This is a genomic window from Paenibacillus sp. EB106-04-04-XG159, from assembly GCF_058791835.1.
Map to the genome: position 1 here is coordinate 57,672 of NZ_JBYTDY010000013.1, position 57,671 is coordinate 115,342.

General features: G+C 47.4%; 58 protein-coding genes (2 of these 58 cut by a window edge). All 58 read left to right on the top strand.

Translation table 11 applies throughout. The annotated features are described in order from the left end of the window. Window positions 1–431, top strand: partial view of a flagellar hook-length control protein FliK gene (locus AC3WTP_RS16400; protein ID WP_492395712.1) — the 3' portion only. The gene continues 1,018 nt to the left of window position 1, outside the view; only the last 431 of its 1,449 coding nucleotides appear in the window; its start codon lies beyond the left edge, outside the window; its stop codon occupies window positions 429–431. A 35-nt stretch (window positions 432–466) separates the two neighbouring features. After that, window positions 467–997 carry a flagellar hook capping FlgD N-terminal domain-containing protein gene (locus AC3WTP_RS16405; RefSeq protein WP_492395713.1) on the top strand — a complete coding sequence of 177 codons (531 nt, stop codon included), beginning with the start codon at window positions 467–469 and terminating at the stop codon, window positions 995–997. Beyond that, a complete protein-coding gene (locus AC3WTP_RS16410) occupies window positions 994–1,401 on the top strand; it encodes a TIGR02530 family flagellar biosynthesis protein (protein ID WP_492395714.1) in 408 nt (135 codons plus the stop codon). The genes AC3WTP_RS16405 and AC3WTP_RS16410 overlap by 4 nt, the downstream gene beginning before the upstream one ends. 90 nt (window positions 1,402–1,491) lie before the next feature. After that, the gene (flgG, locus tag AC3WTP_RS16415) at window positions 1,492–2,310 is read left to right on the top strand and encodes a flagellar basal body rod protein FlgG (RefSeq protein WP_492395715.1); all 819 of its coding nucleotides are present in this window, start codon (window positions 1,492–1,494) and stop codon (window positions 2,308–2,310) included. 85 nt (window positions 2,311–2,395) lie between these two features. Next, window positions 2,396–2,620 carry a flagellar FlbD family protein gene (locus AC3WTP_RS16420; RefSeq protein ID WP_492395716.1) on the top strand — a complete coding sequence of 75 codons (225 nt, stop codon included), beginning with the start codon at window positions 2,396–2,398 and terminating at the stop codon, window positions 2,618–2,620. After that, the gene (locus tag AC3WTP_RS16425) at window positions 2,617–3,078 is read left to right on the top strand and encodes a flagellar basal body-associated FliL family protein (protein WP_492395717.1); all 462 of its coding nucleotides are present in this window, start codon (window positions 2,617–2,619) and stop codon (window positions 3,076–3,078) included. The genes AC3WTP_RS16420 and AC3WTP_RS16425 overlap by 4 nt, the downstream gene beginning before the upstream one ends. A gap of 55 nt (window positions 3,079–3,133) precedes the next feature. Then, window positions 3,134–4,132 (top strand): flagellar motor switch protein FliM, encoded by a 999-nt coding sequence (gene fliM, locus AC3WTP_RS16430; protein WP_492395718.1) that lies wholly within the window; start codon window positions 3,134–3,136, stop codon window positions 4,130–4,132. Then, the gene (gene fliY / locus AC3WTP_RS16435; protein WP_492395719.1) at window positions 4,122–5,408 is read left to right on the top strand and encodes a flagellar motor switch phosphatase FliY; all 1,287 of its coding nucleotides are present in this window, start codon (window positions 4,122–4,124) and stop codon (window positions 5,406–5,408) included. The genes fliM and fliY overlap by 11 nt, the downstream gene beginning before the upstream one ends. Window positions 5,409–5,432: 24 nt before the next feature. Then, window positions 5,433–5,795: a response regulator gene (locus AC3WTP_RS16440; RefSeq protein ID WP_492395720.1), complete on the top strand. Its 363-nt coding sequence runs from the start codon at window positions 5,433–5,435 to the stop codon at window positions 5,793–5,795. A gap of 3 nt (window positions 5,796–5,798) precedes the next feature. Further along, a complete protein-coding gene (locus tag AC3WTP_RS16445; protein ID WP_492395721.1) occupies window positions 5,799–6,347 on the top strand; it encodes a FliO/MopB family protein in 549 nt (182 codons plus the stop codon). 44 nt (window positions 6,348–6,391) lie between these two features. Then, complete coding sequence (gene fliP / locus AC3WTP_RS16450; protein WP_492395786.1) at window positions 6,392–7,111, top strand: flagellar type III secretion system pore protein FliP; 720 nt, start codon at window positions 6,392–6,394, stop codon at window positions 7,109–7,111. A gap of 11 nt (window positions 7,112–7,122) precedes the next feature. Continuing rightward, entirely contained in the window at window positions 7,123–7,392 is a 270-nt protein-coding gene (gene fliQ / locus AC3WTP_RS16455) for a flagellar biosynthesis protein FliQ (RefSeq protein WP_492395722.1), read from the top strand. 11 nt (window positions 7,393–7,403) lie between these two features. Then, a complete protein-coding gene (gene fliR / locus AC3WTP_RS16460; protein WP_492395723.1) occupies window positions 7,404–8,186 on the top strand; it encodes a flagellar biosynthetic protein FliR in 783 nt (260 codons plus the stop codon). A 13-nt stretch (window positions 8,187–8,199) separates the two neighbouring features. Next, a complete protein-coding gene (flhB, locus tag AC3WTP_RS16465; RefSeq protein ID WP_492395724.1) occupies window positions 8,200–9,297 on the top strand; it encodes a flagellar biosynthesis protein FlhB in 1,098 nt (365 codons plus the stop codon). Between the two features lie 26 nt (window positions 9,298–9,323). Then, entirely contained in the window at window positions 9,324–11,357 is a 2,034-nt protein-coding gene (gene flhA, locus AC3WTP_RS16470) for a flagellar biosynthesis protein FlhA (protein ID WP_492395725.1), read from the top strand. Next, window positions 11,354–12,706, top strand: coding sequence for a flagellar biosynthesis GTPase FlhF (gene flhF, locus AC3WTP_RS16475; protein ID WP_492395726.1), 1,353 nt, complete (start codon window positions 11,354–11,356; stop codon window positions 12,704–12,706). The genes flhA and flhF overlap by 4 nt, the downstream gene beginning before the upstream one ends. Continuing rightward, on the top strand, window positions 12,703–13,611 hold the full coding sequence (locus AC3WTP_RS16480; protein ID WP_492395727.1) for a MinD/ParA family protein: 909 nt from the start codon (window positions 12,703–12,705) through the stop codon (window positions 13,609–13,611). Before flhF ends, AC3WTP_RS16480 begins: the two co-directional genes overlap by 4 nt. Window positions 13,612–13,713: 102 nt before the next feature. After that, on the top strand, window positions 13,714–15,078 hold the full coding sequence (locus tag AC3WTP_RS16485) for a protein-glutamate methylesterase/protein-glutamine glutaminase (RefSeq protein WP_492395728.1): 1,365 nt from the start codon (window positions 13,714–13,716) through the stop codon (window positions 15,076–15,078). Between the two features lie 39 nt (window positions 15,079–15,117). Beyond that, the gene (locus tag AC3WTP_RS16490; RefSeq protein ID WP_492395729.1) at window positions 15,118–17,208 is read left to right on the top strand and encodes a chemotaxis protein CheW; all 2,091 of its coding nucleotides are present in this window, start codon (window positions 15,118–15,120) and stop codon (window positions 17,206–17,208) included. Between the two features lie 26 nt (window positions 17,209–17,234). Next, window positions 17,235–17,696, top strand: a complete 462-nt coding sequence (locus AC3WTP_RS16495) for a chemotaxis protein CheW (protein ID WP_492395730.1) — start codon at window positions 17,235–17,237, stop codon at window positions 17,694–17,696. Between the two features lie 2 nt (window positions 17,697–17,698). Then, window positions 17,699–18,319, top strand: coding sequence for a chemotaxis protein CheC (locus AC3WTP_RS16500; protein ID WP_492395787.1), 621 nt, complete (start codon window positions 17,699–17,701; stop codon window positions 18,317–18,319). After that, complete coding sequence (locus tag AC3WTP_RS16505) at window positions 18,316–18,810, top strand: chemotaxis protein CheD (protein WP_492395731.1); 495 nt, start codon at window positions 18,316–18,318, stop codon at window positions 18,808–18,810. The genes AC3WTP_RS16500 and AC3WTP_RS16505 overlap by 4 nt, the downstream gene beginning before the upstream one ends. Beyond that, window positions 18,810–19,253, top strand: coding sequence for a hypothetical protein (locus AC3WTP_RS16510; RefSeq protein WP_492395732.1), 444 nt, complete (start codon window positions 18,810–18,812; stop codon window positions 19,251–19,253). The genes AC3WTP_RS16505 and AC3WTP_RS16510 overlap by 1 nt, the downstream gene beginning before the upstream one ends. A gap of 15 nt (window positions 19,254–19,268) precedes the next feature. Further along, a complete protein-coding gene (locus tag AC3WTP_RS16515) occupies window positions 19,269–20,054 on the top strand; it encodes a FliA/WhiG family RNA polymerase sigma factor (protein ID WP_492395733.1) in 786 nt (261 codons plus the stop codon). 46 nt (window positions 20,055–20,100) lie between these two features. Next, the gene (locus tag AC3WTP_RS16520; protein ID WP_492395734.1) at window positions 20,101–21,504 is read left to right on the top strand and encodes a flagellar assembly protein A; all 1,404 of its coding nucleotides are present in this window, start codon (window positions 20,101–20,103) and stop codon (window positions 21,502–21,504) included. A gap of 42 nt (window positions 21,505–21,546) precedes the next feature. After that, complete coding sequence (locus AC3WTP_RS16525; RefSeq protein ID WP_492395735.1) at window positions 21,547–21,879, top strand: hypothetical protein; 333 nt, start codon at window positions 21,547–21,549, stop codon at window positions 21,877–21,879. 73 nt (window positions 21,880–21,952) lie between these two features. Next, window positions 21,953–22,519, top strand: coding sequence for a hypothetical protein (locus tag AC3WTP_RS16530; protein WP_492395736.1), 567 nt, complete (start codon window positions 21,953–21,955; stop codon window positions 22,517–22,519). Continuing rightward, entirely contained in the window at window positions 22,512–23,201 is a 690-nt protein-coding gene (locus AC3WTP_RS16535) for a hypothetical protein (protein ID WP_492395737.1), read from the top strand. The genes AC3WTP_RS16530 and AC3WTP_RS16535 overlap by 8 nt, the downstream gene beginning before the upstream one ends. A 174-nt stretch (window positions 23,202–23,375) precedes the next feature. Next, window positions 23,376–24,074: a 30S ribosomal protein S2 gene (rpsB, locus tag AC3WTP_RS16540; protein WP_492395738.1), complete on the top strand. Its 699-nt coding sequence runs from the start codon at window positions 23,376–23,378 to the stop codon at window positions 24,072–24,074. 130 nt (window positions 24,075–24,204) lie between these two features. Then, window positions 24,205–24,855: a translation elongation factor Ts gene (gene tsf / locus AC3WTP_RS16545; protein ID WP_492395739.1), complete on the top strand. Its 651-nt coding sequence runs from the start codon at window positions 24,205–24,207 to the stop codon at window positions 24,853–24,855. Between the two features lie 124 nt (window positions 24,856–24,979). Beyond that, a complete protein-coding gene (gene pyrH, locus AC3WTP_RS16550) occupies window positions 24,980–25,708 on the top strand; it encodes a UMP kinase (protein ID WP_458568223.1) in 729 nt (242 codons plus the stop codon). Beyond that, on the top strand, window positions 25,708–26,262 hold the full coding sequence (gene frr, locus AC3WTP_RS16555; RefSeq protein WP_492395740.1) for a ribosome recycling factor: 555 nt from the start codon (window positions 25,708–25,710) through the stop codon (window positions 26,260–26,262). Before pyrH ends, frr begins: the two co-directional genes overlap by 1 nt. A gap of 131 nt (window positions 26,263–26,393) precedes the next feature. Next, the gene (uppS, locus tag AC3WTP_RS16560) at window positions 26,394–27,164 is read left to right on the top strand and encodes an undecaprenyl pyrophosphate synthase (protein WP_492395741.1); all 771 of its coding nucleotides are present in this window, start codon (window positions 26,394–26,396) and stop codon (window positions 27,162–27,164) included. An 18-nt stretch (window positions 27,165–27,182) separates the two neighbouring features. After that, the gene (locus AC3WTP_RS16565; RefSeq protein ID WP_492395742.1) at window positions 27,183–27,980 is read left to right on the top strand and encodes a phosphatidate cytidylyltransferase; all 798 of its coding nucleotides are present in this window, start codon (window positions 27,183–27,185) and stop codon (window positions 27,978–27,980) included. A gap of 30 nt (window positions 27,981–28,010) precedes the next feature. Beyond that, window positions 28,011–29,156 (top strand): 1-deoxy-D-xylulose-5-phosphate reductoisomerase, encoded by a 1,146-nt coding sequence (locus tag AC3WTP_RS16570; protein WP_492395743.1) that lies wholly within the window; start codon window positions 28,011–28,013, stop codon window positions 29,154–29,156. A gap of 116 nt (window positions 29,157–29,272) precedes the next feature. Beyond that, a complete protein-coding gene (gene rseP, locus AC3WTP_RS16575) occupies window positions 29,273–30,547 on the top strand; it encodes an RIP metalloprotease RseP (protein ID WP_492395744.1) in 1,275 nt (424 codons plus the stop codon). 68 nt (window positions 30,548–30,615) lie between these two features. Continuing rightward, window positions 30,616–32,064: a proline--tRNA ligase gene (gene proS / locus AC3WTP_RS16580; RefSeq protein ID WP_458568217.1), complete on the top strand. Its 1,449-nt coding sequence runs from the start codon at window positions 30,616–30,618 to the stop codon at window positions 32,062–32,064. A 178-nt stretch (window positions 32,065–32,242) separates the two neighbouring features. Further along, window positions 32,243–36,556, top strand: a complete 4,314-nt coding sequence (locus AC3WTP_RS16585) for a PolC-type DNA polymerase III (RefSeq protein ID WP_492395745.1) — start codon at window positions 32,243–32,245, stop codon at window positions 36,554–36,556. 245 nt (window positions 36,557–36,801) lie between these two features. Then, the gene (rimP, locus tag AC3WTP_RS16590) at window positions 36,802–37,263 is read left to right on the top strand and encodes a ribosome maturation factor RimP (protein WP_492395746.1); all 462 of its coding nucleotides are present in this window, start codon (window positions 36,802–36,804) and stop codon (window positions 37,261–37,263) included. Window positions 37,264–37,334: 71 nt separating this feature from the next. Beyond that, window positions 37,335–38,426, top strand: coding sequence for a transcription termination factor NusA (gene nusA, locus AC3WTP_RS16595; RefSeq protein ID WP_492395747.1), 1,092 nt, complete (start codon window positions 37,335–37,337; stop codon window positions 38,424–38,426). Window positions 38,427–38,504: 78 nt separating this feature from the next. After that, the gene (gene rnpM, locus AC3WTP_RS16600) at window positions 38,505–38,816 is read left to right on the top strand and encodes an RNase P modulator RnpM (RefSeq protein ID WP_492395748.1); all 312 of its coding nucleotides are present in this window, start codon (window positions 38,505–38,507) and stop codon (window positions 38,814–38,816) included. Next, window positions 38,803–39,150 (top strand): L7Ae/L30e/S12e/Gadd45 family ribosomal protein, encoded by a 348-nt coding sequence (locus tag AC3WTP_RS16605; RefSeq protein WP_458568212.1) that lies wholly within the window; start codon window positions 38,803–38,805, stop codon window positions 39,148–39,150. Before rnpM ends, AC3WTP_RS16605 begins: the two co-directional genes overlap by 14 nt. After that, window positions 39,125–42,007 carry a translation initiation factor IF-2 gene (infB, locus tag AC3WTP_RS16610; RefSeq protein WP_492395749.1) on the top strand — a complete coding sequence of 961 codons (2,883 nt, stop codon included), beginning with the start codon at window positions 39,125–39,127 and terminating at the stop codon, window positions 42,005–42,007. The genes AC3WTP_RS16605 and infB overlap by 26 nt, the downstream gene beginning before the upstream one ends. A gap of 29 nt (window positions 42,008–42,036) precedes the next feature. Next, window positions 42,037–42,399: a 30S ribosome-binding factor RbfA gene (gene rbfA / locus AC3WTP_RS16615; protein ID WP_492395750.1), complete on the top strand. Its 363-nt coding sequence runs from the start codon at window positions 42,037–42,039 to the stop codon at window positions 42,397–42,399. Beyond that, window positions 42,389–43,447, top strand: coding sequence for a DHH family phosphoesterase (locus AC3WTP_RS16620; RefSeq protein WP_492395751.1), 1,059 nt, complete (start codon window positions 42,389–42,391; stop codon window positions 43,445–43,447). The genes rbfA and AC3WTP_RS16620 overlap by 11 nt, the downstream gene beginning before the upstream one ends. Then, a complete protein-coding gene (gene truB, locus AC3WTP_RS16625; RefSeq protein WP_492395752.1) occupies window positions 43,444–44,358 on the top strand; it encodes a tRNA pseudouridine(55) synthase TruB in 915 nt (304 codons plus the stop codon). The genes AC3WTP_RS16620 and truB overlap by 4 nt, the downstream gene beginning before the upstream one ends. A gap of 125 nt (window positions 44,359–44,483) precedes the next feature. Then, the gene (locus AC3WTP_RS16630; RefSeq protein WP_492395753.1) at window positions 44,484–45,416 is read left to right on the top strand and encodes a bifunctional riboflavin kinase/FAD synthetase; all 933 of its coding nucleotides are present in this window, start codon (window positions 44,484–44,486) and stop codon (window positions 45,414–45,416) included. Between the two features lie 151 nt (window positions 45,417–45,567). Next, window positions 45,568–45,837 (top strand): 30S ribosomal protein S15, encoded by a 270-nt coding sequence (rpsO, locus tag AC3WTP_RS16635; RefSeq protein WP_458568206.1) that lies wholly within the window; start codon window positions 45,568–45,570, stop codon window positions 45,835–45,837. 221 nt (window positions 45,838–46,058) lie between these two features. Beyond that, complete coding sequence (gene pnp, locus AC3WTP_RS16640; RefSeq protein ID WP_492395754.1) at window positions 46,059–48,290, top strand: polyribonucleotide nucleotidyltransferase; 2,232 nt, start codon at window positions 46,059–46,061, stop codon at window positions 48,288–48,290. Between the two features lie 309 nt (window positions 48,291–48,599). Then, a complete protein-coding gene (locus tag AC3WTP_RS16645) occupies window positions 48,600–49,592 on the top strand; it encodes a polysaccharide deacetylase family protein (RefSeq protein ID WP_492395755.1) in 993 nt (330 codons plus the stop codon). Window positions 49,593–49,648: 56 nt separating this feature from the next. Next, window positions 49,649–50,908 (top strand): M16 family metallopeptidase, encoded by a 1,260-nt coding sequence (locus AC3WTP_RS16650; protein WP_492395756.1) that lies wholly within the window; start codon window positions 49,649–49,651, stop codon window positions 50,906–50,908. Then, a complete protein-coding gene (dut, locus tag AC3WTP_RS16655) occupies window positions 50,892–51,347 on the top strand; it encodes a dUTP diphosphatase (protein WP_492395757.1) in 456 nt (151 codons plus the stop codon). Before AC3WTP_RS16650 ends, dut begins: the two co-directional genes overlap by 17 nt. Window positions 51,348–51,515: 168 nt before the next feature. Beyond that, window positions 51,516–52,421: a dipicolinate synthase subunit DpsA gene (gene dpsA / locus AC3WTP_RS16660; protein ID WP_492395758.1), complete on the top strand. Its 906-nt coding sequence runs from the start codon at window positions 51,516–51,518 to the stop codon at window positions 52,419–52,421. Next, on the top strand, window positions 52,411–53,007 hold the full coding sequence (locus tag AC3WTP_RS16665) for a dipicolinate synthase subunit B (RefSeq protein WP_492395759.1): 597 nt from the start codon (window positions 52,411–52,413) through the stop codon (window positions 53,005–53,007). Before dpsA ends, AC3WTP_RS16665 begins: the two co-directional genes overlap by 11 nt. A gap of 75 nt (window positions 53,008–53,082) precedes the next feature. Further along, window positions 53,083–54,126: an aspartate-semialdehyde dehydrogenase gene (locus tag AC3WTP_RS16670; protein WP_492395760.1), complete on the top strand. Its 1,044-nt coding sequence runs from the start codon at window positions 53,083–53,085 to the stop codon at window positions 54,124–54,126. A gap of 156 nt (window positions 54,127–54,282) precedes the next feature. Then, complete coding sequence (gene dapG, locus AC3WTP_RS16675) at window positions 54,283–55,500, top strand: aspartate kinase (protein WP_492395761.1); 1,218 nt, start codon at window positions 54,283–54,285, stop codon at window positions 55,498–55,500. Between the two features lie 71 nt (window positions 55,501–55,571). Next, complete coding sequence (dapA, locus tag AC3WTP_RS16680) at window positions 55,572–56,462, top strand: 4-hydroxy-tetrahydrodipicolinate synthase (RefSeq protein ID WP_492395762.1); 891 nt, start codon at window positions 55,572–55,574, stop codon at window positions 56,460–56,462. A 236-nt stretch (window positions 56,463–56,698) separates the two neighbouring features. Beyond that, on the top strand, window positions 56,699–57,671 hold the 5' portion of the coding sequence (locus AC3WTP_RS16685; protein WP_492395788.1) for a ribonuclease J. Its footprint extends 704 nt past the window's final position; 973 of the gene's 1,677 nt are visible here — the first part of the coding sequence; it begins with the start codon at window positions 56,699–56,701; its stop codon lies beyond the right edge, outside the window.

Here is a 57,671-nt window from a genome sequence, read left to right on the forward strand (position 1 = left end):
AGCTGTTCGTTACGACGCGAAACGGCGTTTCGGAAGCGAAGATAACGCTGTATCCAGAGAATCTGGGTCAAGTCGATGTTCGCATAACGATGCAAAATGGTCAGCTGGTTGCCCAATTTGTCACAGAGCGTGCGGCAGCTAAGGAGCTGCTGGACCAACAGATGTTTATGCTCCGCGGCGCTTTGCAATCGCAAGGCATTCAGGTGGATAAGCTGGAAGTTACGCAGCATAGCACAGTATCGAATGCATCTAGTCTCAGCTCCTCCATGTTCCAGGGGGACCAGCAGTCTAATGGCAGCCGTGGGCAACACTCGGCACAGCGCAATGGACAGGAAGCTGAAGCAAGAGGAGAAATAGAAACGCTTGACGATGTTCAAGATGAACTGTTGAGAAAGCAATTGATAGGTTCATCGTTCCAAGCGAGTGTATAGAGTGCAGACTGCGCTGATGAAGGAGGTGTCAATAGATGAGCGCGAATGTAGGAATTACGAACGATTTAGTATGGCCGAACTACAGTAAAGAGAACTTGGATCGTGTTAAGCCGACTGGCGCAGAGAAAACGATGGGCAAGGATGCATTTCTAAAGATCCTGATTACCCAGCTTTCGAACCAGGATCCGATGTCGCCGATGGAGGATAAGGATTTTATCGCACAGATGGCACAGTTCACATCATTGGAACAGTTGATGGGCATATCTGAACAGTTAAATGTGATGCAGCAGTCCATCGGCATGTCCTCTACGATGATTGGCAAGGAAATTACTTGGATGCAGATGGATGAACCTACTGGCGAAGGCGATACCGGTAATGTTGGTCTGTTGTATGGGACTGTTGAATCCATCATCATGCGTGCAGGAGTACCGTATGCCAAAGTTGGAGATTACGAGATTGATATGAAGGACATCACTGAAATACGCGAGCCAGGCACTTCGAATGAGTCAGGCGACGGAAACGGTGAGGACGGTAATTCCTCTGAACAAGAGGGTGAGATCTCATGACACCGAACTTCAACATAAGAGGAATTGGTCCGACCGCACCTATACAGCCGTCTGGCAGAACACACGGTGCTGAAGCGGCAAATCGCTCTAATGCGGGTCATCAAGCTTCATTTAAGCGGATGTTCGAACAGGAGCTGAAGCGTTCAGAAGACCTTCAATTCAGTCATCACGCTACGCAGAGAATGATGGAACGCGGGATGAACATGACGCCGGAGCTGATGAGCAAGATGAATGATGCCATTAATCAGGCGGCATCGAAGGGCTCTAAACAATCGCTGCTGCTCGTCCAAGACGCTGCTTACATCGTAAACGTACCATCGCGCACGGTCATCACCGCGCTGGATGATCCATTCAAGCAAGGACATGTATTTACTGCGATTGACAGTGCGATATGCATTGAGTAAAGAATAGGCTGGACCTTAATGGAGGCCTGGGCCCGTGGAACGATTGAAGCGGGCACATCGTTCTAAGCAGATTAAGGGAGGAAATTAATAATGATCCGATCCATGTATTCAGGCGTTTCCGGCATGAGAGGGTTTCAAACGAAGCTGGACGTCATCGGCAACAACATTGCCAATGTGAACACTACGGGCTTTAAAGGCGGCCGCGTTATGTTCAAGGATATTATGAGCCAAACAATGTCAGGCGTTACGGCTCCTAACGGAGACGAGCGCGGCGGCGTTAACGCTCAACAGGTTGGCTTAGGCGTACAGATCGGCGCTATCGATACGGTACATACCGGCGGCAGTGCGCAGACAACGAATCGTCCTCTTGACCTGCGTATAGATGGGGATGGATTCTTCGCTGTTAAGCTGTCTCCTGATCAAGAAGTTCCATTCTTGACGCGTGCGGGTGATTTCCACCTGGATGCGAATCGCAATCTTGTCACTTCTGACGGGCTGTTTGTATCTAGTGTTGACGGTGATGCGATCGTACTTGATGAAGCTGTAACATCATTTACGATAGCGCAAAATGGTGAGATTATCGGTAAGATGGATGACGGCACTTCTGAAATTGTTGGACAATTGGGAGTTGTTAAAGTAGTCAATCCAGAAGGTCTTGAGAAGCTTGGCGGCAACCTGTATCGCGTGACTCCGAACGCTAATCTTGATGGTGAGATCGAGATCGTAGCTCCAGGAGATGCTGAAGCAGGTACTGGCGCGATTATTTCAGGTCAATTGGAAATGTCCAACGTGGATCTGACATCCGAATTCACAGAGATGATCGTGGCTCAGCGCGGCTTCCAAGCGAATTCACGCATCATCACCACTTCCGATGAAGTGCTGCAAGAAGTAGTTAATTTGAAACGATAGAATGATAACGGGGTAGCTTAGCATTGGTACTTAGGCGCTCCACATGGAGCGTCTAGGCGCTAATGGCATGAGAAGGAGTGGAACCATGATTCAAGTGACAAGGTTAAACGGCTCACAGGTATGGGTAAATGCACTGTTAATTGAAGCTGTTGAGGAAACACCTGATACATACATCACCTTGTTTAATGGAAAAAAGATCATCGTCTTAGAGAAGGCTCCTGAAGTTATTCGCCTCATTACAGATTACATAAGCACAGTTGGCGCCGTATCTGGAACCGTCAAGCTGCAATCAACGGAGGGACAACCATGAAACGAATATTGCCATGGATGATAACGATGTTGTTGGCCATTACACTAATTACGCTTGTATTCATAATGGTCATGAATTCCCAGAACAACTCGCACAATAATCAAAATGCCAGCGGCGAAGTCCATATGAAACGTCTGACGGCGGATGATATATTGGAAGTTACATCTGTCATGACTGACATTAAGACGAATCTGGCAGCGAAAGATTACATCGTGCAGATCGGATTCTCGTTCCAAATGGACAGCCCAAAAACCTTGGAAGAGTTCGAAAAGATCAAAGACATCAAGATCAAGCCGGTAATTCTGAAAACTCTAGCTGATATGACGCCAGAAGAACTGGAAGGAACGAAGGGTAAGGATCAATTGTCTGCTAAGCTGATGGATCAGATTAATAAGATCTTGCCTCAAGGTAAAGTGATTCAGATTGAAGTGATAGAATTCATGATGGTTCGAGCTTAAGTAAGAAACAGATACATGACGCAAAACAGCTGATTCCTGTGAGGGGGTGAAACGATTGGTTGACGTTTTGTCGCAGAACGAGATCGATGCTTTACTAGCAGCGCTGTCTTCTGGTGAAATGGATGCGGAGGAGCTTAAAAAGGAAGATACCCAGCGTAAAATTCGTTCATACGATTTCAAGCGGGCCGTTCGTTTTTCAAAAGACCACATACGTACGTTGACACGCATCCATGAAAATTTTGCGAGATATTTAACTACTTATTTCTCTGCGCAATTGCGCACATTTGTGCAAATTAACGTCGTACAAGTCGAACAGTTACCCTATGATGAGTTTATTCGCTCTATTCCGAAGATGACGATTCTGAATATTTTTGAAGCAGAGCCTCTCAAGGGAAGAATGGTTCTTGAAGTGAATCCGAATGTCGCATTGGCGATGCTGGATCGATTATTAGGTGGAACTGGCGTTGCTCCGTCCAAGATACAAGGCTTGACGGAGATTGAAACGACAGTGATGGAACGTATATTCAGTCGTGCGTTTGACAGCTTGCAAGAAGCGTGGAAAGCGGTATTGGACATTCGTCCAAGGCTTGAAAGCTTTGAGACCAATCCTCAATTTATGCAGATCGTATCTCCGAATGAAACGATTGCATTGATCTCTTTAAGCACGAAGATTGGCGATACAACGGGGATGATTAATCTATGTATTCCACATGTTGTTGTGGAACCGATTATGTCGAAGCTGTCAGCGCATCACTGGTTTGTATCGGAAAAAAGAACAAGTGCGCCGGTTGAAGTCGAGAAGCTCCGCCAACGTGTTGAGCGAGCAGTTCTGCCAATCGTGGCTGAGCTTGGAGAATCACAAATCACCATTCAAGAGCTTATGCAGCTTACAATCGGTGATGTAGTACCGTTAAATAAGAAAGTGGATGATGGATTAACGGTAAGAGTCGGTGAACGTGTTAAATATATCGGAGTACCAGGCAATGTGAAGGATAGGTTAGCAGTACAAATTGAGCAAGTGCTTCAGGAGGGTGTGGAAGAGGATGACGAGTAAGGAATATTTGTCTCAAGAAGAGATCGATGCATTGCTTAGAAAGTCTGGAGAAGATCACGAGGAACCGAAGGCAGCTTCAGCTCCGATATCTGTGGAGCAGTATCTTTCACCGCTAGAGATCGATGCGCTTGGAGAGATCGGGAACATTACGTTCGGAAGCGCGGCAACTGCGCTTTCTACGCTGCTCGGTCGCAAGGTCGACATCACGACGCCAGTCATCAAAGTGTTGGATAAGAACAATCTGGAGAAGGAATTTCCTCATCCTCATGTAGCAGTTCATGTTCATTATGTGGACGGGTTTGAAGGTGTCAACTCCTTGGTCATCAAGACATCTGACGCATTTATAATTGCTGATCTGATGCTGGGCGGAGACGGTACGAATACTGCCGGTGAGCTGAATGAGATACATATAAGCGCTGTCCAGGAAGCGATGAACCAGATGATGGGTTCTTCCGCAACCTCGATGTCTACCATTTTCAATCAGATGGTGAATATTTCTCCTCCTGGAATCGGCATTCTGAATGCTGAGAAGGGTGAGGGCAGTGAGATGCTGCCGAACGAAGATGTTCTTATTAAGATATCTTTTAGACTGACGATTGCTAATCTCATAGACTCAACCATCATGCAGCTGTTAACTATTCCGTTCGCGAAGGATATGGTTCAACGACTAATGGGTGAGACGATGTCGCAAGCGAATGAAGCGGCGCCAACGCTAGAAGCAGCTGCTCCTGTTGAAGCTCCAGCAAGTGCGACTGGGGCAATGTCGAACACGCAGCCGGCCGCAGCGCCTCAGTATACAGGTGATCATATTGGAGGTGGAAATCCAATGGCTCAGCAAACGTATCCAAATGCTCCACAACAAGCGAATATGTATCCACCTATGAACAATCAACAAGGACAGATGTATGATTATCATGAGGCAGCAACGTCTCCTATTCCTGCACCGACGAGACAAGTGAATGTTCAGCCCGTTCAATTCGCTAACTTGCATGCAAATTCTTCATCGCAAATAGATGACACAAATATAAATTTATTGTTGGACATCCCGCTAAGAGTCACAGTAGAATTAGGAAGGACTCATAAGCAAATCAAGGACATCTTGGAATTATCTCAAGGTTCTATCATTGAGCTTGACAAGCTGGCAGGGGAACCAGTGGACATTCTAGTCAATAACAAGCTGATCGCTAAAGGGGAAGTTGTTGTAATTGACGAAAACTTTGGTGTGCGAGTTACAGACATCATGAATCAATGGGAACGCATGCAAAAACTACAATAATTGAGTTGGGGAGGATACTCAGCAATGGCAAATCGAATTTTGATCGTAGACGACGCAGCATTTATGCGTATGATGATACGGGACATTTTATCGAAAAATGGTTTCGAAGTCGTAGGTGAAGCAGCGGATGGTGCTCAAGCGATCGAAAAATATAAAGAAACCAAACCGGACTTGATTACGATGGATATTACGATGCCGGAAATGGACGGCATCACGGCTCTTAAAGAAATTCGCAAGATAGATCCTAGCGCTAAGGTAATTATGTGCTCCGCGATGGGTCAGCAAGCCATGGTTATTGATGCTATTCAAGCAGGGGCGAAAGACTTTATCGTGAAACCGTTCCAAGCAGATCGGGTTATTGAAGCGATCAAGAAAACGCTAGGATAAACCATGGACTCAGATGTGCCAACAATCCAACCTTCCGGTGTTGGAGATTACATAGGAAGCTTGTTTTCCGTCCTGCTGTCTCTTGCTCTAATTGTAATTCTAATTGTATTGTTCATTAAATTGCTCAGCCGCAAGAACAGGCTTTGGCAGATGAACCAAAGCATACGGATGTTAGGCGGAACTGGTATAGGACAGAACAAGTCATTGCAAGTGGTGGAGGTTGGCGGTACTGTATACGTGCTCGGCGTCGGTGAAGATATCACATTAGTGGATAAAGTCAGCGACCCCGAGCAAGTTGCTCTGCTACTGCTTTCATTTGAGCAGGCAGATCGACAAGCATCCGCGGCATCTATGCCAGCATCCTTAACCAAGTGGCTTCGACGGTCATACAAAAAAGGCCATGACCCTGTTCATTCTGATGATTATCAACAGAATAACGAGATGGAACAAGTATCGTTTCATGAGATGTTTCATTCGAAGCTGGAACAGATGCCGGATCGGCAAGCTCGAGTGGAGCGTTTACTAGACGAAGATATCAAAAAAGATCGGTAGATGGATTCATGAATAAGAAATGGTTTGTTGCGCTGGCAGCTGTAATGCTGATCTCTTGCTTTGCGGCTAATTGGGCGGAAGCATCACCAGTTATCCCCGACATTAATGTTCAGATCGGCGGAGGTGAAGAACAGTCAGGTATGACGACGTTGTCGATCATCTTGATCATTACGATATTAAGTTTAGCTCCCGCTATCTTAATTCTGATGACTTCGTTTACCCGGATTGTGATTGTGCTCGGTTTCGTGCGTACATCGCTCGGAACACAGCAGATGCCGCCTAATCAAATGCTAATTGGCTTGGCTCTCTTTATGACTTTGTTTGTGATGTCCCCAACGTTAGGAGAAATGAATCAGGTCGCTTTACAACCGTATATGAAAGGTGAACTGAATCAGACTCAGGCGCTCGAGAAGGCTGCCGTACCGATGAAGGAATTCATGTTCTCCCATACTCGAGAGAAGGATCTCTTGCTGTTCATGGATTATACACAGACGGAGAAGCCGAAAACTGTTGAGGATATTCCGTTGACTGTACTTGTTCCGTCTTTTGCGATCAGCGAGCTTAAAACAGCGTTCCAGATGGGCTTTATGATATTTATCCCATTCCTAGTCATAGATATGGTAGTCGCGAGTACCTTGATGTCGATGGGTATGATGATGCTCCCGCCTGTCATGATATCGCTGCCCTTTAAGATCCTGCTGTTCATACTCGTTGACGGCTGGCATCTAGTTGTGAAGTCGCTGCTCATGAGCTTTAACGTATAGGAGATGAAACGATGAGCACAGAATTTATTATCGGACTAGCTGGGCAAGCCGTGTTCACCGTCCTTAAGGTTAGCGCGCCTATGCTTATAATCGCGCTGGTAGTCGGACTAATCATCAGTATTTTTCAGGCGACAACTCAGATTCAAGAGCAAACGTTAGCATTCGTGCCTAAGATTATTGCAGTATTTTTGATCATTCTCATATGTGGCCCTTGGATGCTGACGATTATGGTTGACTTTACCTCTAATATCTTGAGCAATCTGAATCAATATATCGGTTAGGCTGTGGAACCATGGAAATTGTCACTCAGGCGTTCCCTGTTTTTTTGCTTATTTTGTGTCGAATAACCGCATTTCTTGTAGCAGCTCCTGTCTTTTCTTCCCGAGGCGTGCCGAATATGTTTAAGATAGGCTTAGCGTTTTTTATGAGTGTTATAGCCTATCTATTGTTCGGATTCGGTAAGACAGTGCCGTTTGACGGCATGTATGTGCTGTTCATTATTCGAGAAGTACTGATCGGATTGTTGATCGGGTTTCTGGCTCAGCTATTTTTCAACATCGTACACATTGCAGGATCATTCATCGATATGCAGATCGGATTCGGGATCGCAAACGTTATTGATCCATTGACAGGAATGTCAGCTCCTGTCATCGGTAACTTCAAGTACATATTTGTCATTCTGCTATTTCTCGGTATGAATGGCCACCATTACTTTATCGACGGGATGATGAGAAGTTTTGAGTGGATGCCGATTGACCAGAACAATTTCTTTCAGCGGATACAAGATGGAACAGTGCAGGAAGTATTGCTGACATCATTTGTTCAAGCGTTCACAATTGCATTTCAAATTGCTGCGCCATTAGCTGTCGCCCTGTTCCTAACCGACGTTGCCTTAGGTTTTCTAGCGCGTACAGCCCCGCAATTTAACGTCTTTGTCATCGGGATACCATTTAAATTGATAATCGGTTTAGCCGTGCTGCTCTTGCTCGTACCTGGATTTATATACGTGTTCCAGCAAGTGTTTGAGACGATGTTTAGAGCAATAGATCATCTATTGCGGGTCATGCCGGGATAGGGGGCAATTCACCATGAAGATGACACGGTATCGTTTAAAGCTAGATTTGCAAATGTTCTCGCAAGAGAAGACAGAGAAGGCTACACCGAAGAGACGACAGGAATCTCGTGAAAAAGGACAAGTAGCGAAGAGTATGGAGCTCTCGGGCGCGGCCATATTGCTGCTGACGTTTTGTTCGATGCTGTTCCTCGGGGGCTTTTTTAAAGAGCGTCTGATCAATATGTTTAGCGATCCGTTGGAGAATCAACTGCTGACCGAACTATCAATTGAGAATGTTGTTGCCTACTTCGGAGAAATGCTTATTCAATTTCTAATCCTAATGTCTCCAATATTCATCGTAGCCTTTGTAATTGCGCTTCTGGTGAATTATTTGCAAGTGGGGTTTTTATTTACAACCGAACCGTTGATGATGAAGTTTGAGAAGATCGACCCCATTAAAGGCTTTAAGAACATGTTCTCTTTAAAATCTCTTGTTCAGATGCTTAAGTCCATTCTCAAGCTTGTTATCATCGGTGTTATAGCTTATCTCTCCCTGTGGGGAGAAAGAGATAATATTCTTCAATTGAGTCATATGCCTTTGCAAGACATATTATCGTATACTGCAAATCTTACGGTAATGCTAGGCATTAAGATTGGCGCTGCGTTATGTGTATTAGCCATATTTGATTTTATGTATCAGAAGTATGAATTCGAGAAAAGCATTCGGATGTCCAAGCAAGATATTAAAGATGAGTATAAGAAGATGGAAGGCGACCCGCTCATCAAGTCTAAGATCAAAGAACGTCAACGTCGCATGGCTTTAATGCGAATGATGCAGGAAGTGCCGAAGGCGGATGTTGTCATTACGAACCCTACGCACTTCGCAGTCGCATTGAAGTATGAAGGGGCGTCGATGGAGGCACCAAAGGTGGTTGCAAAGGGTCAGGATTATGTCGCGCTCCGTATCAAACAGATTGCGAAGGACAACGGTGTGATAACGATGGAAAACAGGCCGCTTGCGCGTGCGCTGTTTGAACGAACAGAAATAGGTGATTCCATTCCGGCCGATCTGTTCCAGGCAGTCGCGGAAGTATTGGCATATGTATACAAAGTGAAAGGAAATGTCCGATGAGCGGACAGGGATGGAGGTAACAAGCCGTGAAAGTTAGAGATTTAACTGTCCTACTCGGAATCATCGGTATAGTGCTGATGATGGTGCTTCCGATTCCGAAGTTTCTTCTGGATATACTGCTTATCATCAACATTTCTTTAGCGCTTATTATCTTGTTGGTCGCGATGAATACGAAGGAAGCGTTGGATTTCTCGATATTTCCAGCGATGCTCTTGATTACGACGCTATTCCGTCTTTCTTTGAATCTATCAACAACGAAGTTGATTCTGACTGAGGCAGATGCTGGTGAAGTCGTTCGCACGTTCGGTGAATGGGTATCGCAAGGAAATATCGCTGTCGGCTTAATCGTATTTTTAATTCTAGTTATCGTACAGTTTATCGTCATTACGAAAGGCTCCGAGCGCGTTGCGGAGGTATCAGCGCGATTCACGCTCGATGCGATGCCAGGTAAGCAGATGGCGATTGACGCCGACTTGAATGCTGGGCTTATCAATGAGCTGCAGGCGAAAGAACGCAGACAGAAGATTGAGAGCGAAGCCGATTTCTACGGCGCGATGGATGGTGCGAGCAAATTCGTTAAAGGGGATGCCATTGCCAGCATCATTATATTGATCATCAACTTGATTGGCGGATTTATCATCGGCATGACGATGCACGAGATGTCCTTTAAAGAAGCTGCGGAAACTTACTCCATCTTGTCCATCGGTGACGGACTTGTCAGTCAGATTCCTGCATTGCTGATCTCTACAGCTGCTGGCCTTATCGTAACTCGTTCTGCATCCAAAGGTAATCTAGCAGAAGATATGAGCAGTCAACTTCTTTCGTATCCGAGACTGCTGTATATCGTTGCAGGCACGATCTCGCTGCTCGGGTTTTTCACACCGATCAATCTCATTTCCACGCTTCCATTCGCGGGATTGTTAGCATTTGCGGGATACCGCATGCAGATGAAGATGGATCGCACGGAGATCGAAAATGAACAGCTTGAGGAAGAGCAGCAGATTGAAGAGGTTCGCAGTCCAGAAAGCGTAATTAACCTGTTGCAGGTAGATCCTATAGAATTCGAATTCGGCTATGGACTTATACCGCTTGCCGATGCCCAACAAGGCGGAGATCTGCTCGACCGTATTATCATGATCAGACGTCAGTGCGCCTTGGAGCTCGGATTGGTCGTTCCAGTGATTCGAATTCGCGATAATATTCAACTGAAGCCTAATGAATATGTAATTAAGATTAAAGGGAATATCGTAGCCAATGGTGAATTGCTGCTGAATCATTATTTAGCGATGAGTCCTGGATACGATGATGATTCTGTGACAGGCATTGAGACCGTGGAACCGGCATTCGGCCTGCCAGCCCTATGGGTTGATGAGATGATGAAGGAACGTGCTGAGATGGTCGGATATACAGTAGTTGATCCGCCTTCAGTTGTAGCCACTCATTTAACGGAAATCGTTAAGAAGCATGCGCATGAATTGCTTGGCAGACAGGAGACGAAGGCACTTATCGATATGGTTAAGGAACAAAATCCTGCTGCGGTCGATGAACTGATTCCAAGTATTCTAACTGTCGGAGATGTTCAGAAAGTGTTGGCTAAGCTTCTTCGCGAGAAAATATCGATTCGCGATCTTGTTACTATATTCGAGACTTTGGCTGACTATGGTACATATACGAAAGACCCTGATGTGCTTACGGAGTATGTCCGTCAAGCCCTAGCTCGTCAAATTACACAGCAATACTCTACAACAGGAGAAACGCTGCGTGTTATTACGGTAGGACCGATGCTGGAGAAGAAGATTGCGGAAAGTGTTCAGCAGAATGAACACGGCTCCTATCTAGCTCTAGATCCTGGAACTACGCAGGCGCTGTTCCAGAAGTTTCAAGAACAGATCACGCGTATTCTCCAATCAGGCTATCAGCCTATCATTCTGTCATCCCCAACGATTCGCATGTATTTGCGCCAGTTGATGGATCGGACGATGCAGGATATTCCTGTATTATCGTATAACGAGCTGGAACCTAATGTTGAAATTCAGAGTGTTGGAGTGGTGAATGTATGAGGGTGAAAAAATACCTTGTCGAGACGATGCCGGAAGCGATGAGCCTGATTCGTCAAGAATTGGGTAAGGACGCTGTCATCGTCAGCACCAAGGAAGTGAAAACAGGCGGGTTTGCGGGAATGTTCCGCAAACGCATGATTGAAGTTACAGCAGCGGTCGATCATACAGCGACCAAGCGGCAGGAGTCGGATAAGCCGACGCCTGCCGCTAGGCCTGCAGTTCCAGCATCGCTCGCTCGTAACGTATATTCAAGCCAAACGAATAAGGATACCGCCTCTCAAACTGCCGCAGCCGCAGCGAGAGATGTCGAGCTGGATGAGCGTCCAGTGCGCCAGGTTGCGCCTCCTCAAGAGGAGTCAACCGCAGATATTCTGAGAGCCGTTAATACGGTTCGCCAAGATGCGTCCGGCGCATTCGGACTTTCAAGTACAGTGCTGCCAACTGTGGAACATAAGGCTGCAGCTGTATCATCAGATTCAGATATAAGAGAAGAATTAAAAGAGATGAAGGCCATGGTCCTTGCCATCATGCATAAATCGGAACGAGAAGCTTGGCCAGAATTCGTTAAATCAACGGAGCAGCAATTGTTGAAGCAGGGCGTATACAGCGATCTCGCACACCGATTCGTTCAGGAGGCTTGGAATGGGATCTCATCTTCGAGCCATGCCATAACGACTGAGGCTGTATTCAAGCAGCAGTTGAAAGATGTCCTTCTGCGTCATTTGGCAGGGCATGTAAAAGGCGAAATATCGAATGAAACAAACGTCATTTATCTAGCAGGACCGACTGGTGTTGGGAAAACGACGACCATTGCCAAGCTAGCTGCTGATCAGATGTTCAAGTATCGTCGCAAGGTTGGCTTCATCACTTCGGATACTTATCGGATCGCGGCGGTAGAGCAGCTGCGAACTTACGCATCCATATTGAATGCACCGCTGGAAGTCGTAACATCGCCGAACGATCTGCAGCGAGCATTGCATGAACTTCATGACTGTGACCTTGTCTTAATGGATACAGCCGGACGCAATTATCGCAATGAGCTGTATGTCAACGAATTGTTTTCCATGATCAAGCCATTGCCTGGCTCCGAAACGTTTCTCGTGCTTAGCTTAACGATGAAAACGGAAGATATGCTGAGTATATTGGATAGATTCAAACATCAAAGCATACAGCGTATCGTATTCACGAAGTCGGATGAGACGGACTCTTATGGCGTCATCTTGAATGTAGCTGATCGTACTGGAGTTCCATTCAGCTATGTGACGTACGGTCAGAATGTACCGGATGACATCAAGTCATTTATGCCGGACGAATGGATCGATAAGTTGTTAGGAGCGCAGCAATCATGATGGATCAAGCCGCATCGCTTCGCAACTTAATGTCTCGAGGGATGAACAAGTTTGAGCAAGATTATTCCCCGCCGACTGTAGAGACCAGATCAACCCGTATCATAACGGTTACAAGCGGAAAGGGTGGGGTTGGCAAGTCCAACTTTACTCTTAACTTCGCTATTTTACTGCAAGAGGCGGGGTATCGAACCTTGATCTTCGATGCCGATATCGGTATGGCCAACATTGATGTGCTGATCGGAGCACCCTCTACAGTAAGCTTATTTCACGTTCTGAGCGGCTTGAAGAAGCTTGAAGATATCGTTCAGATCGGCCCTAAAGGGATTCACTATATTCCCGGCGGGTCAGGATTCCACGATCTGCTGGAGATGCCTGCTGAATCACTGGAGAACTTCCTGATTCAATTAGAAGGCTGGTCAGAACGATATGATGTGATCTTATTTGATACAGGCGCAGGGCTGAGCAAAGAAACACTCCGTTTTGTAACCGCGGCTGAAGAAACGTTTGTCGTGACTACTCCTGAACCTACTGCAATTGCAGATGCATACGCACTTATTAAAGTCGTGCATGGAATGGTTCCGGAGACACGGTTTCGATTAGTCGTAAATCGTGTGACGGACTCTCGTGAAGGCGATCAAACGGCTGAACGATTGACATCAGTGGCGAAAAGGTTTCTGCAGCTGGATATTCCAGTGCTCGGTTATTTACTGGACGATCCTATCGTCATGCAGGCTGTAAAGAAACAGACTCCATTCTCTATGCTTTACCCTAATAGCAAGATTGCGATGCAATTACGACAATTTGTGCAGATTTATATGAATCAGCTCAATGAGATGCCGCAGCATTATGGGGAAAGTAGAGGAATGAAGCAGTTTTTTAGAAAATGGATGAAAAGTTGGAGATGAATCTCCTAGTCGAATCGAGTCACGACATATAAAATAATGATATACATTGCGAGCTGCCGCGAATCGTCAGAACCTATTTCATGCCAAAGGAGTGTGTGTGAAATGACATCCAAGAAGATTCTGGTCGTGGACGACTCGGCTTTCATGCGAACGATAATCTCTGATCTTATCTTGCAAGATCCCAACTTTACGATTGCTGGTACTGCTCAAAACGGTGTAGAAGCACTAGAGAAAGTTAAGGAATTGCAGCCGGATGCTGTTACTTTGGATGTTGAGATGCCCGTCTGCAACGGACTTGATGCGCTAAAAAATATTATGCTGGAATGCCCTAAACCTGTCATTATGCTCTCCAGCTTGTCTGAAGAGGGCGGTCGCGAGACAATCGCTGCGCTGGAGAACGGTGCATTCGACTTTGTATGTAAGCCAAGTCCGACCAATGGGTTTCAAGATATTCAAAAAGTCGGTGAGATGCTGATCGAAAAGCTGCATGAGGCAATCAAGTCTTCGCTTCGATTCGAACAGTTGAAACCGTCAGAAGCTATTAATGTACATATGAGCACAACTGCGTGTATTGAACCATTGCAACACAAACCATCAGATAAAGATGCTAGTGTGCATACGGAGCGTTCCACGTTCCCAAACGTGAAGCCGAGTTCGGCCAAGCCTCCACTGTCCAAAGAGAAACGTGATGCGTTTGGCAAGCAGGAAATTGCAGCAGGGCGGCTGACGAGTCTTAAGCCTGCTAATAGAGAAAGCATGACGGCTGCTCCAGCTAAACTTCCTTCTCAGCGAAATTCACTGTCTGCAGGCCGAAGAGTGGAGCCAACGGACCTTGTACAGCATTCAGATAGGCAGCTTGTACAGGCTAAGCCAACGGAGTGCAAGACTCGATTCTCAGAGATTATTGCTGTAGGAACTTCAACCGGAGGACCTCGAGCGCTGAAAGAGTTGTTGTCTGGACTTCCCGGCACGTTGGAAGCACCCGTATTTATCGTGCAGCATATGCCGCCGAACTTTACGAAGTCGCTTGCAGAACGCTTGAACACCTATAGTGAATTAGATGTTAGAGAGGCTGAGCATGGAGAAATCGTCTGCTCAGGTACAGCCTATTTAGCTCCAGGCGGTCTGCACATGACCGTTGTCGAACGATCGGATGGTAGACTAGCTATCTCGCTTGACCGCGGTGAACCACGTTCAGGACATCGACCATCTGTTGATACTTTGTTTGATTCATTGTCAGATCTGAATACATACAATCGGCACATCGTCCTCTTAACCGGAATGGGAAGCGATGGGGCGCGTGCGATGCGCCATCTAGTTGACGTTGGTGTCACCTCTACTTTCGCGGAGAGCGAGCGGTCCTGTGTTGTGTACGGCATGCCTAGAGCTGCTGTAGAGCTGGGTTGTGTGAAACATGTTGTGGATCTGCAGAATATGGCGAAAGAAATCGTTAAAGCGATACAATAACGGCCCAATGCCGGTGTACCTATGAAGGGGGGCGTAAACATGGATCTGAATCAGTATTTATCCATGTTTTTAGATGAAGCAAACGATCACTTGCAAGCCTTAAACGAGCATATGTTGGAATTGGAAAATAGACCGGATGATGTAAGTATCGTTCAGGTTATTTTCCGTTCAGCGCACACACTCAAGGGAATGTCAGCCACTATGGGCTTTGAAGACCTGGCATCATTAACCCACGAGATGGAAAATGTTCTTGACCTGGTCAGAAATCACCAATTGGCAATGGATGAATTCATATTCGACACACTCTTCAAGGGCTTGGATGCGCTTGAATCGATGGTGGGAGATATCGCGAATGGCGGTGAAGGCAAAGCAGATGTATCCTCCATCGTAGTTTCTCTCCAATCGATTGTAGACGGCGGCTATAAGAAGCAAGCTGCCGCGCCTACAGCAAGCGTTGAAGCATCAGCTGGAGTAGAACTGGACGTTGGATTGGATGAATTTCAACGCAGCATATTAGAGCAGTCACTCGAAGCGGGGATGAATGCTGTCTATCTTCGAGTCTCTCTGCGTGAGGATTGTGTCTTGAAGGCTGTTCGCGCTTATATGGTATTCCAAGCTTTAAGCGATAAGGGCGAGATTGTGAAGTCGACGCCTCCTGCTCATGATATTGAACAAGAAAAGTTTGAACGCGGCTTCTCGATCTACTTCGTGACTACGGAAAAAGTAGACTTCATCAAGCAGGAAATTGAGAGCATTTCCGAGATTGAATCCGTAGACTCTCACGAATTAAGTCTGGAAGATTTGCGCGTATGGAATAAACGAGTTCGTGAGCTGGAAGCGGGAGTGAGTGAATCTGCGCCTGCAGCTGCTGTCACGGAAACGCCTGCTAAAGCGAATGCGGTAGAAACTCCACGCCCTGCAGCAGCCCAAGCGCCTGTTAAGGAGCAACCATCGGCCAACAATGGACAACGCCAACAGAATCGTACGATTCGTGTTGATATCGATCGCCTCGACGTGCTGATGAATCTGCTGAGCGAGATGCTCATCGACCGCGTGCGACTCGAGGAAATAGCCGGAGAGCTGAAGAAGCAGGAATTGACTGAAACCGTCGAGCATATATCGCGTGTAAGCAGCGATCTGCAAAATATCGTGCTTAAGCTTCGCATGGTGCCTATCGATACAGTGTTCAATCGCTTTCCGCGGATGGTGCGCGACTTAGCCAAATCCTTGGACAAGAAAGTGGACTTCATCATTTCTGGTGCCGATACCGAGCTTGATAGAACGGTTATTGATGAGATTGGCGATCCGCTCGTACACTTGCTCCGCAACTCCTTGGATCACGGAGTTGAATCTATCGAGGATCGTATTGCGTCAGGCAAGCCAGAGACAGGTGTTGTACACCTGCGCGCTTACCAGAGCGGCAATCACGTGTTCATCGAGATTGAAGATGATGGCCGCGGAATTAACCGCGACATCGTTCTGAACAAAGCGATCAAGAACGGCATTGTTTCACAGGATAAAGCAGCGTCGATGACGGATGAACAGGTATTTCAATTGTTGTTTGCAGCAGGCTTCAGCACAGCCGAGACGGTATCGGACATTTCCGGCCGCGGTGTGGGGCTTGATGTTGTGAAATCGAAGATCTCAGCCTTGGGCGGACATGTTGTGGTGAATTCGAAGCTAGGACAAGGCACGACCTTTGTCGTCCAGCTTCCATTGACTTTGTCCATTCTCGCTGCAATGCTGTTCCGATTGGGCAATGAAAAGTATGCGATCCCGCTGACTTCCATCGTGGAAACAGGTCTCGTAACGAAGCAGCAGATTCGCCGTATTCACGGCGGGCTGCGGATGGTGGACTACCGCGATAGTGTGATTCCATTGTTGTCACTTAGTTCAATTTTTGAAACGCCTGACTACTCTGACTTTGATGAAGAGGAAGTCGAGATCATCATTATACGCAAAGGTGATCGACTCGCTGCAATTGCGGTGGATGACTTCATTGGACAAAGTGAAATCGTGTTGAAGCCGCTCGGAAACTACTTGAAGTCCGTGCCGGGAATATCGGGCGCGACGATACTTGGCGATGGACAAGTTGCCCTGATCGTAGATCCGAACGCATTGCTTAAATAGAGGTATATCAGAGGAGGATGTTATCCATGGGAGAAGAGATTAAAGTAGTAGTCTTTAAACTTGCGCACGAGGAGTACGGTATTGAAGTCGAACGAGTGAAGACGATCGAACGCATGATGCCGATTACCCGCGTACCCAAAACGTATTCCTTTATCAAAGGTGTTGTGAATCTGCGCGGCGTAGTAGTACCAGTTATGGATCTTAGCGGTCGCTTTGGCCTGCCGGAATCAGTGGAAACAGATCAGACTCGTATCATTATCGTCAATGCGCATGATCTGGAAGTCGGCTTCATCGTCGACGCCGCAAGCGATGTTATCGATATTCAGGAAGACAGCATCGAAGCTCCGCCTGAAGTAGTTGGCGGCATTCAAGCTAAATATTTGCGCGGTGTAGCTAAGATTGGCAGTGATCGCCTGCTGATCATGCTGAACCTAGCGGAAGTATTGAACCGAAATGAGATTATTCAGTTAGAACAGCTCGAGGTATGATGCTGCCTATGCTTGATAACCTTGGAGACTTTAAATTAGACGTCCTTAAAGAAATCGGGAATATTGGTGCTGGGAACGCTGCAACGGCTTTATCCTTGCTGCTTAACCGACCTGTTGATATGGCAGTGCCGAAAGTACAGCTGCTGCCATTCGAGTGTATCGCGGACGCAGTAGGCGGCGCAGAGCAGGTTGTAATCGCTATTTACTTTCGAGTTGCAGGGGAAGCGGAGGGGCATCTGTTCTTCATGTTGGAATGCGAGCCGGCTAAGAGATTGCTATCCCAATTGATGAAGGTACAGTCAGAGGATGAATACAGCTTTACGGAATTGGAGATGTCCGCTCTATGCGAGATCGGAAATATCCTATCCGGCTCATACTTGTCTTCGTTGGCCGACTTGACTCATCTTTATTTATCCCCAACCGTGCCTCAATTAGCAGTGGATATGGCAGGCGCCATATTGAATTATGGACTGATTCAATATGGCGAGATGGGAGACAGGGCGCTCTTTATTGATACGAGGTTTCTTGAGGATCACGAAGAGATAGAGGGCACATTTTTCTTCATACCGGATCCTGACTCTTTTTCAAAAATATTTGCTGCCCTGGGAGTGCCGATGGAATGATAGATTCATCAACTGTTGTAAAAGTCGGTATGGCCGATCTGAACATTTGCAGATCTGGTTCTATCCGCACATCCGGCTTAGGTTCTTGTGTAGGACTTACCTTGTATGATCCTGGAATCAAGATTGCGGGAATGGCTCACGTTATGCTGCCGTCTTCAGAGATTGCTAGAGAAGGAAACTTGAATATTGCGAAGTACGTTGATACCGCTATTCCTGAGTTAGTACGACTTATGCTTCATGAAGGTGCCGTGTTATCCAGGCTAATCGCCAAGATGGCCGGTGGCGCACAGATGTTTGCGTTTGCTAGCGGCAATGATATGATGCGAATCGGTCCGCGCAACGTAGAATCATGCAAACAGTTGCTGTCCCTCCTAGGCATCCCGCTAGTCGGCGAGGATACGGGCGGCAACTATGGCAGAACGATTGAGCTTAGCTGTGATGACGGTATATTGCACATACGCAGCGTGCAAAAGGGTGAAAAGGAACTGTGATGACGATGCGTGGAAAGATGAAGTGGAATATTAGCTCTGGAATTATTGGGTTTGTTGTGACAACGCTGGCTTCACTGATTTCAAATGTATGGTCGACAAGCTTGATTCGTGGAGCTATTGCGTTTGTCATCTGGTTTCTATTGGCATTTGCCGTACGCTATGCCGTACAGCTGCTGTTGACACCGAATAATGATGCAGCGAGTGCTGCTCAGTATAAAGTAAAGTCGTCAGAAGTTGGTCATGCAGTCGATTATACGACCCCAGATGACACGGATTCACTGTACAATATGCTCCACACCAAGCCTGCTGAACAAGAACTGGGGACGGAACAGGAGGATATAGGTCAATCCGGCTTTCAGCCTTTGTCACCTCCGAAGCTCGTTTCGAAGCCTTTGAAAGAGGAACAGTTAGCAGAGGCCGTACGTCACCTGATTCATAAGTAAGGAGGCTGAATGTCGTTGAGCCAGCAGAAGAGTTCAAAATGCTCTCATTATGAGCTGTGGCAACAGTGGAAGGAACAAGAGAATAATGAAGCGCGTAAGCAGCTGATTGAACTCTATTTGCCGATCGTGGAGTTTGTAGCAAATCGAATGGCTGCTGGTCTGCCGCGCAGCGTTTCCAAGGATGACCTTGCCAGCAATGGCGTGATGGGTTTAATCGACGCTATTGAAAAGTTTGACTACCGTAGAGGACTGCAGTTCGAGACGTATGCCTCATGGCGTGTTCGCGGAGCCATATTGGATGGACTCCGTTCAGGAGACTGGGTTCCGCGTTCGGTAAGGGAGAAGGCCAAAAAGATTGAAGAAGCTTATCAGCATCTGGAGCAGCATTATCTTCGTTCGGTTTCAGATGAAGAAGTGAGCCGATACCTTGATGTTTCGGTGTCTGAATTTCAAGGAATGCTCCAAGATGTTGCCGTGATGTCTCTGTGTTCGCTGGAAGATCCGATACGTGAAGAAGATACAGAGATGAGAATCTCAGTTCTGATTGATGAAACGGCCAAGAATCCTGTGAACAAAGTGAATGAACACTATTTAAAACAGTGCTTAGTTGAAGGAATTCATAAATTAACGGAGAAAGAAAGAATAGTCATTAATTTATTTTACTATGAAGATTTATCACTGAGTGAAATCGCAGAAGTGATGAGCTTATCACCTTCACGTATTTCGCAATTACATTCGAAAGCAATCATGCGTTTACGTTCTGCGCTTGAAAAGAATAGAGCATTGTTGCTCGAAGCGTAAACACAATGTCTCTATAAGGAATACCACTGTAGAGAGGAGAAAAGTCATGGCACCTACGATCCAGTTAGGGCAGTACTTGAATGTGACAATATCGGAAGACAAGATGCAAGCCTATCTGCATTTTACGGAGTATGATGAAACGTTTCAATGTACAGCGGAAGAACTGGAAGCGTTGCTGAGCAGTCAAGGGATCAGATACGGAATCCTTCCGAACGTCCTTAGCGAGTTTGCTATGCAGCCGCAGCAGTATCGCAGCGGTATGACCAAGGTCGCGGTAGGTTTATCCCCTGTCCACGGAACTGACGGCAAGATTAAGCTGCTAACCTCAAAAATGAATTCTACACAACGACCTTTAGAGCAGGCTAATGGCACGGTTGATTTGAAAGAGATCAACGCATTGAGCAATGTAAAGAAGGGCGAGCGCATAGCCGAGCGTATTCCAGCGGAAGCTGGAGTACCTGGCATGGATGTATGCGGTGATAAGATTGAAGCGCGTGAAGGTAAAGAAGCTCGTTTCAAGCTTGGGAAGAATGTCGTAGTGGATGACCAACAGGCGGCGATGTATGCGGCAATCGATGGCTTAATTGTCAAGACGGATCGAGATAAGCTCAATGTGTTCCCTGTTTATGAGATTAATGGTGATATTGATTACCGAACTGGAAATGTTGATTTTGTAGGTACTGTTGTCATTCGCGGCAATGTGCTGTCGGGCTTTAAAGTGAAAGCAGCGGGTGATATTCGAGTATATGGCGGCATTGAAGGCGCGTATCTCGAAGCAGCCGGTAGTATTGAAGTGATCGGCGGAATAATCGCAGGCAATAAAGGACATGTTCAAGCTGGTGAAGACGTGAGTTGTATCTTTATGCAGGAAGCGAATGTCACGGCAGGGGCGAATGTGACCGTTTCGCAAAGCATACTGCATTCTCAGGTTCGTGCTGGCAGGCAGGTCATCTGCAATGGAACGAAAGGACTGATCGTAGGCGGATCGATTCAAGCTGGAGATATGGTTCAAGCGCGTACGATTGGAAACTCGATGTCTACGGTCACCGTCATTGAAGTCGGAGTTCAACCAGAGCTGCGCAATGAAATGAACCAACTCCGCGTTAAGATGAAGGACAGCATGACCCATTTAGAAAAGACGGAGAAAGCGCTTCGAATACTCGACCCATTGGCTTCCAGCGGACAATTGAACCAAGAACGCATGGCTATGCGGTTGAAGCTGAATCTAATGAAGAAACAGCTGCTTGAAGAGCAGACGGAGATCAGAGAACGCATCTTCGAGATCGAGAAGATGTTGGAACAGACAGGCGTGGCGCGAATTGATGCATTCCAGCATGTCTATGGGGGAAGCAAGATTGTCATTGGGCGCTCGGTTCGTTTCGTTAAAGATGTGTGCAAACATGTCAGCTTCCGGTTGATTGACGGCGAAGTATCGATGTACTCCATATAGTGTCGCCGTATATACATATGACGATTATATTGAGGTGATCGCATGAACATGAGACCTGTTGAATTGCAGATTGCTGTTCCTCGCACAACTGAAGTATCAACGATCCAACAGCAACAGCAGCAGCGCCCGATGACGGAGCAGTCAATGCTTAATGAGCAGGCTGTTAAGCAGCTTCGGACGCAGCGCCAGCGCAGTGAGCAGGTCGATGCTTCTACTGAGGGGCGGATTCGAGAACAAGAGCAGGATTCAGCGCACAGCCATGATTCAGCGTCACAGGAACAGTCACAGGAAGGTAAAGATCATAAATTACCTGCAACTGAAACTGTTCCAGCCGCTCACCCGTATAAAGGCAAGCATATTGATTATTCCGTATAAGAAAGCAGCGCCGCCGTCGTGTTGAAGGCGGCGTTTGTACGTCAAAGTAGATGGAGGATGATGGAACTACCACATGAAGGATCCATGGATATACATCGTGCTGCTGGGTGCAGTAATTGCCGTGTTCGGTTGGCTGCGTCCACGTAAGGAAGAGCACACGGCATCATTTCAGAAGAACATGGAAGATACACTTGAACAGTACGTCGAAGAAGTAGCTGCAGAGAACGAACAGCTTCTTCAAGTCATTGAAAAGATGAAGCAAGAGCAGGACGCTCGACATGATGCGGCTAGGAGACGAATGGACAAGCTTGAGGCGGGCATTCATATGCTAGATGAGAAGCTGGAAACCATTCAATTGCTGAAATCTACTCCATCTATCGCTGTTGTTGAGCGTGAACGGATAAACGATGAACCGCAGCGTGAATCGATTATGTCGCAGCAAACAGTTGAAGAAGAAGAGGTGTTGGTTTCGCATCAGCGACCATCCGCCGAACTCTCGATACGCGATCGCTATCCCGAATTGTTCAACCTGCTGGATCAAGGTGTTCAGCCGTCAGATGCCGCTGCACAGCTTCAATTGCCGCTTGGAGAGATTCAGCTTATCATGCAGTTAGCGCTTCAGGAGGATAATCGTGTTTAGAAATCGATATTTTATAGTTGGGGTTGGGGTTGGCATCATAATTGGCGTACTCTTGCTGCAGATGATAATGGTAGGACAACAGCTAACTCCGGAGCTTACAAGAGAACAACTGGAGCAGGCAGCAAAACAGCAGGGTCTTCGATTAGTTCCTATTGATGGAGCACATGATGAACCAAGTCAGACTAAGTCAGATGTAAGCGGCGCAGTCGAGAAGAAGGCTGCTGAAGAAGACCGAAGCTCAAGTGAAGCAGATTCCGATAAGCAGCTGGAAGAAACAGCAAGCGCTGAGGTTTCTGGCGCCGCAGCTAATGCGAAAGATGCTGTGTTGCAAGAGGGCACCGAGAGCAAGAACAATGGTGAATCGGCGGAAAATGGAGAAAGCAATGAGAAAGGCGCAGCAGGAGATACGGTTGAACTGACTGCAGAGAAAGCTTCAATCGATGCGGATTCCAAAGACGCAGAGCCTCAAGAAGTAGATATTCGTATAAAGCCTAATTTATCGTCAATAGCTATCTCGGAACAGTTGGAGCAAGCAGGCGTTATTTCGGATGCAGACGCTTTTGTGGACTATATTAAAGATGAGAAGAAACAAACTATGCTCCGAGCGGGCTATTTTAAATTTGATGTGCCTTCAACGAATGAACAAGCATTAAAGGTGCTGACTTCTCATCCTAATGGATGAGTTGAAAATGGTTGCATCTCAAATATCATTATGATATATTAGTTGATGGTGTTAAGAACACACGCCGATTAATTTCGTCAAGGGTGCTTCCCGTCGTGGGGCTACCGTGCAGGAAGTCTTGATGGAAGATGATATTGGCGGAGGAAAACAAACCATTTAGGAGGTGTAGTGGAAATGGCAGTTATTTCCATGAAACAGCTTTTGGAAGCAGGGGTACACTTCGGTCACCAGACTCGTCGTTGGAACCCAAAGATGGACAAATATATCTTCACAGAACGTAACGGCATTTACATTATTGACTTGCAGAAGACAGTTAAGAAAGTTGAAGAAGCTTACAACTTTGTTAAGTCGGTCGCTGAAGAAGGCGGCACAATTCTGTTTGTTGGTACTAAGAAGCAAGCTCAAGATTCCGTTAAGGAAGAAGCAGAGCGCGCTGGTCAATACTTCATCAACCAACGTTGGTTGGGTGGTACATTGACTAACTTCCAAACAATCCAAAAGCGTATCGATCGCTTGAAGCAATTGGAGAAGATGGAAGAGGACGGAACTTTCGCTGTTCTTCCTAAGAAAGAAGTTATCATTCTCCGCAAAGAGATGGAGCGTCTTGAGAAGTTCTTGGGCGGTATCAAGAACATGAAGGGATTGCCAAGCGCATTGTTTATTATCGATCCTCGCAAAGAGCGCATTGCAGTTGCAGAAGCTCGCAAATTGGGTATCCCAATCGTTGGTATCGTTGACACGAACTGCGATCCGGATGAAATCGACTACGTTATCCCTGGTAACGACGATGCAATTCGCGCTGTTAAATTGTTGACTGCTAAGATGGCTGACGCTATGATCGAAGCTAACCAAGGCGAACAAACAACAGCTTAATTATCCAAATTGGATGAACAAAAGGGTGGCAGGCAGGTGATTCACCTCTCTCCACCCTTTTTTTGAACGTTAACTATTCATGCCCGCGATACATACGTGAGGCGGAATCTTGATTCGGAGGGAATATACAATGGCAGTTAATGCAAGTGCAGTTAAAGAATTGCGTGAAAAAACAGGCGCAGGTATGCTCGATTGTAAAAAAGCTTTGGAAGCAGCAGACGGTAACCTGGAGAAAGCAATCGAAGTTCTTCGTGAAAAAGGTCTTGCTGCAGCAGCTAATAAAGCTGGTCGTATCGCTACAGAAGGTGCAGTTGAATCCTATATCCACGCTGGCGGACGCATCGGTGTACTCGTTGAGATCAACTGCGAAACTGACTTCGTAGCGAAGACTGATCAATTCAAAGAATTTGCTCGTGACATCGCAATGCATATCGCAGCATCTTCTCCGAAGTATGTACGTCGTGAAGAAGTGCCTGCTGACGAAATCGAGAAAGAGAAAGAAATTCTAAAGGCTCAAGCTCTTAACGAAGGCAAGCCAGAAAAAATCGTTGAGAAAATGGTTGAAGGCCGCATCAGTAAATACTATGAAGAGTTCTGCTTGTTGGAGCAATCCTTCATTAAAGACCCAGACAAAACAATCGAAACTCTTGTTAAAGAAAAGATTTCGACAATTGGTGAAAACATCTCGATCCGTCGTTTCGTTCGCTATGAACTGGGCGAAGGCATGGAGAAAAAACAAGATAACTTTGTTGAAGAGGTTATGGCGCAAGCAAAAATGTAATCCTGCATACTGCGGATTGCGTGGATAGGAATGCCAAACGGCTATCAACAAACGCACTAAAAAAGTCGGAACACTTGGTGTTCCTTCTTTTTTAGATGTCGAGATGGAAAGTGGAGGGTATACATTGGAACAACCGGTTTATAAACGCATCGTATTAAAAGTTAGCGGAGAGTCGTTGTCAGGTCAAGCTGGATACGGCATTGAATCTGAAATGATCAATTCCATCGCGGAGCAAGTCAAAGAAGTCGTGGACCTCGGGGTAGAAGTAGCAATTGTATGCGGCGGAGGCAATATTTGGCGTGGAATCGCAGGAAGCGAAAAAGGGATTGACCGTGGAACGGCTGACTACATGGGAATGCTCGCTACAGTAATGAACTCGCTAGCCTTGCAAGATGCGCTCGAACAAATCGGCGTACCTACACGCGTTCAAACTTCGATTGCCATGCAGCAAATTGCTGAACCGTATATTCGACGCCGCGCGATTCGTCACCTTGAGAAAGGAAGAGTTGTTATCTTTGCGGCTGGTACGGGCAACCCGTTCTTCTCGACGGATACGACTGCAGCATTGCGTGCTGCTGAGATCGAAGCTGATGTTATCTTAATGGCGAAAAACAAAGTGGATGGCGTGTACTCAGCGGATCCGTTTAAGGACGCTAGTGCAGAGAAGTTCGAGAACTTGACGTATCTTGAAGTGTTGAATCGCAATCTCGGAGTAATGGATTCAACCGCAACATCCTTGTGCATGGATAACAATATTTCACTTGTCGTGTTTGCGATAACGGAACAAGGCAATATCAAACGAGTCGTACTCGGTGAGAAGATCGGAACAACAGTTAAAGGGAGTGTAGACTAATGCCTCAATCGATTAAGAAACATGCGGAAGAGCGGATGGAGAAAGCAGTCAGCGCTCTGAAACGCGAACTAGCGACACTTCGTGCAGGACGCGCTTCAGCTGCATTGCTTGACCGTATTCAAGTTGAATATTACGGTGCAATGACTCCAGTTAATCAATTAGCTAATATTAGTACACCTGACCCTCGCACATTGATTATTCAGCCTTGGGACAAATCCTCAATGTCTGAAATCGAGCGGGCGATCATGAAATCAGATCTTGGATTGACACCGGCAAATGACGGTTCTATCATTCGTCTAACTGTTCCTGCACTAACGGAAGAGCGCCGTATTGAATTGGTAAAGCAAACAAAGAAATATGGCGAAGAAGCTAAAGTAGCTGTTCGCAACATTCGTCGTGATGCTAACGACGATGTGAAGAAGCTTGAGAAAACGGATATTTCCGAAGATGAATCACGTCGTCACCAAGAAGACATTCAAAAGACTACAGATAAGTATATTGCTGAAGTTGAGAAAGTATTGGCAGGTAAAGAAAAGGAAATTATGGAAGTATAGAGTTTGACTAGCTTCAAAGATGATTACCCCTCCGTACGGTGGGGTTTGTTGTCTTTTTATTGAATATGGCGGAATCGGAAATAATAAGCTTCTTCAGAAGTTTTTCTTATCACCGGGTTGGAGGAGACCTAATGATTAAGCGAATCCAAAAATGGTTGAGACCAAGTGAGCTCAAGACAGATTCAGCTCCTTTGTCGCTAAACAATATTCCTAAGCACGTAGCCATTATTATGGACGGCAATGGACGTTGGGCCAAAACACGTGGACTGCCTCGAGTAGCGGGGCATCATAATGGCATGAAGGCAGTGAAGCGTGTAACGATCGCAGCTAATGAGCTCGGGATAAAAGTGTTAACTATGTATGCTTTCTCAACTGAAAATTGGACGAGGCCTAAGGAAGAAGTTGACTTCTTAATGAAGCTGCCGCAGCAGTTTCTAGCGATTGAGCTGGATGACCTTATAGCGAACAATGTGCAAGTCCGTATGATGGGATATCGTGACCAGCTTCCTTCCCATACCTTAGTTGCTTTGGAAGAAGCGATTGAGAAGACGAAACATAATACAGGACTAATATTGAACTTTGCTCTGAACTATGGTGGTCAACGAGAAATAGTGGAAAGTGTTCGTGCTGTTGCTCAGGATGTCCAAGCAGGCAAGCTCCAGCTGGAGGACATTAATGAAGAGACAATTGAATCTAAGCTTCTGTCCAGCGGTTTGCCTAATCCAGATCTTCTGATTCGAACAAGCGGTGAATTGCGTTTGAGCAACTTTATGCTCTGGCAGCTCGCTTACAGTGAACTGTGGTTTTCCGACATCTATTGGCCGGAATTCAACGAAAGCCATCTAAGGGAAGCGGTAGCCGAATATCAGCGCAGAACGCGTAGATATGGCGGATTACAATAAGTTGGAGGATAAGTCTTTATGAAACAGCGCATCATCACGGGTGTAATTGCAGGATCGCTCTTTGCCGTCCTCGTCTATATCGGCAAATGGCCATACGAGGCGCTGCTGATTGCTTTATCTCTAATCGGATACTTTGAATTTGTCCGTATGCATCACAGCCGAACATTTGACGTTGCTTCCATATTGGGTTATTTGATCATCCTGTTATTAACTGTACCTTGGCAGAATTGGGGAATTACGACCGAGCTGTCTTTTGAAGCGGTTGTGTGGTTCACCATGTTTGCGTTCTTATGTGTAACGGTATTGTCGAAGAATGTCGTGCCTATTCAGAAAGCTTCCGTTCTATGGCTAGGAGCTTTCTATATTGGCGTCGGTTTCAAATATATGATCATCACTCGTAATTCAATGGAAGATGGCCTTACTTGGACCATAATTTTATTCGCCGCAATATGGGCTTCTGACATTGGAGCTTATTTTACCGGACGAGCTATCGGCAAGCATAAGCTGTGGCCGTCAATCAGTCCGAACAAAACGATTGAAGGCGCGATCGGCGGAGTAGCCGCATCTATTGTGGTTGTGCTTATCGCGATGCTGATCTGCCCAGATCTGTTATCTATATCGAAAAGCCTAGGTATAGGCTTATCTGCGGCTGTGTTTGGGCAGATGGGTGACTTGATTCAATCTGCTTATAAACGGGTATGCGGAGTGAAGGATTCGGGAACCTTGCTTCCTGGACACGGTGGCGTGCTTGATCGCTGCGACAGCTGGCTGATCGTATTTCCGTTCGTGCACTTGATTGGCCTTCTTACTCTGTAGCCCTTATCTTGGGATAGAAGAGGTGCAAGGATGAAACGGATCTCCGTATTAGGTTCGACAGGTTCGATTGGTACACAAACATTAGATGTCGTGACCCATCATCCTGATCAATTTGAAATCGTTGCAATTGCTGCAGGCCGCAATACAGACCTGCTCATTAAACAAGCTAACCAATTCCGGCCAAAAGTCGTGTCGGTAGCTGATCGTGAAACAGCTGACGTTGTGCGTGATGCATTGCCTGCGGGAACTAGACTTGTATATGGTGACGAAGGGCTTATTGAAGCAGCTACATATGATGAAGCGGATTATGTGGTAACAGCCGTCGTTGGCAGTGTCGGATTGAAATCAACCCTTGCCGCAATTGAAAAAGGGAAAACGATCGGAATTGCGAACAAAGAAACTCTCGTAACTGCCGGACATCTTGTTACAGCCGCTGCTAATAAGCATCATGTTAAGCTTATGCCGATCGATAGCGAACATTCCGCTATCTTTCAATGTCTGAATGGAGAACCGCAGCGTGCTGTTCATTCGATCACGCTAACCGCCTCCGGAGGCAGCTTTCGTGATCTGACTCGTGAACAGCTGCACGGAGTAACAGTAGAACAGGCGTTGAAGCACCCGAACTGGTCCATGGGACAAAAGATCACGATTGATTCTGCGACGATGGCTAATAAAGGTCTTGAGATCATCGAAGCACATTGGCTGTATAATCTTCCTTATGATCAGATTCATGTACTGATTCATCCGGAAAGCATCATACATTCCTATGTCGAGTATGTGGACGGCTCTATCATTGCACAGTTAGGTATGCCGGATATGCGTGTGCCGATTCAGTATGCGATGACATATCCAGAGCGTTTAGACTGTCCTGCTCCGCGTCTTAATTTAGCGCAGGTTTCCAAGCTTCATTTCCGTGAAATGGACTTGCAGCGTTACCCGATGGTGCGATTTGCTTATGAGAGCGGTCGTGCAGGCGGTTCTGCTACAACTGTATTTAATGCTGCCAATGAAGTAGCGGTAGCGCGTTTCTTAAACGGACAGATTTCATTTCTTGATATTGAGCGTATCGTTGAAACGGCACTTAGCCGCCATCAGGTGCTTCAAGCCCCTGACTTGGCAACAATAGAAGAAGTGGACCGTGAAACGCGGCGATTTGCATCTTCGTTCTCGCACTAATGATATAGATTGAGACCTTTCGTTTGTAGAACGAGGTTCACTTGTGCAGGGTGCGTTAATAATGTTAATGTATAAGACATACAGTGAACCAAGAACGTAAAGGGGGATGCTACGCTGTGCAAATGGTACAAGTCGTTTTTCTATCCATACTCGTATTCTTTGTCATCGTGACAATTCACGAGTGGGGCCATTTTATATTTGCTAAACGTGCGGGCATTCTCGTCCGAGAGTTCGCCATCGGCTTTGGGCCGAAGGTATTCGCATATACTCGCAATGAGACTAAGTACACGCTGCGACTGCTGCCGATCGGCGGGTACGTACGAATGGCCGGAGAAGATCCGGAGGTCGTCAATATTCAGCCTGGTCAGACAATAGCAGTTCGTTTGAATGAGAACGCCGTATCTAAGCTGTATCTTGACCAACTCGACCTGCGGAAGAATGTGATTCGCGGCGAGGTAGTTTCGATTGATCTGGAACATGACCTGCATGTGACTTTGCTCGTTGAGGAAGAAGAGTTCGAGTATAAAGTGATGCCGAACGCGATGATGATCGTTAAGGGTGATGAAGTTCAGATCGCCCCTTACAATCGACAGTTTGGAAGCAAGACTGTCGGTCAGCGCGCGCTGTCAATCGTCGCAGGTCCGGTAATGAACTTTATATTAGCTTTCTTTTTATTCATGGGTTATATTCAGATGACGGGCATTCAGGTAGAGAACCCTACCTTCGTGAAGATCGACCAGATTACAGCTGAGATGCCCGCTGAGAATGCTGGTCTGAAGAAGGATGACATCATCGAGACCGTCAATGGCGTAGCCATTGGAGGCGATCGCGACAAGCTGATCAAGATGATAGCAGAGTCCGAGGGCAAGGAAATGACGTGGACGGTATCGCGAGACGGGAATCCGTTTCAGGTGAAGCTGACGCCTGTCAAGATGGAAGGTCAAGAAGGCGGGAAGGTCGGTATAGTCCCTGTCCTGCCGACGAGAACTGCCACGTTTGCAGAAACCTTGGAGTACTCCGGCAAAGCAATGGTCAACATGACCAAGAACATATTTGAAGGGTTCCGAATGCTAATATTCGGTCAATTTACTCTGGATGATCTAGGTGGTCCAGTACGTACATTTGAAGTTACGGGACAGTTCGCGAAGCAGGGCATTGATCAGCTCACGCTGTGGACGGCAGTGCTCAGCCTTTACTTGGGGATATTCAACCTTCTGCCTATTCCAGCGTTGGATGGCAGCAGACTAGTATTCCTCGGCATTGAAGCTATGCGAGGCAAGCCGATCGATCCGAATCGTGAAAGCATCGTTCACTTTATTGGCTTCGCCATGCTGATGCTGCTCATGTTAGCTGTTACGTACAATGATATATTGCGATTAGTTAGAGGATAATAATGTTAAGGGTGCTCGACCTGAATTAACATCATGAGCATCTTATTCACGGGAGGAACATGTCCGTTATGTCGAAGGAGAAACAATTTGTTACGGAAATAACACCGCAGCAAGAAGATTTTTCGCGCTGGTACATCGATGTCATCAAGAAAGCAGACTTGATGGATTATTCGCCAGTCCGCGGCTGTATCGTCTTTAAGCCTGACGGTTTTGAGATCTGGGATCATATTCGCGAAGAACTGGACCGTCGATTCAAGGAAACGGGACACCGCAACGCGTATTTCCCACTGTTCATTCCAGAGAGCTTTTTCCAGAAAGAGAAAGAGCATGTTGAAGGATTTAACCCTGAGCTTCCTTGGGTAACAGAAGCAGGCGGCGAGAAGCTTGAAGAGCGTCTTGCCATTCGTCCTACTTCTGAAACGATGATCGGCCATATGTATTCGAAGTGGATCCAATCCTATCGTGACTTGCCGCTGCTGATCAACCAATGGGCTAACGTTGTTCGTTGGGAAAAACGCACGCTGCCTTTCTTGCGCACAAGCGAGTTCTTATGGCAAGAGGGACATACTGCTCATGAAACGGAAGAGGAAGCACGTCAAGAGACGATGCAGATGCTGGAGATCTATCGAGATTTCGTTGAGAACTATTTGGCGATTCCAGTCATCGTTGGACAGAAGACGCCTTCTGAGAAATTTGCCGGCGCTGTCGACACCTATTCCATTGAAGCGATGATGAAGGATGGACGTGCCGTACAAGCAGGTACTTCTCATTATCTGGGTACGAACTTTGCTGTCGCTTTCGATATTCAATTCCTTGGACGTGAGAACACACAAGAGTATGCACATACGACTTCATGGGGAGTAAGCACACGACTGATCGGTTCCTTGATCATGGTTCATGGGGACGATCGCGGACTTGTGCTTCCACCTAAAGTCGCTCCAACACAAGTCATTATGATTCCGATCGGTCCTGCGAAGATGCGTGACCAGGTTGTTGGCCGAGCGAACGAGCTGTACGCTGAGCTGAAAGCTGCTGGAGTCCGCGTTCGTATGGATGATCGTTCTGATATGAGCCCAGGTTGGAAATTCAACGAATATGAGATGCGCGGTGTTCCAGTCCGTCTTGAGATTGGTCCACGCGATATGGAAAATGGCGTATGCGTACTCGTCTCCCGTGTCAGCGGTGAGAAGCGCATCGTACAGCAAGCGAATCTGGCGGAAGAAGTGAAGCAGATGCTCGCTGATGTTCACCAGGAGATGTTTGATCGCGCGCTTGAATTCCGCAACACTCATTATTATTCGGTTGATACCATCGATGAGATGAAAGCACAGATGGAAGATAAACGCGGATTCACACTTGCAGGCTGGTGCGGATCTCTTGCATGCGAGAAGCATGTCAAGGATGAAACAGGCGCAACGAGCCGCAACATTCCATTTGAGCCAAGCGAGAAGAAGCATACATGCCTCGTGTGTGGTGAAGAAGCGAAGCATACGGTTGTATTTGCGCGAGCTTACTAATCAACAGAGGGATTAAGATAGGCAGTGAATAGGCTTTCGATGTGGGAAGTTGAACGGACATCCGTACGATAACTCGACAGACGGAAGCCTTTTCTTTCGCCTTTAACGTCGCTATATGCAAGATAGTTATGGATTACGATATCATCGTTATAAATGTCATCAGGAGAGGTGTTGAGCAATGACGGATAAGAGACAGCGCTTTGAGCTGCTTCTCAAGCAGGTTGATTTGCCGGGAGAATTTGTCCAGCAATTCTTTCATGACGGATGGATCGAACGTGTTGAAACGAGTCGAACGAATCGAGAGTGGACTATATATATTACGAAACCGTCCGTAGTTCCGTCAGAGGCTTATCGAACCTTTTGTCTGAAAGTACAAGATAAGATGTCGCATATCGCCAAGATACGCATCATTTTTCAATATGAAGATTCTGTTGCTTATCAAGAGATTGTCGAAGCCTATTGGGGCTTGTTTATTGAATGGGCGAAGCGTGAAGTGGCGTCGGTCAATGGTTGGCTGAGCCGCGCGCTGCTTGAGATTGAAGGCGACCTTGTCATATTGTCCCTGACGGATCAGATGTCACTGGAACTCGCTAAGAAGAAGCAGATTGATGAGATGGTCAAGCAATTTTTCATGACGTACTTCTCAAGAACCGTTTGTGTCCAATTGAAGCTAGGCAATGATACGGAAGCAGTCGAAGCCTTTCAGGCGAAGCTGGTGGCGGAAGAGAGAGAGGCTGTATCCAAGCTGATGGAAGAGGCTGAGCGCGCTGCAGCGGAGCAGGCGGCGGTCGAGGCTGGAGAGATTCCAGAGAAGCTGCAATTCGGATATGAGATCAAGGATAATCCAACTCCGATCATGGATGTGCAGGATGAGGAGAAGCGAGTAACGCTTCAGGGTACCGTATTCGGACTAGAGGTTAAGGAGCTGCGAAACGGCAGTACGCTGTATACGTTCAATGTAACGGACTTCTCGGATTCGATGTTGATTAAGATGTTTGCCAAGACGAAGGATGACGTACTTCGTTTAAACCTGATTGCGAATGGAAAATGGATAAGAGTTCGCGGTCGCGTCGAATATGACCGCTTTATGCAGATTCCCGAGCTTGCAATGATTGCTTCCGACATTATGGAAGTGACGGCGCCGCCAGAGCGGCAGGACAATGCGGCTGATAAGCGGGTAGAATTCCATCTTCACACGGCAATGAGCACGATGGATGCTGTTACATCCATAAGCGATTATGTGAAGCAAGCTGCAAAATGGGGACATAAAGCGATTGCCATCACGGATCACTCTAACGTACATTGTTATCCAGAAGCAGCCAAAGCAGGCAAGAAGCATGGAATGAAGATTATATACGGTCTAGAAGCCAATGTAATTAATGATGATACTCAGGTTGTGCTCAATCCAGAACCTCGCAATCTGAAGGAAGCGACTTATGTCGTATTCGATATCGAGACCACGGGCTTGTCCGTTTCCAGCAACAAGATTATTGAGCTTGCGGCGGTCAAGATGCAGGATGGAAAAGAAATCGACCGCTACGCTTCATTCGTCGACCCGCATGTACGAATTCCTTACAACATTCAGCAGTTAACGAATATAACGGATGAGATGGTGCAGGGTGCCCCTGAGGTTGACGAGGTGCTGAAGCGATTCGTGGAGTTTACAGGCGATGCGATCATTGTTGCGCACAACGCGCGCTTCGATATGGGCTTCGTGCAGCACAACTTGAAGAAGCTGGGCATGCCGGAAATGACTAATCCGGTTCTGGATACATTGGAGTTTGCTAGATTGCTTCACCCAACGATGAAAAATCACCGTCTGAACACAATGGCGGATAAATACAAAGTATCACTTGAAAGCCATCACCGCGCGATTGACGATACGATCGCGTTGGCAGGTATTTTGCTGGGCTTAATTAACGATGCTTATCAGATTAAAGCGATCGAGATGCTGGATCGGCTGAATGATTACGTAGGACAGAATTTGTTCAACACTCGACCTTTCCATTGCGGTATCTATGCGCTGAACGCGGTAGGCAAGAAGAACCTATATAAGCTGATATCGATGTCGCATACAGAATACTATAACCGTGTGGCCTGTATCCCTAAGAGTAAGCTGGTTGAAATGCGTGAAGGCTTGCTCGTCATATCGGGCTGCGAAAAAGGCGAGTTCTTTGAGACGGTATTAAATAAGTCGCAGGAAGAGGCAGAGCAGGTCGCTGAATTCTATGACGTGCTGGAGATTCAACCCATAACGATGTATATGCATCTTGTCGATAAAGGATTAGTTGGTTCTCCTGAGCAGATTCAAGAGGCGCTGCGTAAAGTGGTGGCGATCGGTGATAAACTAGGCAAGACGGTAATCGCGACTGGCAATGTGCATTATTTGAATCCGCGGGACAAGCTGTTCCGTGATATTACGATTCATGGGATCACCGGCTTCAGCCCTTTGAAGGATATTCGCAAGCCTGATGCCCACTTCCGGACGACAACTGAGATGCTGCAGGAATTCCAATTTCTTGGGAAGGAATTGGCACATAAGGTTGTTGTTTCGAATACGAGTGAGCTTGCTGACCGATTCGAAGAAATCAAGCTGTTTCCAAGCGAGTTGTTCACTCCGATTATTGAAGGCGCGGACGAAGAGATTCGCACGAAGTGCTATGAAACGGCGAAGAAGCTATATGGCGATGAGCTTCCAGAGCTCGTAGTTGCTCGACTAGAAAAGGAGCTCGGTCCGATCATCAAGTTCGGCTTCTCTGCCAACTATTTGATATCGGAGCGCTTGGTGAAGAAGTCGAATGAAGACGGCTATCTCGTAGGTTCACGGGGTTCGGTTGGATCCTCAGTAGTCGCAATGTTCCTTGGGATATCCGAGGTTAATCCTCTGCCGCCTCACTATTCTTGCCGCAATGAAAGCTGCAAGCACAACGAATGGTTCACAGACGGCAGTGTTCCGAGCGGCTTCGACCTGCCTGATAAGGAATGTCCGAATTGCGGTACGATATTGAAAGGTGACGGACATGATATTCCGTTCGAAACATTCCTCGGGTTCAAAGGGGATAAGGTTCCCGATATCGATCTTAACTTCTCTGGCGATTATCAACCGCATGCGCATAACTTTACCAAGACTATGTTTGGTGAAAAATGCGTGTATCGAGCGGGGACCATCGGTACGGTTGCGGAGAAAACGGCGTTCGGCTACACGAAGAAGTATGAAGAGGATTATCACAAGAAATGGCGAGGAGCTGAGATCAACCGCCTTGCTGCCGGATGTACTGGCGTCAAGCGAAGCACGGGTCAGCATCCAGGCGGTATCGTCGTCGTTCCAGACTATATTGATGTTGAAGATGTAACACCGGTTCAGTATCCAGCCGATGACCAAACAGCGGAATGGAAGACGACTCACTTCGATTATCATGCCTTCGAAGAGAACCTGCTTAAGCTCGATATACTCGGACACGATGATCCGACGATGATGCGAATGCTGCAGGATCTAACGGGAGTTGATCCGACGACGATCCCGATGAATGATCCGAAAGTCATGAGTATGTTCAACTCGGTTACAGTGCTTGAGGTAACACCCGAGCAGATTCGTACGCCGGTAGCAACCTACGGTGTGCCGGAGATGGGTACACGCTTCGTGCGTCAGATGCTGATTGAAGCGCAGCCGTCCACATTCGCCGATCTCTTGCAAATATCCGGTCTGTCGCACGGAACAGGCGTATGGCTCGGCAACGCGCAGGATCTAATCAAGAACGGCGTCTGTACGATCAAGACCGTTATCGGTTGTCGAGATGAGATTATGCTGTTCCTCATCTATAAAGCGGGAATGGATGCGGGTCTTGCCTTCAAGATCACGGAAAGTGTTCGTAAAGGAAGAGGCTTGCCGCAGGAATGGATTGACGAGATGAAGAACTGTAATGTGCCGCAGTGGTACATTGACTCTTGCTTGAAGATCCAGTACATGTTCCCGAAAGCCCATGCTGCCGCTTATGTTATATCCGCGGTGCGGACGGCTTACTTTAAGCTGTATCATCCGATCGAATTTTACGCGACGTACTTTACGGTCCGTGCGGAGGACTTTGAGATTGATGTGTTATGTAAGGGCTATGAAGCGATCGGCAAGCTGATCGACGAGATCGAAGCGAAGGGCTTCCAAGCAACAACGAAAGAGAAGGGCATGATTGCCATTCTCGAGATGGCTTTGGAAATGACAGCTCGCGGCTACAGCTTCAAGCCGATTGATCTGTACCGCTCTGATGCTACCAAGTTCCTCGTTGACGGCACGTCGCTCCTTCCGCCATTTTCAGCTGTACAAGGAATTGGCGAGAACGCGGCGAAGAATATCGCTGCTTCGCGCGAAGGCGGAGAATACTTGTCAATCGAGGATTTCCAGCAGCGCTCGAAGGCAACGAAGACGATCGTCGAATTGATGACTCAAATGGGCTGCTTCCGCGGTCTTCCAGAGAGTAATCAGCTTTCGTTGTTCTAGCCGAGATCTCGAGCAAGTACTTGCTGGAAAACGATGGATAGGTGCGGGTGTTCGCGTGTTAAGGTTATGCCCTTGCCATTTGTCAACTGGCTGTGATATAATTTTTTGGTAATCATGTGGATACATCCGTTGAGAAAGAGTGGGGAAACCCACTCTTTCATTGTTGCCAACCTAATTTTGCGGTAATGACGGATATGACAATAGATCATGATGAGATTAACCTAACGTATTGGGAGGTACCCCGCTTGAGCAAACCGAGCATTACTTCAATCGTTGAAGAAATGGTAACGCCTTTCCTTGATGAGCATCATTTCGAATTGGTGGATGTAGAGTACGTCAAAGAAGGCAGCAGTTGGTTTTTAAGAGTATTCGTGGATAAGGAAGGCGGCATCGATATTGATGACTGCGGAATTGTTAGCGAGTATCTAAGCCAGAAGCTTGATGAGAATGATCCGATCACGGATGCTTATTTTCTTGAAGTTTCTTCACCAGGTGCTGAAAGACCGCTTAAGAAGGTGGAGGATTATGTTCGCGCAGTCGGCAAGCATGTCTATGTGACTACATATGAACCCATCAACGGTCTGAAAGAGTTCGAAGGTACGCTTGTATCGTTCGACGGTGAAACGGTAAACGTTCGTGTTGGCAATAAAGAGCACGGCCTGCCGTTCAACAAGGTAGCAAGCGCCCGGTTGGCGATTGTATTCTAGATGATTCACTGAAAAATCGAAAAATGATAAGGAAATGAGCCGATATTCGGCTGGAAGGGGGAGCTAAAGACATGAGTATCGATTTTATCGAAGCACTGTCGGAAATCGAGAGAGAAAAAGGGATCGGTAAAGAAATATTGATCGATGCGATTGAGGCCGCATTGATCTCCAGTTACAAACGCAACTTCAACGCAGCGCAAAATGTTCGTGTTGATATCAACCGCGCAACTGGTGTAATAAAAGTATATGCTCGCAAGACTGTCGTGGATGAGGTGATGGACCCTAGGCATGAGATCTCGGTCCAAGCTTCGCGTGAAGTTAACCCGAACTATATGCTGAACGATGTATGCGAAATTGAAGTTACACCGCGTGAATTCGGCCGTATCGCCGCGCAAACGGCGAAGCAGGTTGTCACACAGCGCATTCGTGAGGCGGAGCGCGGACTGATCTATAATGCGTTTATCGACAGATCGGATGATATCGTAAACGGTATCGTTCAGCGTCAGGATCTGCGCAACGTTTACATTGACCTCGGCAAGGTTGAAGCGGTTCTTCCATTGAATGAAATGATGCCGAACGAGAAGTTCAAGCACGGAGATCGTGTGAAAGCATACATTACGAAGGTGGAGAACACGAACAAGGGCCCGCAAATCACGCTTTCACGCACGCACCCGGGATTGCTGAAGCGTCTGTTCGAGCTGGAGGTTCCTGAGATATTTGACGGTGTTGTCGAGATCAAGTCGGTAGCACGCGAAGCGGGGCAGCGTTCGAAGATTGCTGTATACTCGCGCAATGCGGAGGTCGACCCTGTCGGCTCCTGTGTAGGACCTAAGGGCATGCGCGTTCAAACGATTGTGAATGAACTGCGCGGCGAGAAGATCGATATCGTTCGCTGGTCTGAAGATGTGGAAGAGTATGTTGCGAATGCTCTTAGTCCTTCCAAGGTCGTGACAGTTGATGTTCATGAGGAAGAGAAGATGGCACGCGTTATCGTGCCGGACTATCAATTGTCGCTCGCTATCGGTATCAAAGGACAGAATGCTCGTCTTGCTGCCAAGTTAACTGGCTGGAAGATTGATATTAAGAGTGAATCACAAATTGACGAGGAACCGTTGTCCGGAGATTCAGCTGATGACAGCGATCTCGAGTGGGCAAACGAATAATCACCGAGGCGCGGCCAATCTCGTATGATCCGGTCACCTTCCTCGGAAGGATAGATCGAGTCGGAAGGAGGCATAGTCATGAAACCGAGAAAAGTTCCGCTGCGCAAATGTGTAGCATGTCAACAAATGATGCCAAAGAAAGAACTGATCCGTGTCGTGAAGACACCTCAGGACGAAATACTTATTGATCTAACAGGCAAGAAGTCAGGTCGTGGAGCTTATTTATGCGGTAAGCTGACCTGCTTCAAGCTAGCTCACAAATCCAAGGCTCTTGACCGTGCTCTCAAGCATCAAGTGCATTCCGATATATATGAGCAGTTAGCGCAAGACTTCATTCGTGTGGAAGACGAGTTTCTTGCCGGCAAGGAGCGAGAAGATGATCAACAATAAAGCGCTCTCCCAGCTGGGGCTCGCACAGCGCGCAGGCAAACTGGTAACGGGAGACGACATTGTATTTAAGGCTGTACGTAATAAGCAAGCTCATCTCGTGTTCGTAGCCGGCGATGCCTCTGAGAACACGAAGAAGAAGTTTCGCGACAAGTGTCGGACCTACCACGTTCCACTCGTCATCGGATTTACTCGCGATGAGCTTGGCGAAAGCATAGGTAAGCTTGACCGTGTCATCGTCGCTGTGACGGATCATGGTTTTGCGACAATGATGAAGAGCGTGCTTATGACTATGTCGGAGGTGGAGTATATTGAGCAAACAAGAGAAGGACAATAAGGACAAATTAAGAGTTTATGAATATGCTAAGTCAATAAACATGAGCAGTAAAGAAATTATTACGATTCTAAAACGTCTTAGTGTGCCTGTAAACAATCATATGAGTGTAATGGAGAATGATGCTGTGGGTAAAGTAGAGCAATTTTTTAAAGATGTCAAAGCAAATGCACAAGCCAAACGAGAGGTTCAGCCTTCTAAACCTCAAGCACAAGTAAGTCAATCACCAAACGTATCTGCGGAAACACCGAAACAGAACGAACAGCGTGAACAGCGTGAGCCTCGTGAGCAGCGCGCTCCGCGCGAACAAGGTTCGAATTCACGTCCGGAAGGCCAACACAGCGGTAATCGCGACGGCCAACGTCAGGGCCAGGGCGGACAAGGCGGCTACCGCGGCAATCGTGATGGCCAACGTCAAGGCCAGGGCGGACAAGGCGGCTATCGCGGCAATCGCGACAACCAAGGTCCAAGACCGCAGGGTCAAGGTCAAGGTCAAGGTCAAGGTCAAGGTCAAGGTGGCCAAGGACAGGGCGGAGACCGTCCGTATCGTCCGCGCGACAACCAAGGTCCAAGACCACAAGGACAAGGCCAAGGACAAGGACAAGGCGGAGATCGTCCGTACCGTCCACGCGACAACCAAGGTCCAAGACCACAAGGTCAAGGTCCAAGACCGCAAGGTCAAGGTCAAGGCACTCAAGGCCAAGGTGGAGATCGTCCGTACCGTCCACGCGACAACCAAGGTCCAAGACCACAAGGTCAAGGGCAGGGTGGTCAAGGCGGTTACCGCGGCAACCGTGACGGCCAACGTCCTGCTGGTCAAGGCCAAGGCGGTCAAGGCGGCTATGGCGGCAATCGTGGTTCATCCTCGAAGCCTGCTGCTCCAGCACCGGCGCGTTCTGTAGTAGAGAAGCCGCAACCGGCTCGCTTGAACCAGAATCCACGCCCGAACAAATACAATGAAGAAGAGCGCAATGGCGGTCGCGGCGGTAAAGGCCAAGGCGGCAAGCGTTTCGATGATTCACGCAACAATGCACGCGGTGGACGCTTCGGCAAAGGAAGAGGCAAGCAAGGCGGTCGTCCTCAAGAAGTGCGTGAAAAGATTGATAATACACCGAAGAAAGTTATCGTACGTGGTACGATGACAGTTGGTGAAGTGGCGAAGCTTCTCCATAAAGATGCGTCTGAAGTAATCAAGAAATTGTTTATGATGGGCGTTATGGCAACTATTAACCAAGAGCTTGATCTTGATACAATCCAGCTTATTGCGGATGACTACAAGGTTGAGGTTGAACTGAAGCTTCCTGTACAGGAGGATCCGTTCGAAGAGGTTGAAGAAGCTGACGAAGAAACAACGCTTGAGATTCGTCCACCTGTCGTAACGATCATGGGACACGTTGACCATGGTAAGACTACCTTGCTCGACTCGATCCGTAAGACGAACGTTACTGGCGGCGAAGCCGGCGGTATCACACAGCATATCGGTGCGTACCAAGTTGAGATCAACAATAAGAAGATCACGTTCTTGGATACACCGGGTCACGAAGCGTTCACGATGATGCGCGCGCGTGGTGCTCAAGTTACAGATATTACGATTATCGTTGTTGCAGCAGATGACGGCGTTATGCCGCAGACAGTTGAAGCAATCAGCCATGCGAAAGCGGCTGGAGTTCCAATTATCGTTGCCGTTAACAAGATTGATAAACCAGAAGCAAATGCAGATCGCGTTATGCAGGAACTGACAGAGTATGAGCTTGTCCCTGAACAATGGGGCGGCGATACGATCTTCGTTAACGTTTCCGCTAAGCAGCGTATCGGTATTGAAGAACTGCTCGAGATGATTCTGCTCGTGTCTGAAGTGAATGAGTTCAAGGCGAATCCGAACAAACCTGCACGCGGTACGGTTATCGAAGCAGAGTTGGATAAAGGTCGCGGTCCTGTTGCTCGTATCCTCGTACAACAAGGTACATTGCGCGTAGGTGATGCGCTCGTAGCAGGAACATCCTTCGGACGCGTGCGTACGATGGTAAACGATCGCGGACGTCGATTGAAAGAAGCGGGTCCATCTACACCGATCGAGATTACAGGTATGGCTGAAGTGCCGCAAGCAGGCGATCCGTTTATCATATTCGAAGATGAGCGCAAAGCGCGTTCCATCTCGGATAAACGTTCCATCACGCTTCGTCAAAGCCAGCTTGGCTCGAACACTCGCGTGACGTTGGATGATCTGTTCCAGCACATCAAGGATGGCGAGATGAAAGAGCTTAACGTTATTATTAAAGCCGACGTTCAAGGTTCCGCAGAGGCGCTTCGCGGCTCCCTGCAGAAGATTGATGTAGAAGGCGTACGCGTTAAGATCCTACATTCCGGCGTAGGTGCGATTACCGAATCGGATGTTATCTTGGCGACTGCATCCAATGCAATCGTGATCGGTTTCAACGTTCGACCTGATGCTCAAGCGAAGCTTACAGCTGAGCAAGAGAAGGTTGACGTTCGTCTGCACCGTATCATTTACAAGATCGTAGAAGAAATTGAGCAAGCGATGAAGGGTATGCTTGATCCAGAATATAAAGAAGTTATTCTCGGTCACGCTGAAGTTCGCAACTTGTTCAAGATCAACAAGACCTTTATCGCAGGTTGTATGGTTACATCCGGCAAGATTACCCGGAATGCTGAAATACGCATCATTCGCGACAGCATTGTCATCCATGAAGGTAAGCTTGATTCCTTGAAACGATTCAAAGATGATGCTAAAGAAGTGGCTCAAGGCTACGAATGCGGTATCATGATCGATAAGTTTAACGACATGAAAGAAGGCGACGTTATCGAAGCGTTTGTCATGGAAGCTGTTGAACGCAAATAAGTCGCTTTACAGAACTAGAGGTGATTGACATGGCCAAAATTCGTGCAGGGCGTGTTGGAGAGCAGATTAAGAAGGAATTAAGTCAGCTTATCCAAATGGAATTAAAAGATCCTCGTATCGGTTTCTTAACTGTAACCGGAGTAGAAGTCACGAATGATTTATCTATGGCTAAGATCTATTTAAGTGTCTTGGGTGATGATGAAGCGCGCGAGAACTCGCTTAAAGCGTTGGAGAAAGCAAAAGGCTACCTTCGCTCTGAGCTGGGCAAACGCATCATGCTTCGCCACACACCTGAGCTGGTGTTTAAGTTAGATTCATCGATTGAGTATGGAAGTCGAATTGAACGCATCTTAAACGATATACGGGATGGGAATGAACAACATGACCAATAATCCTGGCCACCAAGAAACGAACCATGTAACAGGCAGCGCTGCGCTGCCTGTTACTGGTTCGTTTCCGGCTACATACAGACATGATCTGGATCGCGCATTGCAATTTATCCGCGAGAATGATGATTTTCTCGTCGTTGCTCATGTCCACCCGGATGGTGATGCGATTAGCTCAACACTAGCTATCGGTTGGCTGCTTCGCCATTGGAGCAAGACGTATACGATGATGAATGAGAATCGCATACCTGGAAGGCTTCATTTCTTGCATGATGTGGAATCGGTCATTATTAGCGAACTTGAGCATAAGCCTGAAGATCGTGTATTCAATGCAGTCATTTGTGTGGATTGCGCTGACTACGAGCGAATCGGAAAGATTATGGATCGAGTCGCACCCGATGCTCATATTTTGAATATTGATCATCATCCAACTAACAATCACTACGGTGAAGTTGCGCTGATCAGGGAAGATGCAGCCGCCACAGCAGAAATTCTATTCGATCTATATGAACATGCAGGTATTCAGCTGGATGTTGATGCAGCGACGATACTCTATACTGGATTATTGACGGATACTGGCGGATTCCGTTACAGTAATACGACTCCTCACGTGATGGCTATAGCCTCCAAGCTGCTCGCATATGGCGTGAACGGCAATCTAATCGCTGATCGCCTGTTAGAGCAAATGACGCTAGCACAGATGAAGCTTATACAGCGCGGCTTGTCCCGCCTCACATTTTCCGAAGATAACCGAATATCATGGCTGTGGATCACACCTGAGGATATGCGGGAGACTGGGGCTTTGAATGAGGATCTTGAGGGTTTGGTCAATTATCCGCGCAATGTAGAGGGCGTTGAAGTTGGCATACTATTTAAACAGTTGGAAGAGACACGACTCAAGGTCAGCTTGCGGTCGGGTGAAAAAGTTAATGTAGCGGCAATTGCACAGCATTTTGGCGGGGGCGGCCACATTCGTGCGGCAGGCTGCACACTGTTAAAGCCGTTGGACGAGGCGATAAATGAGGTTATTGAGCAGGTGAAGCAGCATTTATGAGTAAACTTGATGGCGTGCTTCCAGTATGGAAGCCGGAAGGATGGACTTCTCACGACGTCGTAGCTAAGGTACGCGGCATTACGAGAGAACGGAGAATTGGACATACCGGAACACTGGATCCGATGGTTACCGGTGTGCTTCCTTTATGCGTCGGCAGAGCGACTCGAATCGTGGAGTATTTGCAGGAGCTGCCGAAGCAGTATGAGGCGGTGCTGCGTTTCGGTATTGCTACAGATACTGAGGATGCTACGGGCAATGTTATTGCATCGAAGGATGCATCCAGCTTGACGGAAGAGCAGGTGCGCGAAGCTGTTCAGCGATTCATCGGCGAGATCGATCAAGTTCCTCCTATGTATTCAGCGGTAAAAGTCGATGGTAAACGATTATACGAGCTTGCCCGCGAAGGCAAAACCGTAGATCGAAAGGCTCGACGAGTGACCGTTTACGGTATTGAAATATTGGACATGCAATTGGGAACGAGTGAACCAACCGTTCGATTGCGGGTTACCTGCTCGAAAGGGACTTATATCCGTACACTGTGCGTCGATATAGGACAAGCTTTAGATGTTCCTTCGACGATGGAATCGCTAATTCGAACGAAGTCGGCACATTTTGGACAGGAGCAGTGCTATACGTTTGAGCAGATTCAGGAGGCAGCCGCACGCGGCAGTGTGCAGGAGCTCTTAATGCCTGTTGATACGGCTATGTCGTTTTTGCCTGCTGTTACGGTAATGGATTCATTTGCGCATTATGCCATTCAAGGTAAGGGCATTCCATTCCGTGCCTGTTCTTTCCAACCTTTGACGAATCAGTTGTATCGATTGTATGATGAACAGGGAACATTTTACGGGCTATTTGAAGTACCAGAAGGCAGTGCTGCTTTGCGGGCTGTCAAAGTGTTTGCCTCATAAAAACAGGCGATAGGCGCACTTATTGGTTATCTTCAGGGATGACTGGTTGTGCGTCGACCTTGCAACTGAATTTGTGAATGGATTAACATACTAATCCTGAGATGGATAGGTGGAATACGAACAACATGGAAACGATATTTTTAACGAATTCCCTTCAAGATGCTAGTTGGCTAGAATACAAACCGCAGGTATTAGTGCTTGGACATTTTGACGGTATACACAAGGGGCACGTTCATGTTATAGAGCGCGCGCTTGCATATGGGAAGCAGCATCATCTGCCGGTGAGCTTAATGACCTTTCATCCGCATCCGAAGAGAGTGTTCGGACGTTCAGGCTATGATCGCTATTTAACGCCGTTAAAAGAGAAGCAGCGCTTGCTGAGCCAACTCGGTCTTGACCGAATGTACGTAGTGAACTTTGACCATCAATTTGCAAATGCGACCGCTGAGCAATTCGTGCAGGCTGTTTGCGGCTTGGGAGCCAAGCATGTTGTCTGCGGATTCGACTATCGCTTTGGGCATATGGGGAGCGGGACAGCATCCTATATGCAAGATTGGGGCAAAGATTGCTTCACAGTCGATATCGTCGAGCCATGTAACGCGGAGGGGCTGAAAGTGAGCAGCACGCGCTTGCGAGCTTGCTTGTCAGATGGCAATATTAGGCTAGCGAACCACTTGTTGGGCCGACCTTATACGATCTCTGGCGAAATTGTACATGGGGAGAAACGCGGCCGTACGATTGGATATCCGACTGCCAACGTTCAGCCGGAGGAGCCTTACTTTATCCCACGGCTAGGAGTTTATGCGGTAAAAGTCGAAGTTCGGGGCAGCACTTATGATAGTGTATTAAGCATCGGTCTTAAACCAACTTTCCACAGCAATATATTGGAGCCGATCATAGAGGCTCATTTGTTTGATTTTAATGAAGATATTTATGGTGAAGAGATGACGATATTCTTTGTTGAATATATTCGTCCAGAAGCTAAATTTGCTTCAATCACTGAATTAATCGAGCAAATAAACCAAGATGCTGAAGAAGCACGTAAAATATTGCATTAAGCTTCATCTTAACATTTACTTTGCTATTTATTAATGATATACTTGTCACATTGTTGTGCATTAGCGCAGCAAGTCCATTGCTTGGTTGTACGATCTCACCGACGTCTACGAGGCTCTAGGACATAATAAATTATTTTAGGAGGTGAATAGGATGGCATTGACTCAAGAGCGTAAGCAACAGCTTATCGAAGAGCACAAGACTCATGCTTCCGACACAGGTTCTGCGGAAGTGCAAATCGCTATCCTTACGGAAAACATTACGAACTTGACGGAGCATCTTCGCACACACAAGAAGGATCACCACTCCCGTCGCGGTTTGTTGAAGATGGTAGGCCAACGCCGTAAATTGCTGGCATACTTGAAGAACAAAGATGTTAAACGTTACAGCGCATTGATCGCGAAACTCGGTCTTCGTCGCTAATAGCTCTAAACCAAGCAGCCTGGTTGTTACTGCCCGCGACAGTGTGGCATGCAACTGGGTTGCTTTTTATTCATGTTAGGATGTATTGCAGTGCTTACCCTTGCATCTTTACATAAATAGACTTATTATTTCGCCGCGGGTGCGGTTTTTGTATGGCATAGCAGGAAATAATGGGACTAGCTAAGAAAACTACAACGTAACATATTGAGGAGGGATTTCCCATGCATCGCATCGAGATGGATCTAGGCGGACGACCGTTCGTTATGGAATACGGTCGGTTAGCTAAGCAAGCTAATGCAGCGGTAACGGTTCGCTATGGCGATACAGTTGTATTATGTACGGTAACTGCTTCGAAAGATCCGAAGGATTTGGACTTTTTCCCGTTGACGGTCAACTATGAAGAGCGCATGTACGCAGTCGGCAAGATCCCAGGCGGATTCCCGAAACGTGAAGGTCGTCCGAGCGAGAAGGCGATATTGTCGAGCCGTTTGATCGACCGTCCGATTCGACCATTGTTCCCGGAAGGCTTCCGTAACGATATTCAGATTCTGGATCTTGTCATGAGCGTAGACCAAGATTGTCCGCCAGACATCGCTGCAATGATCGGTACTTCAGCAGCACTCAGCATTTCTGATGTTCCATTCAACGGACCAATCGGCGGCGTTATTGTCGGTCGCGTAGATGGTCAATTCATTATCAACCCTACGGTTGAGCAAGAAGCGAAGAGCGATATTCACGTAGTTGTTGCCGGTACGAAGGATGCCATCATGATGGTAGAGGCCGAAGGCAATGAGATTCCGGAAGAAATTATGCTTGAAGCTATTCTGTACGGCCATGAAGTCATTAAGACGATAGTAGCAACGATTGAACAGTTCACAGCAGTTGCAGGTAAAGAGAAGATGGATGTTCATCTTCACGCTGTAGATAGCGATGTGAATTCGGAAGTGCGCGCATTTGCTCAAGCGCGTCTCGTTGAAGCGATTCGTATTCAGGAGAAGCATGCTCGTCAAGACGCAATCGATGCAGTCAATGCAGATGCTGTTGCTCATTTTGAGATAGCTTATGCTGAAGCTCCTGAGAAGCTTGAAGATGTTAAGGAAACGCTGTATGACATCGTTAAAGAAGAAGTTCGCCGCCTCATTACGCATGATAAAGTGCGTCCGGATGGAAGAAAACTGGATGAGATTCGTCCGATCGACTGTGACACTCATCTGTTGCCTCGTACTCACGGCTCCGGCTTGTTTACTCGCGGACAGACTCAAGCGCTTAGCGTATGTACGCTTGGTACGCTTGGAGAAGTTCAGATCATTGACGGCCTAGGCTTGGAAGATTCGAAGCGCTTCATGCACCATTACAACTTCCCGCCATTCTCAGTCGGTGAAGCTCGTCCTTTGCGTGCTCCAGGTCGACGTGAGATCGGTCACGGTGCTCTTGGTGAGCGTGCATTGTCCAAGGTTATTCCGTCAGAAGCAGACTTCCCGTATACGATTCGCCTTGTATCAGAAGTAATTGAGTCCAACGGTTCAACGTCACAAGCAAGCATATGTGCAAGCACAATGGCTATGATGGATGCAGGTGTTCCGATCAAGGCTCCAGTTGCTGGTATCGCTATGGGCTTGATCAAGGATGGAGAGCATTTCTCAATCCTGTCCGATATTCAAGGTATGGAAGATCATCTTGGCGACATGGACTTTAAAGTAGCAGGTACTGCTGAAGGCGTAACAGCTATCCAAATGGATATTAAGATTGACGGTATTGATCGTGAGATCTTGAGTCAAGCTCTTGCACAAGCACGCGAAGGCCGCATGCACATTCTGGGCAAGATGCTCGAAGCGATCGATAAGCCTCGTGAATCACTGTCCGAATATGCGCCTAAGATCTTGACGATGACGATCAATCCGGAGAAGATCCGCGACGTTATCGGTTCCGGCGGTAAAGTCGTGAACAAGATCATTGAAGAAACAGGCGTTAAGATTGACATCGAGCAAGATGGACGTGTATTCATCGCTTCTCCTAGCCAAGAAGCCAATGAGCGCGCTCGCGATATTATCGAAGGTATCGTTCGTGAAGTCGTTGTTGGCGAAGTCTATACAGGTACAGTTAAGCGTATTGAGAAATTCGGCGCATTTGTAGAAATTCTGCCGAACAAAGATGGCTTAGTGCATGTATCTCAGTTGTCCACTGAGCGAGTTGAAAAAGTGGAGGACGTTGTCGCAATCGGCGATAAGCTCGAGGTTAAAGTTGTCGAGATCGACCCTCAGGGCCGAATTAATCTGTCTCACAAGGTTATTCTTGATCCAACAGCGGAAGGTGTTGTGAAGACTTCCGGAGCGCCTAGACCAAGACCGCGTGATCGTGAAGGAGATCGTGGTGGAGACCGCGGACGTGATCGCGATCGCAGACCATCAGGCAATGGCCAAGGTCCGCGCAGCCCGCGCCCAACTCAATCCTAATGTTATCGACCTCTTATGACCATCGTGTTCTAAGAGGTTGGTTCAAACTTTATAAAGCAAGGAAAGAGGCAGAATATTTCTGGCTCTTTTTTTTTGTGTGCTCGTTCGACATTGTTGAAGACAATGTAATATCAACAAGAATGGAAACGCTCATTAGTTCCAAATGATATAATATGCTCGCTTCTCTTCAATCATTCCTTCTTCATGTCTAGACTGTGCAGTTGACCGCATAACGATGGGGCGTTGTGCATAGAATGAAAGCAATGGAAGGACAACTATAGAAGGACAACCATAGAAGGGAAGAACGTCATGACGAAGTTTACAATGCGCAAACTCTTTGCTATTCTGATGAGCAGTCTGGCTGTCATACTGATTGCAGAATGGACAGACGTTGGCAGCTTTATAAAGGAACAGAAAGCAACAGTATTGCAGACAATTGCTGCGCCTAGCGACGCGGTATCAGAGGATGCGCTGATGACACGAATTAGAGAAGAAGCGAAGCAGCGTTATGTCGCCCCGATTGATGCTCAAGTGGACCGAGTGTGGAAGGCGATTCCTGGCTATAATGGTTTAGAAGTGGATGTGGATTCCAGCTACAAAAAGACGAAGGAATCGGGCAAGGATACTCCGCTTCAGCTCGTTTATCGCGAAATACCGCCAAAGATAACTTTGAACCAATTGCCTCCCCAGCCAACATTCAGAGGCAACTCGAATAAGGAAATGGCTTCAATTATGATCAATGTGGCATGGGGAAGCGAGTACATTGAGCCAATGCTCGATACGTTAAAGAAGGAACAGGTTAAGGCCACTTTTTTCTTTGATGGTTCATGGGTAAGAAAACATCCAGAGCTGGCCAAAAAGATAGCTGATGACGGTCATGAGATCGGCAACCATGCCTATTCACATCCCAAAATGAGTCAGCTGGACGAAAGCAGACAACGCGATGAAATAACGAAAGCGGAGCGTTATATTAAGGAAGCTACTGGAGTCAACAGCAAATGGTTTGCTCCTCCGTCGGGAGATCTGAATGCGACGACGTTGAAAGTCGCTCATCAGCTTGGAATGAGAACTGTGCTGTGGACTGCGGACACCATTGACTGGCAGAAGCCCAGCCCTGCGACAATTATTGAGCGAGTTCGCAATAAAGCAGGAGCGGGTACGTTAATTTTGATGCATCCGACAGCACCGTCTAGCCAGGCGCTTGGCGGCTTGATTCAAATGATCAAGAAGCGCTCTTTAACGCTGGGCACAGTCAGTGAAACTTTGTCTGAATCCCGTATTCTGGATGGTAAAGTTGAGTAAAGTGCAGATATTTGGTAGGATAGTATAGCATTGATCACGGTTGAGGAGGACCTCCGTTGGAGAAACTGCAATTGCGAAACGGCTTGCGAGTCGTCTTAGAGAGAATACCTACCTGCCGTTCCGTCTCATTCGGAATCTGGGTCAAGACCGGCTCCAGATATGAGAATGAGGATACGAACGGTATCTCCCATTTTATAGAACATATGTTGTTCAAGGGAACAGAGCGTTTTGACGCTAAAGAAATTGCTGAGTCATTTGATGCGATTGGCGGCAATGTGAACGCCTTTACATCTAAGGAATACACGTGCTACTACGCTAAGGTGTTGGATGAGCATTTGCCGATTGCGGTAGATATGCTGTCCGATATGTACTTCCGTTCCAAGCTGCAATCAGAGGAGCTGGAGAAGGAACGCAATGTCATACTGGAAGAAATATCGATGTATGAAGATACACCAGATGATATGGTACATGATCTGATGACTCGCGCGGCTTATGGCTCTCATTCACTGGCATATCCGATCCTAGGAACGGAACAATTGCTGCAGCGCATGACGCCGGACACACTCCGTCAATATATGAAGCAGCACTATACCATCTCCAATACGGTTATAGCGGTTGCAGGAAACATTGACGATTCCATTGTTGATTTGCTGGAGAAGCACTTCGGGGATTTCAGCAATGATCAAGCGCAGGAACAGATCTATATGCCTGAGTTTCAGAGCGATCTGCTCTATCACCAGAAGAAGACTGAACAGAATCATATCTGCATGAGCTTGCCTGGTTGTTCAATCTCTGACCCTCGTCTTTACGCTATGATCTTATTGAACAACACTATCGGCGGAGGAATGAGCTCGCGTCTGTTCCAGGAAATTAGGGAGAAGCGCGGCTTGGCTTACTCCGTATATTCATATCATTCTTCTGCGGCGGACAGCGGCTTATTCACGGTTTATGCCGGCACAGCGCCTAAGCAGACGAAGGATGTGCTGGAATTAACGATGGAGATTCTTCAGGATATGACAGTTAAAGGGATGACGGCAGACGAGCTGCGCAAAGGGAAGGAACAGTTGAAGGGAAGTCTGATACTGAGCCTTGAAAGTACAGGAAGCCGGATGAACCGACTTGGCAAGAACGAGCTGATGCTCGGCAAACACTATACACTCGATGAAATGATTGCACGGATCGACGCGGTAACGATGGAAGATGTGGATGTCATTATTCAGCGAATGGTTCAAAAACCATTTGCGGTAGCTATGGTTGGCGCGAATGATCAAGCGATCTCAGCTATCAGGAGGGATTGTCTTGTACCAACAGTATGAAGTTCAATTAAAACGATTGCCAGGCAATGAAGATGTGAACATGCCGGCGCGAATGTCCGAGCTGGCTGCCGGCTTCGATCTGTATGCAGCCGTGGATGAGCCGCTTACGATAGCCCCTGGGCACCGAGCGCTCGTACCTACGGGCTTCGCGATGGCGCTTCCGCCGCAGCTGGAAGCGCAGATTCGCCCCCGCAGCGGTCTGGCATTCAAGCATGGCATCACTTGCTTGAATTCACCTGGAACCATAGACGCAGATTATCGCGGCGAAGTGAAGGTGCTGCTCATTAATCATGGACAGCATGCTTTCACCATTGAACGCAATGAACGTATTGCGCAGATGGTCATCCAAGAGGTACCGCGTGTGAACATTGTAGAAGTAGAAGAGCTTACGGATACGACACGTGGTGAAGGCGGATTCGGCCATACAGGAGTGAAATAGAACTTATATCTCGTTTTACATAAAGCGCTGGTTCCTTTACGGGGATCGGCGCTTTTGTAATGGAGAGGAATGATCGGGTTAGCCTCTGTGCGCTCTGCACCCTTTCTGGGCGGCTGCATAAGATGTTGTATACGTGTCAGGCCATGGAGAAAGGAGCGAACGGCGAACATGTTAACCGGAATTCATGTTGTGTTCTTGGGCGGAGACGCGCGGCAACTGGAAATGTTTCAAAGGCTGGCAGAGATGGATGCCAGCGTCACACTGGTTGGATTTGACCAACTGTCAAATCCATATCACGGCGTACAGCGTCAGCCTCTGTCCCCGGAGCTGCTGGCGACAACAAACGCCCTCGTGCTGCCAGCCGTTGGAACCGATGATAACGGGCGCGTTCACGCGATATTTACGTCAGAAGAGCTGACGCTTACCGAAGAGCATGTAGCAGCATTGCCTAAGGATTGTCTTGTGTTTACGGGTATGTCAAAGCCTTACCTCAGCAAACTATGCGCCAAGTATCGAATTCAGCTGATCGAACTGTTTGAGAGAGACGATGTGGCCATCTACAACTCGATTCCTACAGCTGAAGGCGCGATTATGATGGCTATTCAGCACACGGACATTACACTTCATGGTTCAGATATTATCGTCCTCGGTATGGGTAGAACTGGTTTTACGTTAGCTCGCACATTGCTGGGATTAGGAGCGAATGTCAGAATCGGAGTTCGTCGAGATGAGCATTTTGCAAGAGCTTCTGAAATGGGATTTAAGCCGTTTTATTTGCGTGAGCTGGCGCAGAGCGTGTCAAATATCGACTTGCTTTTTAATACGATACCGACTATGATAGTCACAGCGCAGGTCATTGCTCAGATGCCGAACCGCGCGGTGCTTATAGATCTGGCCTCGAAGCCAGGCGGCATCGATTTTCGGTTTGCTGAGAAGCGTGGAATTAAGGCAATGCTCGCACCAGGTCTTCCTGGTATCGTAGCTCCGAAAACTGCAGGTCGTATTCTCGCGAATAGCATCAGCCAGCTCTTGCTGGAATCTATGCAGAATCGAGGGAATGGCCATGAACTTTAACGGAATTACGGTGGGCTATGCGCTTACGGGCTCTCATTGTACATTTGACGAGGTTATGCCTCAGATTCAACGTTTTGTTGACCTTGGCGCAAGAGTAATACCGATAGTATCGAATACGATCATGACGACAGACACTCGTTTTGGTACTTCCGCACATTGGCAAAAGCAGTTGAAAGATATAACAGGTAATGATATGATTTCTACAATTGTTGAAGCCGAGCCTCTTGGACCGTCTAAACTGCTTGATGTGCTTGTGATTGCGCCATTAACGGGCAATTCGACGAGCAAGCTCGCTAATGCGTTGACGGACGGACCGGTGCTTATGGCGGCGAAGGCGCAGATGCGCAATCAGCGGCCATTAGTACTCGCGATCTCCACGAATGATGGACTCGGACTGAATGCAGCCAACATTTCGAAGCTGCTCATTATGAAGCATATTTATTTCGTTCCGTTTGGTCAGGATAATCCGGTACAGAAGCCGAATTCACTTGTTGCCAGAATGGATTTGATTCCTGAAGCGTGTGCAGCGGCACTTGAGGGCAAACAGCTCCAGCCGATGCTCATCGAACGCTTTCAGTATAAATGACTTGCGGAGCGGAGCGTGATCGTATAGATTCACGCTCTTTACGCTCCAAGGCGCTATAGAGGGGAGAAACGACAGATGACGAATCAAAAGCGGTTTAATGTAGCAGTAGTTGGTGCCACAGGGGCAGTAGGGGAACAGATCTTGAAGCTGCTCGCGGAGCGTCAATTCCCAATCCATAAGCTGAAGCTGTTATCTTCTGCTCGTTCTGCAGGCAAGAAGATTGAGTTTAACGGGGCAGAATACACTATCGAGGAAGCGCGTCCTGAAAGCTTTGACGGCGTTGACATCGCGCTGTTCAGCGCAGGCGGAGACGTGAGCAAGGCGTTATGTCCTGTCGCAGTTGAGCGAGGCGTAGTATGTATTGATAACACTAGCGCTTACCGTATGGACCCTAATACGCCATTGGTTGTACCAGAAGTTAACCCTGAGAAGATTCGTGAACATAACGGTATCATTGCCAATCCTAACTGTTCGACGATCCAGATGGTTGCCGCGCTGAAGCCGCTGCAGGACCGCTATGGTCTCGAACGCGTTATCGTTTCTACTTACCAAGCTGTTTCAGGAGCTGGCGCTCGTGCAATCGATGAGATGCTGCGCCAGACGAAGGAAGCGCTCGAAGGCCGCGATGTGGAGGCTGACATTCTTCCCGTATCGTCATTGCCTGTGAAGCATCAGATCGCATTCAACGCAATTCCGCAGATTGATAAGTTTGATGCCAACGGCTTTACGTATGAAGAGTTGAAAATGATTAACGAAACGAAAAAGATTATGGGCGACGACAATATTCAAGTAACTGCGACATGTGTGCGTATCCCTGTCGTATATGGACATTCCGAGTCGCTTTACGTAGAATTAAAAGAAGAATTCGATCTGCAGGAAGTTCGCGAGCTGCTGGAGAAGGCTCCTGGCATCACTGTGGTTGATGATCCGTCCAATCAAGCTTATCCATTGGCTACTGATGCTGCTGGCAAGAAGGACGTGTTCGTCGGACGTTTACGCCGAGATCTTAACCATCCGCGCGCGTTGAACATGTGGATCGTGTCCGATAACTTGCTCAAGGGAGCTGCATGGAACGCTGTGCAGATTGCTGAGCATATTGCGGCGGAACATCAAGAATAGCCAGAAGTCAGGCAGGAAAGCTCCTGCCTTTTTCTTTCGGTAAGAGATTTTTCCTATCGAAGCACACTTGAAGCTGGACTGCTGCCGTCAACAGCAGCTCTATATAGCAATGCTGTGTTCTGGCAGTCAGTCTTCTTAGGTTGGAGGAAACATTAAATGCGTATATTAGTTCAAAAGTTCGGCGGTACTTCGTTATCGACATCAGAAAGCAGAGAAAGAGTCATTCATCATATTCGTCGAGAACTGGCTGAAGGCTACCAGCTTGCAGTCGTTGTGTCGGCTATGGGTCGTAAAGGCGAGCCTTACGCGACAGATACATTGCTGGATTGGGTCCGTCAAAATGGAGACCAACTGCCTGCGCGCGAGCAGGATTTGCTGCTATGCTGCGGAGAGATTATTTCTGCGACGACGCTGTGCAGCTTGCTGCAAGCGGAAGGCATCTCTGCGACTGTGCTCACAGGCGCTCAAGCCGGCTTTAAAACAGATGATCATTATGGAAATGCCCGTATTCTGGATGTGCGTCCGGAGCGGGTTATCGCTGCATGGAAGCATAATCAGGTTGTAATCGTTACCGGCTTCCAGGGTCAAACGGAGCAGGGTGACTTTACGACGCTTGGTCGCGGAGGCAGCGATACTTCAGCTACAGCTTTAGGCGTTGCCCTTCATGCTGAGATCGTTGACATATATACCGATGTAAACGGCATACTAACGGCTGATCCGCGTATTGTTGAGGATGCTAAGCCACTCAGCATCGTAAGCTATGCTGAAATATGCAATATGGCCTACCATGGTGCTAAGGTAATACACCCACGGGCTATTGAGATTGCGATGCAAGCCAATGTGCCTGTACGCGTACGATCTACCTTTAGTGATGACGAGGGAACGCTAGTTACGCACCCTGAAGGCTTTCGTGATCAAGCAAAAGGGATCTTCGATCGATTTGTCACCGGTATTGCATATGTAAGCAATGTGACACAGATAACCGTTAGCGCTCAGGACGGGGCGGATGACTTGCAGTTAAATGTGTTCAAAGCGATGGCACATAACCAAATCAGTGTTGATTTTATTAATGTTACCCCTTCAGGGGCAGTTTATACGGTATTTGACTCAGATGCGAATAAGGCGTTGGAAGTTCTGAATGAGATGGGATATTCCCCTAAATCATTATCAGGATGTGCCAAAGTGTCGGTTATTGGCGGCGGCATGAACGGTGTACCAGGTATTATGGCTCATATTGTAGAAGCGTTGACGAAGCAAGAGATTCAGATTCTTCAGTCTGCCGATTCCAATACGACGATTTGGGTGCTTGTCCGCAAGGAAGATATGGTACGCGCGCTGCGCGCTCTGCATACTAAGTTCGAGCTTAATCGTTAACGAGTAATGAAGAAGGAATAATTGCGGTAATGCCATGCGTTCGTACCGCAATGAACAGGGAGGGCTTAATTGTGGATTTCGGGAGATTGATTACGGCGATGGTTACGCCGTTTCATGCCGATCAAACAATCAATTGGTCGGAAACGGAGCGATTGATTGAACATCTTATTGAGGATCAGAAGAGTGATGCGCTCGTTGTCAGCGGGACGACTGGTGAAGCACCGACACTGACCGATGAAGAGAAGGTCGAACTGTTCCGTTTTGCAGTCGAGAAGAGCAATGGACGCGCTAAGATTATTGCGGGTACGGGAAGCAACAATACTGCGCATTCGATACATCTGACGAAGCTGGCTGAGCAGGCAGGCGCTGACGGTGTATTGCTTGTTGTACCTTATTATAACAAGCCAAGTCAGGAAGGGATGCTTCAGCATTTCAAGGCGATTGCGCAATCGACAGCGCTGCCAATCATGCTGTATAACGTGCCAGGACGCACTGGAAGCAGCATGAGTGTGGATACTACGCTTCGTCTTGCCCGTGAAGTGTCTAATATCGTCGCTACGAAAGAATGCCACTCCATTGAACAAGTGTGCCAGATTGCTGGCGGCGCTCCTGAATCGTTCCGCGTATATTCTGGCGATGATTCAGCGACATTGCCTGCACTTAGTGTTGGCGCTTATGGTATAGTCAGCGTGGCGTCTCATGTGATCGGCGCTCAAATGAAGGAAATGATTCAGCATTACGTGGAAGGTCGCGCGCAGCAGGCTGCAGCTTTGAATTACAAGCTGTACCCTGTATTCAAGGGCTTGTTTGAAGCTCCGCACCCTGTTCCGAACCCGGTTGCTGTTAAATATGCATTATCTTTAACAGGGTATCCGGTTGGCGGTGTTCGTTTGCCATTGGTAGACGCATCTGCTTCCGAACAGCAATTTATTCGCGAATTAATGGCTGGTTATCTAAAATAAATACTCCGTGAAAAATAGGCAATTGCCTAATAATAACTGCTATTTAACCGCCGATGCGACGCTGCATCGGCGGTTTGCATTTAGGAGACGTTAACAGGTAAGCAAAACGCCGACTTGTGTTTTTTCCATTTGTTCATGTATAATGATTTACAAGTGACTGGGTGCGGTATATTTAATATTATGAAAGATGTTCATTGGTACGACGGCCAACTGAATACAGGAGGTATTGATTGACATTGTCGAAGAAGAACAACTCGGATAAATTGTCTATATTTGCGTTGGGCGGCGTAGGTGAAATCGGAAAGAACATGTACGTTGTTCAATATGGTAACGATATTGTAGTGATTGACTCAGGTCTGAAATTTCCCGAAGAAGACATGCTCGGTATAGATATCGTCATTCCAGATATTTCGTACTTGACTGAGAATCGTGATAAAGTAAGAGGTATTGTGATTACACATGGACACGAGGATCATATTGGCGGATTGCCTTATGTACTCAAGCATCTGAACGTACCTGTATACGGTACTCGTCTGACGCTTGGACTAATCGAGAGCAAGCTGCGCGAAGCGAATTTACTCGGTGAAACGAAGCGTATTCTCATTAATGCAGATTCAGAAGTAGAGCTTGGATCTATAACAGCAAGCTTCTTCAGAACAAACCATTCGATTCCAGATTCCGTAGGTGTGTGTCTTGAAACACCAGAAGGCGTCGTTGTACATACTGGCGACTTTAAGTTTGATCACACACCGGTTAACGGACAATATGCTGATCTTCAGCGTATGGCTGAGATCGGCCAGAAGGGCGTTCTTGCACTGTTGTCTGACAGTACGAACTCAGAGCGTCCAGGCTTCACACCGTCGGAAAGCAGCGTGGGGGTTGTGCTGGAGGATATATTCCGCAAAGCTCAGCAGCGTGTCGTAGTTGCGACTTTCGCTTCTAACATCCACCGCGTACAGCAGGTTATTGAAGCCGCACATGCAACAAACCGCAAACTGACCGTAGTAGGTCGAAGCATGGTGAACGTCGTCACGATTGCTTCGGAGCTCGGTTATCTCAACATCCCAGACGGCATGCTGATAGAGCCGGAAGAAGTGAATAAGATGGCTGCAGATCGCGTTGTTGTCTTGTCCACAGGTAGTCAAGGTGAGCCGATGTCCGCATTGACACGGATGGCTCGCTCAACACATCGCAAAGTTGATATATTGC

What these genes read in the sequence shown, in the direction of transcription:
- dapG (WP_492395761.1), top strand. Translation starts at nt 54,283, where the DNA reads ATGCGTATATTAGTTCAAAAGTTCGGCGGTACTTCGTTATCGACATCA.
- AC3WTP_RS16645 (WP_492395755.1), top strand. Translation starts at nt 48,600, where the DNA reads ATGACGAAGTTTACAATGCGCAAACTCTTTGCTATTCTGATGAGCAGT.
- AC3WTP_RS16490 (WP_492395729.1), top strand. Translation starts at nt 15,118, where the DNA reads ATGGATCTGAATCAGTATTTATCCATGTTTTTAGATGAAGCAAACGAT.
- nusA (WP_492395747.1), top strand. Translation starts at nt 37,335, where the DNA reads ATGAGTATCGATTTTATCGAAGCACTGTCGGAAATCGAGAGAGAAAAA.
- AC3WTP_RS16510 (WP_492395732.1), top strand. Translation starts at nt 18,810, where the DNA reads ATGACGATGCGTGGAAAGATGAAGTGGAATATTAGCTCTGGAATTATT.
- AC3WTP_RS16565 (WP_492395742.1), top strand. Translation starts at nt 27,183, where the DNA reads ATGAAACAGCGCATCATCACGGGTGTAATTGCAGGATCGCTCTTTGCC.
- flgG (WP_492395715.1), top strand. Translation starts at nt 1,492, where the DNA reads ATGATCCGATCCATGTATTCAGGCGTTTCCGGCATGAGAGGGTTTCAA.
- AC3WTP_RS16440 (WP_492395720.1), top strand. Translation starts at nt 5,433, where the DNA reads ATGGCAAATCGAATTTTGATCGTAGACGACGCAGCATTTATGCGTATG.
- fliR (WP_492395723.1), top strand. Translation starts at nt 7,404, where the DNA reads ATGGAAATTGTCACTCAGGCGTTCCCTGTTTTTTTGCTTATTTTGTGT.
- AC3WTP_RS16405 (WP_492395713.1), top strand. Translation starts at nt 467, where the DNA reads ATGAGCGCGAATGTAGGAATTACGAACGATTTAGTATGGCCGAACTAC.
- AC3WTP_RS16620 (WP_492395751.1), top strand. Translation starts at nt 42,389, where the DNA reads ATGACCAATAATCCTGGCCACCAAGAAACGAACCATGTAACAGGCAGC.
- rbfA (WP_492395750.1), top strand. Translation starts at nt 42,037, where the DNA reads ATGGCCAAAATTCGTGCAGGGCGTGTTGGAGAGCAGATTAAGAAGGAA.
- rpsO (WP_458568206.1), top strand. Translation starts at nt 45,568, where the DNA reads ATGGCATTGACTCAAGAGCGTAAGCAACAGCTTATCGAAGAGCACAAG.
- proS (WP_458568217.1), top strand. Translation starts at nt 30,616, where the DNA reads ATGTCGAAGGAGAAACAATTTGTTACGGAAATAACACCGCAGCAAGAA.
- AC3WTP_RS16585 (WP_492395745.1), top strand. Translation starts at nt 32,243, where the DNA reads ATGACGGATAAGAGACAGCGCTTTGAGCTGCTTCTCAAGCAGGTTGAT.
- AC3WTP_RS16410 (WP_492395714.1), top strand. Translation starts at nt 994, where the DNA reads ATGACACCGAACTTCAACATAAGAGGAATTGGTCCGACCGCACCTATA.
- dpsA (WP_492395758.1), top strand. Translation starts at nt 51,516, where the DNA reads ATGTTAACCGGAATTCATGTTGTGTTCTTGGGCGGAGACGCGCGGCAA.
- rnpM (WP_492395748.1), top strand. Translation starts at nt 38,505, where the DNA reads ATGAAACCGAGAAAAGTTCCGCTGCGCAAATGTGTAGCATGTCAACAA.
- tsf (WP_492395739.1), top strand. Translation starts at nt 24,205, where the DNA reads ATGGCAGTTAATGCAAGTGCAGTTAAAGAATTGCGTGAAAAAACAGGC.
- AC3WTP_RS16670 (WP_492395760.1), top strand. Translation starts at nt 53,083, where the DNA reads ATGACGAATCAAAAGCGGTTTAATGTAGCAGTAGTTGGTGCCACAGGG.
- flhB (WP_492395724.1), top strand. Translation starts at nt 8,200, where the DNA reads ATGAAGATGACACGGTATCGTTTAAAGCTAGATTTGCAAATGTTCTCG.
- rpsB (WP_492395738.1), top strand. Translation starts at nt 23,376, where the DNA reads ATGGCAGTTATTTCCATGAAACAGCTTTTGGAAGCAGGGGTACACTTC.
- AC3WTP_RS16480 (WP_492395727.1), top strand. Translation starts at nt 12,703, where the DNA reads ATGATGGATCAAGCCGCATCGCTTCGCAACTTAATGTCTCGAGGGATG.
- AC3WTP_RS16525 (WP_492395735.1), top strand. Translation starts at nt 21,547, where the DNA reads ATGAACATGAGACCTGTTGAATTGCAGATTGCTGTTCCTCGCACAACT.
- AC3WTP_RS16485 (WP_492395728.1), top strand. Translation starts at nt 13,714, where the DNA reads ATGACATCCAAGAAGATTCTGGTCGTGGACGACTCGGCTTTCATGCGA.
- AC3WTP_RS16530 (WP_492395736.1), top strand. Translation starts at nt 21,953, where the DNA reads ATGAAGGATCCATGGATATACATCGTGCTGCTGGGTGCAGTAATTGCC.
- AC3WTP_RS16520 (WP_492395734.1), top strand. Translation starts at nt 20,101, where the DNA reads ATGGCACCTACGATCCAGTTAGGGCAGTACTTGAATGTGACAATATCG.
- AC3WTP_RS16630 (WP_492395753.1), top strand. Translation starts at nt 44,484, where the DNA reads ATGGAAACGATATTTTTAACGAATTCCCTTCAAGATGCTAGTTGGCTA.
- AC3WTP_RS16495 (WP_492395730.1), top strand. Translation starts at nt 17,235, where the DNA reads ATGGGAGAAGAGATTAAAGTAGTAGTCTTTAAACTTGCGCACGAGGAG.
- flhF (WP_492395726.1), top strand. Translation starts at nt 11,354, where the DNA reads ATGAGGGTGAAAAAATACCTTGTCGAGACGATGCCGGAAGCGATGAGC.
- uppS (WP_492395741.1), top strand. Translation starts at nt 26,394, where the DNA reads ATGATTAAGCGAATCCAAAAATGGTTGAGACCAAGTGAGCTCAAGACA.
- AC3WTP_RS16420 (WP_492395716.1), top strand. Translation starts at nt 2,396, where the DNA reads ATGATTCAAGTGACAAGGTTAAACGGCTCACAGGTATGGGTAAATGCA.
- AC3WTP_RS16425 (WP_492395717.1), top strand. Translation starts at nt 2,617, where the DNA reads ATGAAACGAATATTGCCATGGATGATAACGATGTTGTTGGCCATTACA.
- AC3WTP_RS16505 (WP_492395731.1), top strand. Translation starts at nt 18,316, where the DNA reads ATGATAGATTCATCAACTGTTGTAAAAGTCGGTATGGCCGATCTGAAC.
- AC3WTP_RS16445 (WP_492395721.1), top strand. Translation starts at nt 5,799, where the DNA reads ATGGACTCAGATGTGCCAACAATCCAACCTTCCGGTGTTGGAGATTAC.
- truB (WP_492395752.1), top strand. Translation starts at nt 43,444, where the DNA reads ATGAGTAAACTTGATGGCGTGCTTCCAGTATGGAAGCCGGAAGGATGG.
- fliY (WP_492395719.1), top strand. Translation starts at nt 4,122, where the DNA reads ATGACGAGTAAGGAATATTTGTCTCAAGAAGAGATCGATGCATTGCTT.
- fliQ (WP_492395722.1), top strand. Translation starts at nt 7,123, where the DNA reads ATGAGCACAGAATTTATTATCGGACTAGCTGGGCAAGCCGTGTTCACC.
- fliP (WP_492395786.1), top strand. Translation starts at nt 6,392, where the DNA reads ATGCTGATCTCTTGCTTTGCGGCTAATTGGGCGGAAGCATCACCAGTT.
- AC3WTP_RS16665 (WP_492395759.1), top strand. Translation starts at nt 52,411, where the DNA reads ATGAACTTTAACGGAATTACGGTGGGCTATGCGCTTACGGGCTCTCAT.
- AC3WTP_RS16605 (WP_458568212.1), top strand. Translation starts at nt 38,803, where the DNA reads ATGATCAACAATAAAGCGCTCTCCCAGCTGGGGCTCGCACAGCGCGCA.
- AC3WTP_RS16570 (WP_492395743.1), top strand. Translation starts at nt 28,011, where the DNA reads ATGAAACGGATCTCCGTATTAGGTTCGACAGGTTCGATTGGTACACAA.
- frr (WP_492395740.1), top strand. Translation starts at nt 25,708, where the DNA reads ATGCCTCAATCGATTAAGAAACATGCGGAAGAGCGGATGGAGAAAGCA.
- pnp (WP_492395754.1), top strand. Translation starts at nt 46,059, where the DNA reads ATGCATCGCATCGAGATGGATCTAGGCGGACGACCGTTCGTTATGGAA.